Source organism: Nocardia sp. NPDC020380 (assembly GCF_044386975.1).
Taxonomy (GTDB): Bacteria; Actinomycetota; Actinomycetes; order Mycobacteriales; family Mycobacteriaceae; genus Nocardia.
In genome coordinates, this window is sequence record NZ_JBIRVQ010000006.1 from 173,015 (window position 1) to 230,685 (window position 57,671).

Consider the following 57,671-nt stretch of genomic DNA (forward strand, 5'->3'; position numbering starts at 1 on the left):
GCGCGGAATCGTCGACAGGAAGTGCGGTTTGTCCGCCACCAGAATGTCGTCGTCGCGGTACACGATCCCGATGGGGAACGGCACCTCGGTTTCCGTCGGCAGGTCGCGGTGGAACCACACCGCCCCGCCCGGGACGTAGGGAGCGTCCGGGGCGATGGGCCCGTCCAGGTCGACGATGCCGCCCTCGTGCAGCAGTTCGTCGATGCGGCCCGGTGCGACGCGCGGCAGTCGTTCGACGAGGTGGTCCCGGATGGTGGTCCAGTCGCCCTCCTCGGGCAACCGCAACCGGGCCGGGTCCAGCCCGTGCCGCTTGGGGAGCGGCGGTTTCTGCTTGCGCCTCACCGAGAAAACCCTAGTCGGGGCGGTGTGGCGGGTTTCAGAACCCCCGCAGGCGGTCCGGGGTGATGCGGATGGGGACGGAGTAGTCGGCGTAGAACTGTTCGACGGTCAGGCCGATATCTGTCATACCCGAGGCGTATTTCTTTGTGTACGCGGCGATTTCGTCGGCGGTGGCGGCCTCCTCGGGGAGGCGGGCGGTGCCGGTGAGGATGGCGATCTCGCTGCCGCCGGGGGTGGAGTTGAGGTTCAGCGCGACGCGGGGATTGTGCGCGATATTGCGGAGTTTGGCTTGGTCGGGCTTGCTGAAGAGGAGGAATTCGGTGCCGTCCCAGAGGAACCAGACGGGGTTGGGCTGTGGCGTTCCGGTCGGGCCGACGGTGGTCAGCCAGATGACGAAGTCGCGTTCGAGCCGGTTGGCGACGTGTGAGCCGAAGTCGGAGCTGGTGTTGACGACGGGGGCTGAGGTCATGATCTCGACAACGCACCCGGGTGGAAGGGGATTCCGGGCGGCCGCACCCTGGGCCTCCAGTGAAAGTTAGCCTAACCTATCAAGTCGGCGTTCTTTGTGTGAGGATGAGGCGATTCCGATGAGGGTGGAGGAACAGAACTGATGACGGTCGAGGTCGTGCCGCCGGACAAGGCGGCCGCGAAAGCAGCGGCGAAGGAACGCAAGCAGCGTGAGGCCGCCGCCCGCAAGGAGATCATGGCGCCGGTGGCCGGCGTGCTGTCCCTGGCGAGTCTGATCTACGCGGTCGCGTCGGTGTGCGCGGTGGTGCCCTTCCTGCTCATCGTGTCCGCGTGCCGGGAACTGCTGCACTCCCCGGTGGATACCGGCAAGGTGTGGCGGCTGCTGCTGATCGCGGTGCTGGTGCTGGTCGCCCGCGCGATCCTGCAGGCCGCGGTGCTGACCTGGACGCACACCGTGGACGCCGGTTACCAGCTGATCCTGCGCCGCCTGCTGGCGGAGAAGCTGACCCGGGTTCCGCTGGGCTGGTTCGGTGTTCGCACCTCGTCCGAGGTGAAGAAGTATCTGCACGACGATGTGGATGCCCTGCACTACCTGGTCGCGCATGCCCGCCTGGACTTCGTCGGCGGTGTGACGATCCCGCTGGTGACGCTCGTCTACCTGTTCACCGTGGACTGGCGGCTGGCCCTGGTCCTGCTGGTGCCGTTGGTGATCTACGCATTGTGCATGCGCGTGATGATGGACGAGGCCGGGCGCGAACGGGTTCTGGCCTACAACCTCTCCGAGCAGCGCACTCGCGAGGCGACGGTCGAGTTCGTGGACGGCATCCAGGTGGTGCGCGCCTTCGGCCGGGCCGGCAAGGCGCACACCGACTTCCAGGACGCGGTCGAGCATCAGACCGAGAGCCTGCGCCGGTTCAAGGAGCCGTACATCCGCGTGCAGTCGCTGTCGGATGCCGCGCTGTCACCGGTCTTCGTCTTGCTCCTGGTGGTACTGGCCGGTCTGGGCTGTGTCGGGGCCGGTTGGATCGAGCCCCTCGACGTACTGCCGTTCCTGCTGGTCGGCCTGGGTCTGGGCAGCTCGCTCATGGGTCTCGGCTATGCCGGACAAGCACTTCGCACCGCGGGCGATGCCGCCCTGCGCCTGCACGAACTCGTGCAGACACCCGAATTGCCCTCCGGCGCCCCGGAATCCGAGACAGCTGCCGCCCGGGTCGAGGCCGACGCGCCCGCCGGTCAGGTCCGGTTCGAAGACGTCACGTTCGGTTATCGCGCCGGGCATGATGTGCTGCGCGGCGTCGATCTGGAATTGGCGCCCGGCACCATCACCGCGCTGGTCGGCCCGAGTGGTTCCGGCAAGTCGACGCTGGCCAAGCTGCTGCCGCGCTTCTACGACGTGAATGCGGGCCGGATCACCATCGGCGGCCGCGATATTCGCGATTTCCCGACCGCCGAGTTGTACAAGACGGTGGGCTTCGTCTTCCAGGATGTGCGCCTGATCCGCGGCAGCATCCGCGAGAATCTGCAACTGGCTCGCCCCGACGCCGATGACGCGGCACTGGAGCGCGCGGCCCGCGCGGCCCAGATCCACGAGCGCATCGTGGCCCTGCCGCGCGGTTACGACTCCGAGATCGGTGTCGATGCCACGCTGTCCGGCGGTGAGGCGCAACGGCTTTCGATCGCCCGCACGCTGCTGGCCGATACCCCGGTCCTGGTACTGGACGAGGCCACCGCCTTCGCCGATCCGGAATCCGAAGCGGCGGTGCAGGACGCGCTGGCCGCGCTGGTCGCCGGCCGCACCGTGCTGGTGATCGCGCATCGCCTGCACACCATCACCGGGGTGGATCGAATCTTGGTGCTGGAGAACGGTGTGCTCGCCGAGCAGGGCGATCACGAGTCGTTGCTGGCGGCCGACGGCCTGTACCGGCGACTGTGGGACATCAATGAGGCGGCGCTGGACGTGGTGTTGGAGGGAACTCGATGATTCGCAAGGTGTTCGCGCTGGTGCCGCGCGAATTCGCGCCGCTGATCCCGCGCCTGCTGGTCGCCATCGTGCTGCAGGCGCTGTGCCAGTCCGTGGCCTATGTGCTGCTGGTGCCGGTGCTGAAGGCGCTCTTCGACGGTGACACCGGTACGGCGTGGCGCTGGGCGATCGGCCTCGCGGTGGCGGTCGCCGGTGTGATCGGCTTCGGTTTCGCCCAAGCGGTTTACGGTCTCCGCATCGGCGTGGGCATGCAGCAGGGCCTGCAGACCCGGCTGGGCGATCATCTGAATGCCTTGCCGCTGGGCTGGTTCGAGACCCGCAATGCCGGTGAGCTGTCGCGGCTCGCGGTGGACAATGTGCGCGAGGTGCAGCGGCTGATCGCCTACCTGCTGGGCCCCATCCTGGCGGGCGTGATCGTGCCGCTGGGTGTCGCGGTGGGCATGTTGTTCGTGGATTGGCGGATCTCACTGGCCATGTTCGTGGCCGCGCCGGTGCTGTATCTGGTGAATCTGTGGGCGAATCGCTCGTATACGGCCGCGGACGAGCAGTTGCACGAGGCGTCGGCGGAAGCCAATGCGCGAGTACTGGAATTCTCGCAGGTGCAGCCCGTGCTGCGGTCCTTCGGCGCGGTGGGCGCGGGCAACAAGGCCCTCGATGCCGCGCTGGTGCGGCAGCGGAAGGCGGTGTCCGGCTTGCTGTTCGCGAGCGTGCCGGGCCTGATCGTGTTCTCGCTGTGCGTGCAGGCCGTATTCCTGGTGCTGGTGTATCTGGTGGTCGGCCGGGTGACCGGCGGCGCCATCTCGGCGGCCGCGGCGATCGCATTGATCGCGGTGTCGGCCCGTTTCATCGAGCCGTTGACACAGGCGGCGACACTGGGCGGCGCGCTCCGTATGGCGACCTCCGCGGCCGACCGGGTCTCGGCGCTGCTGGCCGAACCGACGCTGCCGCAGGCGGATTCGGACGTGACCCCGGGCGCGCCCGCCGTGGTCTTCGACAATGTGAGCTTCGGCTACAGCACCGGTGACGAGGTGCTCTCGGAGCTGTCGTTCACCGTTCCGGCGGGCACCACCACCGCGATCGTGGGCCCGAGCGGCGCCGGCAAGTCGACGGTGCTGCGCCTGGCCGCGCGGTTCCACGATGTGGATTCGGGCCGGGTGCTGGTGTCCGGCAATGATGTTCGCGAGCAGCCGTCGCCGACCCTGCTGGGCCAGGTGTCGCTGGTCTTCCAGAATGTCTATCTGTTCAATCGCTCGGTGCTGGAGAACATTCGCGCCGGCCGCCCCGATGCCACCGATGCGGAGGTGCGGCAGGCGGCCGCCGCGGCGCGGGTCGACGAGATCGCCGAGCGGCTGCCGGAGGGCTGGGACACCCTGGTCGGTGAGGGCGGCGCCGGTCTTTCCGGCGGTGAGCGGCAGCGAGTTTCGATCGCCCGCGCCCTGCTCAAGGACGCGCCGGTGGTCCTGCTCGACGAGGCCACCAGCGCCCTCGATCCGCAGAACGAGGCGGTGGTGGTGCGCGGCATTCACGAGCTGACCCGGGACCGCACGGTCATCGTGGTGGCGCACCGCATGGCCACCATCGCGCACGCCGATCAGATCCTGTTCATGGAGGCGGGCCGCATCGTCGAACGCGGTACGCACGACGAGCTGCTGGCCCTGGACGGCCGCTATGCCGCCTTCTGGAACGAGCGCACCCGTGCCGCGGGCTGGCGCCTGGAAGCGGTGCACGCCTGAGGGTTACGCGAAAGGCCCCGGAGCGGATGTTCCGGGGCCTCTGCGGTGCTGCGTATTACAGCCGATCAGATGTTGCAGCCGAGGCCGGCGTAGTAGGCGATGCTGCACTCGGAGTCCTTGGTGAGCTTCCAGGTGCCGTCGATCTCACGCCAGGTCAGTTCGATGTTCGGGAAGGTGCCGTAGCCGGCGACGCTGACCTGGAGGTTGGCGGTGGTGGTGTCGCCGTTGGTGCTGACGGGTCCGGCGAGGGTCCACTCGAGGCTGGGCACGGTGTTCATGACGCCGCCGATCTGGTCGAGCAGTGGCAGTCCGGCCTCACCCGCTTCGAGCTGGTTGGCGCGGTCGCTGCGGGAGGCGCCGGTGTTGAGCAGCAGCTGCAGCTGGGACTGCAGGTCGCCCAGGCCGGGCTGGGCGGCGCGGATCGGGGCGGCGATCGGCAGGGCCTGGGCCGGTGCGCCGGCCGCGACCGTGAGTCCGCCGAGGGTGGCGGCGACAGCGATAACCGCTGCTCCCAGCTTCTTTCGAGTGGTGGTGCGCATGTGTTCATCCCATCGTCGTGGTCGGTGAGCCCGCGAGCAGTGCTCTGGCCATACCCTGCAATATAAGGTAAGCCTATGCAAACATAGGAGGGGATCCCCGCAGCTGTGACGCGATCGCCAGGCGGTCGAGAGAGAGTGAGTGTGAACCCGGTGAAGACACTTCTGGTCGTCGGCGCGGGCCCGAAAGCCCTTGCGGTTGCCGCGAAAGCGCACGTCCTGCGCGAATTGGGACTACCGGCGCCGCGCGTCGTGGTGGTCGAAGCGCATGCGGTGGGCGGCAATTGGCTGCCCAGTGGCGGCTGGACCGACGGCCGCCACCGCCTCGGCACCAGCCCGGAGAAGGACGTGGGCTTCCCGTACCACTCGACCTGGGCGCGCGGCCGCAATCGCGAGATCGATGCCGGCATGCAGGCGTTCAGCTGGACATCGTTCCTGGTGGATCAGGGTGGTTACGCGGAATGGATCGATCGCGGCCGGCCCAGCCCGCAGCATCACGTGTGGGCCAAGTACCTGCAGTGGGTCGGGCACCGGATCGATCTGGAACTGGTGCAGGGGCGCGTGAATTCGATCTCACCCGCCGCCGACGGCTGGCTGGTCTCGGTGATCGACGCGGACGGCGTGCTCACCCAGCTGGATGCGGACGAACTGATGATCACCGGTCCGGGCCGCAGCAGCGGGACCCTCGCCGAGCATCCGAAAGTGCTGAGCATCGCGGCATTCTGGGAGCTGGCGGGCCGTCGCGAACTGCCGGTGTCCTCCCGCGTCGCGGTGATCGGCGGTGGTGAGACCGCGGGTTCGGCGCTGGACGAGCTGGTCCGGCACGAGATGCTGACGGTGTCGGTGATCTCGCCGATGGCCACCCTGTACACCCGCGGTGAGAGCTTCTTCGAGAATTCGCTCTACAGCGATCCCGCCAAGTGGGCAGGGCTGAGTGTGGATCAGCGCCGCGATGTCATCCGCCGCACCGATCGCGGGGTGTTCTCGGTGCGCGTGCAGGAGAGCCTGCTCGGCGACAATCGGGTGCATCACCTGCAGGGCCGGGTCATGCGGGTGGCCGACGAGGGCGCGGGTGTGGCGCTGACCCTTCGCAATTCGCCCCGCCCGGATCAGGTGCACACCTTCGATCTGGTGGTGGACGCGACCGGCGGGCAACCGCTCTGGTTCCTGGACCTGTTCGATTCCGATGCCGCGGATCTGCTGGAGCTGGCGGTGGGTGGTCCGGTGACGCAGTCGCGCATCGAGACAGCGATCGGCTATGACCTGGCGGTTTCCGGTCTGGAGTCGAAGTTGTTCCTGCCGAATCTGGCCGCGTTGACCCAGGGTCCGGGCTTCCCGAATCTCAGCTGCCTGGGCGAACTCTCGGATCGTGTGCTGCGGTCGGCGGGTGTGGCTACGAGTGAGCAAGCACACCGTGTGAGCGGGGTGGGGTCGGAACCTACTCGGGTCGGTTCCTAGGCTAGGCTTGCCTTACTTAGAGGAGATGAGGTTCGGTTCAATGCGTATCGTGTCGTTCGGCTTCCAGACCTGGGGACGCAAAACCCTGCAGGCCCTGATCGATTCGGAGCACGAGGTGGTGCTCGCGGTCACCCACCCGGCCAGCGAATCGTCCTACAAGGCCATCTTCAATGATTCGGTCGAGGAGCTGGCCCGCGAGCACGGCATCCCGGTGCATCTCACCGAGCGCGCCGACGCCGAGACCATCGACCTCGTCAAGCGCGCGGAACCCGATGTGATCGTGGTGAACAGCTGGTACACCTGGATGCCGCCGGAGCTGTACAAGCTGCCCCCGCACGGCACCCTGAACCTGCACGATTCGCTGCTGCCCAAGTTCACCGGCTTCTCCCCGGTGCTGTGGGCGCTGATCAGCGGCGCCGAGGAATTCGGCCTCACCGTGCACCGCATGGACGAGCAGCTGGACACCGGCGACATCCTGGTGCAGCACCGCCTCACCATTCCCGCCGACGCCACCGGCCCCGAACTGGTGCGCGCCGGAATGGAATTGATCCCGGGCGCGGTGCACGAGGCGCTGCGCGCGCTGGAAAGCGGCAATGCGGAATGGAAGCCGCAGAACAAGGCCGAGCGCACCTACTTCCACAAGCGCTCGGATCGGGACAGCCGCATCGACTGGTCCTGGGACGCGGTCGATCTGGAGCGTTTCGTGCGCGCCCTGGCCGCCCCGTACCCGCCGGCCTTCTCCTGCTACCGAGGTGAGCGCGTCGAGGTGCTGGCCGCCCGCGTCTCCGAGGCCCGCTACGGCGGCACCCCCGGCCGCGTGATCGTGCAGGAGGACGGTGGCGCGGTGGTCTGCGGCCCCAATCCGCGGCACGGCCACAATCACGGCCTGGTGATCACCCGCGTGCGCACCGCCGACGGTGTGGAGCGCGACGGCGCCGAATTCTTCGTGCGCGGCGGCTATCTCACCGACGCCCCCGAATGAGACGGGCCGTCATGCCGGCCGCCGCCGAGGAGACGGAGATGCGCCACCCACTCTCCCCGGGGCAGCGCCGGGCCTGGTTCCTGCAGACCCGCGAACCCGCGGACGCCAGCCTGAATGTGGCGGTGACCTACCGTTTGACGGGCGCCCTGGACGTGGCCCTGCTGCGCGCCGCCGTCGGTGAGGTGGTGGCCCGCCACGAAATCCTGCGCACCACTTACGGTGTCGCGAACGGCGAGCCCTACCAGCTGGTTTCCCCCGAGGCGGCCCCCGACTGGCGCGAAGACGACCTCTCGCCCCTCTCCCCGGTGCGCCGCGCCCGCCGCGCCGAGGTCCTCATCCGCCGCGTCTGCGCCGAACCCTTCGACCCGGCCGCCGCCTCACCCATCCGCTTCGCCCTCTTCCGCACGGGCGCGGACGAATTCGCTTTCGTCCTGGTCGCCCACGCCCTCTGCTGGGACGACGAGTCCTGGGAAATCTTCGCCCGCGACCTCACCACCGCCTACAACGGCCGCCTCCCCGCGGCCCCCGCCACCCCCCACACCGCCCTCGCCTCGGCTGTCCCTGCCGATACGGAGGGCCTCGAATTCTGGCGTGCTGTGTTGTCACCGCTGCCGGAGCCGCTGGAGCTGCCCGGCCGCGCGGGGGCAGAGACGGAACGAGCACAGCGGTCCGCGCGGGAGTTGCCGCGGGAGCTGGTGACCCGCGTGGATCAGTTCGCGGAAGAGCGCGGACTGACGTCGTTCGAGGTCCTGCTGGCCGTGTTCGAGGTGCTGACGCACCGCTACACCGGGGCCGCCGATTTCCTCGTGTCGGTGCCGGTGAACACCCGTGACGAGCAGTCGGCGCCGAGCCGTGCGAGCGCGCCGATCGGCTACTTCGGCAACAGCGTGCTGGTGCGTGCGGGCGTCGATTCGAATTTTGTGTTCCAGGATTTCGTTGCGTGCGTGAGTGATTCGTGGCGGCAGGCCGAGGCGCATCGGCAGGTCGGGATCGACCGGGTGGTGCACGCGGTCAATCCCGGGCGCAGCGTCGATCGTGACGGACTGGATCATCTGGTACGCATCGGGTTCGGGGCGCGCCGCGCACCCATCGGGCCCGACCTGGACGGTGTCGAGTCCGCGCGCCTGGAGCTTGGCAGCCCGACCCCGCGAGTGCCTTTGCGGCTCACCGTGGTTCGCGATGACAGCGGTGCGTATCTGGAGGCCGAGTATCGCACCGGGCGTTTCGCTCCGGAGCTGATCGATCGGCTGCTCACCCACTATGTGCGGCTGCTTGCCGAGGGTGTCGCCGTGCCGGAGCGCCGGCTCGGTGAGCTCGACATGCTCGGTGTCACCGAGCGGGCGGAGCTGCTGGCGCTGTCGCACGGCGAGCGTTCGGCGCTGCCGCCGACCACGCTGGTGGCGCTGTTCGAGGAGCGTGCGCATGCCGCCTCGGCCGCGATCGCGCTGGTCGCGCCCCGGGAGTCCGGGGATCTCGAACTGTCCTACGGCGCGCTGAATCGGCGCGCGAATCGCCTGGCGCACTGGCTCATCGGCCAGGGCATCGGTGCCGAGGATGTGGTCGCGCTGCGGCTGTCGAACTCGGTGGAGTTCGTGGTGGCGGTGCTGGCGGTGCTCAAGTCGGGTGCGGCGTATCTGCCGATCGATCCGGCTTATCCGGATGAGCGCATCGAATTCCTGATCTCCGATGCGAATCCGCGGTTGGTGCTGGGCCGGGTGGAGTTGGATGCGGCCGAGGAGCAGGCCACCGGGTTCGGTGAGCAGGATCCTTCCGATGCCGATCGGGTGCGTCCGCTGCGACCGGGGAATCTGGCCTATGTCATCTACACGTCCGGTTCGACGGGCCGCCCGAAGGGGGTGCCGGTCAGTCATGCCGCGATCGCCGATCATCTGGTCGGGTTCACCGCCCAGTGGGGGATGACGGCCGAGGATCGCCTGCTGCAGTCGTCCTCGGTGAGTTTCGACGCCTCGCTGCTGGATGTGTTCGTGACGCTGACTCTCGGTGCGCGACTGGTCATTCCGCGCCCGGGTGGATTCGCGGATCTCGCCTACATCGCGGGCCTGATGTCGCGTTACGGCATCACGGTGCTGCACATGGTGCCGTCGCTGCTGCGTACCTTCCTGTCCTTGCCACAGGTGAGTGATTGGCGCACTCTGCGTTTCGTCCCGGTCGGCGGTGAGGCGTTGCTCGGTGAGATCGCCGACCGTTTCGCGGGCGTGCTGGATGCCGAGCTGCGCAATCACTACGGCCCGACCGAGGCCGTGGTCAGTGCGACTCATATGCCGGTGGAGGGCCCGCAGGGCAGCCGCATCGTGCCGATCGGCCGCCCGAACCGCAATGTGGACCTGTACCTGCTCGACGACCGTCTGCGCCTGGTCCCACCGGGTGTGGTCGGTGAGATCTACTTGGGCGGAACGCAATTGGCGCGCGGCTACCTGGATCGCGCGCCCGCGACGGCGGAGCGTTTCGTGGCGGACCCGTTCACTCCCGGTGCGCGCCTGTACCGCACCGGTGACCTGGCCCGCCGCAATCTCGACGGTGAACTCGAATTCGTGGGCCGCGCCGACGAACAGGTGAAGGTGCGCGGCTACCGCATCGAACTCGGTGAGGTGCAGGCCGCTCTCTCCACGCATCCGGATGTGCGGGACTGCGTGGTGACGCTGGCCGGTGACGCCGCCGTCGGCCCGCTGCTGGCCGCCTACCTGGTACCGGAATCCGGTGCGGTGCAGGTGGAGTCGGTGCGTGCGCACGCGGCCGCCGCACTACCGGACTACATGGTGCCGACGGCCTTCGCGGTGATCGACGCGATTCCGCTGACCGAACACGGCAAGCTGGATCGCCGCGCCCTGCCCGAACCGGTGCGCGTGACCGCCCTGCCATATCGGGAGCCGGTGACCGGCACCGAGATTCGCCTGGCCACCCTGTACGGACAGCTGCTCGGCCTAGCGCAGGGTGATGGAGCGGAGCAGGTCGGCGCGGACGATTCGTTCTTCGAGCTCGGCGGCCATTCGCTGCTGGCCAATCAACTGGCCGCGCGGATTCACGCCGAGTTCGGGTTCGAGATCGATGTGCGGGCGGTGTTCGACACCCCATCGGTCTGCGCCCTGGCCGCCGTGCTGGAGGCCACAGCAGTTTCGAGGACCGCGGGGTCCTCGTTCACCGGATTCGAGGAGCGAGCGGAATGAGAACAGGTCGACTGCGAGGACTGGTGCGTCGCGCCGGATTCGGCGTGCTGGCAATGGGACTCGTGATCGGCGTGGCCGCCTGCGGATCCGGTGACGGTGACGGCGGGTCCGGCGGCGGATCCCTCACGGTCAAGCATGTGATGGGCGAGACCGAGATCCAGGGCGTGCCCAAACGGGTGGTGGCGCTCGGCCCGCAGTGGCTGGACGCCGTGCTGTCGCTGGGCGTGACCCCGGTCGGCTACGTGGTGCCCGGACTGGTGTCCTCGGTGCCGTGGGAGCCGAAGATCCCGGATTCCGCCAAGCGCATCGACATGTCCGGTGATTACACCGAGCAGATCGCCGCCTTGAACCCGGATCTCATTGTGGCGCCGTCGTTCATGGCCGATCGCGCCACCTACGACAAGCTGTCCAAGCTGGCGCCGACCATCGATTCGCTGTCCAGCGCGCAGATCGACCCGTGGCAGGACCAGGTGACCACGCTGGGCAAGGTGCTGCACAAGGACGCCGAGGCCGCCAAGGTCGTCGGCGATGTGAACGGCAAGATCGACGCGGTCGCCGCGAAACATCCGGGCCTGAAGGGCAAGACCTTCCTGACCTGCATGCTCACCGGCCCGCAGCAGTTGATGGTGCTGGCCGATCCCAAGGACGGTTCGGCCGCGCTGTTCGAGCGCCTGGGCATGACCATGCCGCCGAAGATCGTGGCCGACGCCCCCGCGGGCGGCCGGCTGGCGCTGTCGCCGGAACGCCTGAGCGACCTGACCTCCGATCTGCTGGTGTGCGGCGCGATGCCCGCGTTCGAATCCAAGTTCAAGGAACTGCCGGGCTACAACGACCTGCCCGCAGTGCGCCACAACGGCATCGCGTTCGTCGACGTGGTCGCCATCAATGCCATCAACCAGCCGACGGCCCTGTCAGTGCCGTACGTGCTGGAAAAGCTGGAACCGACGTTCGCGAACGTCGCCGGCAGCTAGTCGCCGGAAGCCAGGAAGGACTTCTCGTCATGACCCTCGATACCTCCGCCGCGCCCGCCTCCGCCCGCGCCGACGGCGCCGCTGCGCGGTCCGCCGAGCGCGGCGCGCCCTTGTCGCCCGCGCAGCAGGCTGCCCTGCTGCCCGAGCGACTGGCGCGCACGGTCGCCGCCAATGTGTATGTGGCTCTGGAGTTCCCGGCCGGACTGGCGGACGGCGTGGTCGAGCGGTCGGCCGCGCTGCTGGCCGGGCACGAGATCCTGTGCACGGTCTACCCGGATGACCGCCGGGTGCCGTACCAGCGGGTCGAGACCGCGCCGGACACGGCCGTCGAGACGGTCGCGATCGAGGCCCTCGCGCTGCCCGCGGCGCTCATGGCCGATGCCGGTCACCGCTTCGACCTGGCGCGGGAGCTGCCGATCCGGATGCGGCTGTACCGGTTGACCGATCGGGCGGTGCTGTCCATCGCCGTGCATCCGGTCGCCGCCGACGATCGCACCCTGGACCTGCTGGTGGCGCGGCTGTTCGGCGCGGCACCGGTCGAGCCGGTCGCGCAGTACCGGGATTTCGCTGCCGCGCAGATGAAACTGCTGGCTGCCGAGGATGATTCGCTGGCCTACTGGAAGCAGCGCCTGGCCGGTCTGCCCGACCAGTTGCTGCCTCTGCGTGAGCGCCCGCAGACTCCGCGCAGCGCCCGCGCCGTGCTGCAGCTCCCGGCCGCCGCCCTAGCCGCCCTGCCGTCCGAGCCGGATGCGGTCCTCACCGCCCTGGTCGCCGACACCCTGCGGGAACTCGGCGCCCCGTCGGATATTCCGATCGGTCTCGCCGACCCCGCCCGGCCCGCGGGCGCCGCCGACGTCCTCGGCAACTTCGCCAACTACCTGGTGGCGCGCGTGGATTCGCCACGTGGCGGCACCCCGTGGCAACTCATCACCGATGCCGTGAACCTCCTGGACGAGGCCCGCGCCCATGCCTCGACCCGCATCGAACGCCTGACGCACCAGCTGCGCGGCCCGGGCGGCGCAGCCAAGGGCGGCCTCTTCCAGGTCCTGCTCTCGGTGCGCCCCGCCGTCCTCGAATTCGCCGCTGCCGGTGACGGTGTCGTGCGCGAGATCGTGCGCGGCGGTATCGCGGGTGCCGGCGGCGTGCGCGAGGTTGCTCGTGCCGCGGCCCGTCCGCACGGTGTCGACCTGGTCGTCGACGCGGTGGTCGGCCCGGAGGGCTGGACCGTGACCGTCGATCTCGCTGAAGAGCTTTCGCGCCGCCACTCCGCCGAGGAGTTCGCGCGGCAGCTGCGGGAGACCGCCGAATCCTGGTCCGCGGCGCCCGATGTGGCGTCCGGCACCGAGATTCCGGTGCGGCCGTGCGACTGGTTCACCGCGGACGAGGATGATCTCGCGCTGGATCCGCTGGCCATCTCCGGTCTCGGCGGCCCGCCGCAGACCCCGGCCGAGCAGGCCATCGCCGATGCGCTGCGCGAGATCCTCGAACTCGACGAGGACGATGAGATCGGCCGCGAGGACAACTTCTTCGCGCTCGGCGGCGACAGTGTGGCCGCGCTGCGGTTCGTCACCGTGCTCGCCGAACGCGGTCACATCCTGGATGTGCAGCAGGTCTTCGAATTCCCGGCCGTGCACGAGATGGCCGCCAACCTGACCGGCGCCGACACCGCGGCCCCCGCCGCCCCGGCCGCCGAGGTGGCCCCGCTGGCGGCCTCCGGACTCGACGCGGCCGCGCTGGCCGCCCTGGCCGGGAAGCTCGCCGGCCGGTGAGCGTGGAGATTCTCGACGTCGTCGCGCTGTCCCCGCTGCAGCGCGGCCTGTACTCGGTCAGCGCCATGTCCGGCGAGGTGGATCCCTACCTGGTCACGTTCTCGGTGCGCATCGAGGATCTGACCGACTTGTCCACGCTGCGTGCGGCATTCGACGGCCTGCTGGAGCGGTACCCGCACCTGGGCGGCGCGGTGCTGACCGACGGCCTGCCGCACCCGGTGCTGGTCATGACCACCGCCGGCCGGATCGGCTGGCGGGAGCTGGACCTGCGTTCGGCAGCGGACCCGGATGCGGCCGCGCGGCAACTGTATTGGGATGAAGGCCGTCGCCGCCTGGACCTGGACGGCGGCCCCCTGTTCCGAGTCCTCGCCGCCCGCGTCGGCGAGCACGCCTACGAACTCGTGTGCACCGCGCACCACATCATCATCGACGGCTGGTCCATCCCGCTGCTCTTCGCGGATCTCATTGCCCTGCACTCGGATACGGCCGCGACCCTGCCGCCCGCCCCGCCCCTGCGCGCCCACGCCGCCTGGCTGGCGGCCCGCGACACCGAGGCCTCGATCCGGGTGTGGCAGCAGGCCTTGGCCGACCTCGCCCCCATGGCCATGCTCGCCGCCCCCGCGCCCGCCGACATCCCGGCGCTCGGCGAAGCCCGCCTGGATCGCGCGGCCACCGAGCAGGTGACGGCCTGGGCGCGCAGCCACGGCCTCACCCTGAACACGGTCCTCCAAATGGCCTGGGCCCGTATCCTTTCCGGCTTCACCGGCCGCGACGACGTGGTGTTCGGCCAGACCACCTCCGGCCGTGACGCCTCCCTGCCGGATGCCGATCGCCTGGTCGGCGCCTTGGTCACCACCATCCCCGTGCGAGTGCGCCTGGACCGGCGCGCCCCCGCCGAAATCGGCGCGGCCCTGCAACGCGAAGTCGCCCACCTCCGCTCCCACGAATACCTGGGCATCGCCGACATCACCCGCCGCACCGGCGGCAACCAACTCTTCGACACCCTCCTCGTCTTCGAGAACACCCCGATGGGCGCCGTCACCGCCGATATGCCCATGGGCCGCGGCGCCCGCCTCCGACCCCGCCGAGTCGACTCCCCGAGCCACTACCCCATCGCAGTAGTCCCGGTAGTCGAACACGGCGAACTCATCACCCGCGTAGAAGTCCGCCCCGACCTGACAACCCGCTTCGACCCCGCCCGCCTGGCCCACCGCATGCTCGCCGTAGTCGAGCGCATCGTCGCAGTCACCAACACAGCGGATATCAGCCTCCTCCTGGACGACGAGCCCGCCGAACTGACTTCCCCGGTGCCGCAGCCGATTACCGGCACAGCTGCACCCGAGACAGGCGCCTCCGACGGCGGCCTGGTATCCGATGTACTACTCGCGGCCGCTGCTCGAGCGGGCGACGCGGTCGCGGTCGTCGACGCAGCGGGCGAACAGACCTTCGCCGAGTTCGCCACCGCAGTCCGTACCTTGGCCACCCAGCTCCGGGAGAGCGGACTGCGAGCGGGTGACGCGGTGGCCGTGGTGCTGCCGCGCGATCGCCGAGTACTGCACGCGCCCTTCGCCATCGCCCACGCCGGTGGCCTGTGCGTCCACGTGGATCCCGGCACCCCGGCGGATCGCCTGGCCTACCTGCTGGAAACCTCCGGCGCCCGCCTGGTGCTCGGTGATGAGGCCCTGACGGACGTGCTGGTGCAGGTCCGCGCGCAGGGCGTGGAATGCGTGCACGGTGTCACCACCGGCGACGGCGCGCTCCACCTCCTCGGTTTCGGTGCGGACGACCTGTCGTCCGCGGGCGACACCGCAGCGCTGATTGGCAGCGCGAATGGTGAAGTGGCGCAGCCCGGTTCGGGCGCGCGCATTGCTCCGGCCGTAACGGCGGCGGCGACACCCGATACGCCGTTCTATGTCATCTTCACCTCCGGCACCACCGGTCGCCCGAAAGGTGTTGTGGTGCCGCATCGGGCGTTGCTCAATCATTGGGCGAACCATGAGCGGCGGATCTTTGCGCCGGCGGCCGAGCGGGTCGGGCGGCAGTTGCGGATCGGGCACGGGTGGTCGACGGGGTTCGATGCGGCTTGGCAGCCGACCGTGGCGTTGCTCAGTGGGCATACCGTGGTGATGCTGGGGGAGCAGGCGCGGACGGATGCGGAGCAGATCGCGGCGGCCATCAGTGGGCAGGGGATCGATATCTTCGATACCTCGCCGTCGATGTTGGCGCGGCTCATCGCGTTCGGGTTGTTCAGCGAGCGGGATGGTGTCGAGCATTGTGCGCTGGCGGTGCTGGCGCTCGGTGGTGAAGCCATCGATCCGGATACGTGGAAGCGGTTGCAGCGACTGCCGGAGACTCGGGTCATCAACTTCTACGGGCCTACCGAGGCCACCGTGGAGGCGTTGATGGCCGATGTGCACGATCATGTTTCGCCTACCATCGGCCGCACCTTCGACGGGATGACCGCCGAGGTGCTGGATCATCGGCTGCGGCCGGTGCCGCCGGGCGGGCTGGGGGAGCTGTACCTCTCGGGTCCGCAGTTGGCGCTCGGGTACCTGGGCCGGCCCGGCACCACGGCCGCGGCCTTCGTGGCGGGTCCGGCTGGAAGGCGTTACCGCACCGGCGATCTCGTGCGTCGCGCGGTCGATGGGACCGTGATCTACGAGGGTCGCATCGACAGCCAGGTGAAGATCAACGGCTATCGCGTCGAACCCGACGAGGCGGCCGTGGTGCTGCGCGAACTCGACGGCGTCGAGCATGCGGCGGTCCTGGCCTACACCGACAACGGCCGCACCCGGCTGGGTGCGCTCGTGGTGAGCGAGGTCCCGGTCCCGCGCCTGCGCGCCGGGCTGGCCCGCCGGCTCCCGCGCTTCCTGGTCCCCACCCGCATCGTCCCGGTCGCCGAAATCCCGTTGAACCGCAACGACAAACTCGACGTCCACGCCGCCACCGCCCTGCTCACCGCCCCGGTGGCCGGAGCGGGCGGCGCCGAACCCGCCACCGACACCGAACGCGCCCTCGTCGGCGTGCTGTCGGCCTTGAGCACAGCGAACGGAGCCGGCCCAGGCATCACCGACAGCCTGGTCGACCTGGGCATCGACAGTATCGGCGTCATCGACCTCGTATCCCGTTTGCGCGGAGCGGGTTTCCGGGTCGCCGCCCGAGATGTCCTGGCCGCGGGCGACCTCCGTGAACTCGCAGCCCGCCTGGACGAACTCGCTGCGGGCGGCGTCGAGGAGGAAGCCGCACCGGTCACCCCGGCAGGCACGGTCCTGCCGCTGACCGCCCTCGCCCGCGAGATCATCGCGAACGGCGAATACCGGTATCTGGCTCAGTCCCAAGTGATCTCGCTCCCAGCCGACGTGACACCGGAGGCAGTGGCGGATCGCCTGGCCGCGCTGGCCACCGCCCACCCGACCTTGCGTTCCCGCCTGACCTGGACCGCGCCCCCCGCCACCTCGCCGGCGCACCGATCGAATTCGACTGTCGCCGAAGCATCGGACCCGGCAGCGGACGCGTCGGATCCGGCGGGCGCTGGACCGGACCCGGCCGCCGGCAAGGCACCGGGTACGAGTTCGTCGGCGGCAACGCGCCGCGACGGTGTTCCCGCGCTGCTGGTCGAGGAGCTACCGGACGCCGCGTCCTGGCTGCATATCGGGTCCGGAACCGGCTCGCCGGCAGCACAACTCGCGGAGACGGTCGCAAGGCTGGATCCGGAGGCCGGTCGGATGGTGGCCGGCACGATCTTGCCGGGCCCGCAGCCGCGGCTGCTGCTGTCGATTCATCATCTGGCCGTGGATGTGGTGTCCTGGCTCATCGTGGCGGACGACCTGCGTCTGATGGCGCAGGGCGAGGCTCCGCTCAACGAGACTCCGTACGGCGAGACCGATTCGGCGGCGATCACTTCCGGGACCGAGGTGCTGGGCGTGCCGCTGGCCGGGCGGTTCACCGATCCGGCCACCGATCGCGCGGGAAATGTGGTGCAGCGGGTCGCCGAGCTCGGCCCGGAGCGCACCGCCGAACTGCTCGCGCGCTGTGCGGAGGGGGCGGTCGGGCTCGAGGACGCGCTGATCCTGGCGTGCGCCGGGACTTTCCCCGATATCGCGGATGCGGCCGGGCGGATCGCGATCACTCGCGAATCCCACGGCCGGCCCGCCGATGACGACTCGCGTCGTGTCGGCTGGTTCACCGTCGAGGAAACGGTTCTGGTCGCCGCCTCGGAGGCCGGCGCGTGGACGCCGGCGAAAGTTCACCCGGAGCTGTCGGATCGGACGTTCGCGGCGCGAGGTCAGTTGCGTCTGAATCATTTGGGCCGCTTCGATGTGCTCCAGTTCGGTTCGGGCCCCTGGTCTCCGGTGCCGCTGGCCGAGTTCACCGACGAGTTCGGGGTGGCGGCGCATCCGGATCTGCCATTGCGGTTCAGCGTCGATGTCACCACGGCCGTGGTGCCGCGAGCGGATGGTCCTTCGCTGGTGGCGCAGTTCGATGTGAACGCGGCCGTCCTGGACGAGGCTGCGGTGGACGCGCGGGTGGCGCGCTGGAATGCCGTGCTGTCGGGATTCGCGGGAGTGGCGTCCGATCTTGCCGGTGTGGCCGGCGATTCGAGGGCATCCGTGGAGTCGCGCGTGGGTTGATCGCGCGCATCAGAGCCGCCGCGCGGAGCGGTCAACGGGGTCCGTGGGACGTTCAGTCCCCCGGGCCCCGTCGGCGTATTCGCTTGTCAGAGCCGCAAAGTGAACAGTTTAGGTAAGCCAAACCACACCGCTGTACCCGGCGGGTGGGCATGGGCTACCATCCCAGAAAGGTTAGGCAAGCCTTTCCTACTGCACGGGATGACGGCTGACTGTTCGCTGATGAGGGAGTTCGATGCTCGACATTGCTGAGGTTCGCGAAATCGTGGCGGCCGCGCTGGACGCCGCCCCCGAATCGATCGGTGACGACGACGATCTCGTGAGCCTGGGAATGCACTCCATGATGCTCATGCAGCTGTCGGCCAAATGGCGTAAGCGCGGCTACGAGGTCCGCAGTTCGGAGCTCGCCCTCGAACCCACCCTCGCCGCCTGGACCGCCCTGCTGCGCGCGGGCCACGCCGAGCAGACCTCCGCCGCCGCGGGCGCCGCGGCCGTCCTGGCCGCCACCTCCGCGGCCGCCACCCCCGCCGAATCCGCCCCGGCCGGCGCCGAATTCGGCCTCGCCACCATGCAGCACGCCTACTGGATGGGCCGCCGCCAGGATCAGGCCCTCGGCGGCGTCGCCGCCCACCTGTACGTCGAATTCGACGGCAGCGGCCTGGAACCCGAGCGCCTGCGCCGCGCGGTCACCCGCCTGGTGCGCCGGCACGAGCAGCTGCGCGCCCAGTTCACCGAAAGCGGCACCCAGCGGACCCTGCCCGAACCGCAGCGCCCGGTCTTCGAATCCGTCACGATCGACGCCGCTTCCGAGACCGCCGAGCTGGAACGCCTGCGCCAGGCCAAAAGCCACCAGCGCATGGACGTCGCCGCCGGGCAGGTCATCGACATCACCCTGTCCGCCCTCGCCGACGGTCGCCATCGCCTGCACGTCGACGTGGACATGCTGGCCGCCGACGCCCAGAGCTACCGCCGCATCCTCGAGGACCTGGCCACCCTCTACGAAGCCGACGCCGACACCCTCGCCCCGCTCGCCTACGGCTTCCGTGCCTACCTGGACGCGAAAGAGCGCACCGCGCCCGATAATTCGGCGGATCGCCGCTGGTGGGGCGACCGCATCGGCGACCTGCCGGACATCCCGGCCCTCCCGGTCCTGCCCGAATCCGAGCGCCGCGATCCGAGCGCCAGCGTCCGCCTGCACCATTGGTTCGACCCGGAGGCCAAGGCCCGCCTGCACCGCGCCGCCCACGGCCACGGCGTCACCCCCGCCGTCGCGCTGGCCACCGTCTTCTCCGAGGCCATTGCCCGCTGGTCGGCGCGGCAGCGTTTCCTGCTGAACGTGCCGCTGTTCAACCGCGAGCAACTGCACGACGACGTCGATCAGGTGGTCGGCGACTTCACCAACTCCGTGCTCGTCGATGTCGACGCCGCCGAACGCGAATCCATGGTGTCGCGCGCCAAGCGCCTGCAGCGCGAACTGCACACCTGCGCGGCACATTCCGTCTACGAGGGCCTGGACGTCCTGCGCGATCTGGGCCGCCTGCGCGGCGCCCCGGTCACCCCGTCGGTCGTGTTCACCTCCGGCCTGGACCTGGGTGAACTGTTCTCCGAGCGCGTCCTGCGCGCTTTCGGTGAACCGGTGTGGATCATCTCCCAGGGCCCGCAGGTGGACCTGGACGCGCAGGTGGTCGAGCTGAACGGCGGCCTGCTGGTGAACTGGGACATCCGCCGCGACGCCCTCCCCGAGGGCGTGGCCGAAGCCATGTTCATCGAATTCCGCACGCTGCTCGACGGACTCGTCGCCTCGGACGCCGACTGGAACGCCGACCTCGCCATCGCCCTGCCGCCCGCCCAGCGCGCGGTCCGCGCGGCCGTCAATGCGACCGACCTGGAACTGGGCGGCCCCCGGACCCTGCACGAGGCGTTCTTCGCACTGGCGCAGCGCAATCCGGATCGCCCCGCGCTGCGCTGGGATGCCGATACGAGCGACGGCCGTGTGGCAGCAGCGGATTCGAACGGTCGCGGCACGGCAGCCGCCGGCCGGCGTGCCGAAGCAGCGGCCCACAGCACCTACGGCGAACTGGCCGGGCAGGCCTTGTCGATCGGGCGGGCGCTGGCGGATGCCGGTGTGCGGCCCGGCGACACCGTCGCGGTCATGGTCCCCAAGGGGCACAAGCAGATTCCGGCCGTACTCGGCGTGCTCGCCGCGGGCGCGACGTATCTGCCGATCAGCACCGAGCAGCCGCAGGCGCGCCGGAATCGCATTCTCGAACGCGGTGGCGCGCGCGTGATCATCGTGGATGCCGCGATCGAGCTGCCCGCTCAGGTGACACCGCTGCTGCTGGCCGATGCTCTGGAAGGCCCGCGCCTGGACAACGCCCAGGTGCCGTCGGCGGATTCGATCGCGTACGTGCTCTTCACCTCCGGCTCCACCGGCGAGCCGAAGGGTGTCGAGGTGAGCCACCGCGCGGCGGCGAACACCATCGACGCCATCATCACGCACTTCGAACTGGGCGCCGACGATCACACGATCGGCCTGTCCGCGCTCGAGTTCGATCTGTCGGTATTCGACATCTTCGCCCCGCTGTCACTGGGCGGCGCGGTGGTCGCGGTCGAAGCGGAGATCGAACGCGATGCCGTCGCCTGGTCGCGGCTGATCGCGGAAACCGGTGTGACCGTGGTGAACTGCGCGCCCGGCCTCATCACCATGCTGCTGGACACCGCGTCCGCCGCGCAGCTGCGCACCGTGCGCGTGGTGATCACCGGTGGAGACCGCGTGAAATCCCAGCAGGGACACCGTTTCCGCGAGCTGGTGCCGGGCGTGCGTTTCGCGGGCCTGGGCGGCACCACCGAAACCGCCATCCACTCCACGGTCTGCGAGATCACCGACGCTTACCCGGCCGACTGGGCCAATGTCCCGTACGGCACCCCGATGGCGAATGTCCGCTGCCGCGTGGTGAACACCCGCGGCGAGGACTGCCCCGACTGGGTGCCGGGTGAACTGTGGATCGGCGGCGTCAGCGTCGCCGACGGCTACCGCGGCGATGCCGACCGCACCGCCGACCGCTTCGTCACCGTCGACGACATCCGCTGGTACCGCACCGGCGATATGGCCCGCTACCTGCCCGACGGCACCCTGGACTTCCTGGGCCGCGCCGACCACCAGGTGAAGATCCGCGGCTTCCGCGTGGAACTCGGCGAGGTCGAATCCGCCCTCGCCGCCCAGCCGGGCATCCGGGAAGCCGTTGCCCTGGTGACGGATTCGGGCCGCTTGGCCGCGGTCGCCGCCGTCGGAACCGGCGGGTCGTCCGAGCACGGTCAATCCGTGGCCGGTGCTACGCCCGCCACGGGCGCTGTCGCCGTGGGCGCGCGTAGCGCGGCGTCTGCCGACGTCATCCTCGCCGGACTGCGGGAACTGCTGCCCGCGCACATGATTCCGGAGATCCTCGAACTGGTGCCCGCCATCCCGCTGACCGGCAACGGCAAGCTGGATCGCGCCGCCATCCGCCGCATGGTGGCCGCCGGCGACGAGGCCGCCCGCGACACCTACGCCGCCCCGGAAACCCCCCTCGAAGCGGCCGTCGAGTACATCGCCACCCAGGTGCTCGGCATCGAAAGGCTCGGCGCCACCACCGATTTCTTCGAGGTGGGCGGCAATTCCATCCTGGCCACCACGCTCACCGCCAAACTGCGCGGCCTGCTCGCGGTGGAGGGTTTCGGCGTCACCGGCGTGCTGGAGGGCCGCACGGTGCGCGGCATCTGCGCGGCGCTGCTGGCGGGGGAGCCCGCTCCGGACCGCCTGGATCAGGTGGCCCGGATCCTGCTCGAGCTCGCCGAGGTCGCACTGCCCGAACCGGTCGCCGTGTCCTGAGCGGCCCGGCCGCCGGAACACGCCGCAGCGCACGGGATTCTCGAAGACAAGGATTGGTTCGACAGCAATGAAATCACTGGAAGACCTGCAGGAAGCCATGCTGGCCCGGCTCGCGCGGGAAGGCCTGGCCGCCACCCCTGCGGTCCCGGTACGCCGCGATCCCGCCCGGGCGCCGCTCTCCTTCGGGCAGCGGTATGTCTGGGCGCACCAGCAGATTTCACCCGACAGCGCCGCCTACAACCTGTGCCTGGCCCTGACCTTCGACGGCGAGGTGGATGCGGACGCCCTGCGCCGCGCCTTCCTCGCCCTGGTCCGCCGCCACGAGGTCCTGCGCACCACCTACCACAATGACGAGCAGGGCGATCCTTACCAGCTCATCCACGACGACCTGCCGCCCCGGCTGACCGATATCGACCTCACGACCACCGGTCCGGCCGAGGGCGATCCGGTCGCCACCGCGGACTCCGTCGCCGAACATGTGGCGGCTGCGGCGGACCGCGCGCTCGCGGAGCTCACTCACGCCGCCGCGCACGAAACCTTCGACCTGTCAGCCGAATCGTCGCTGCGCGTCACCTTCGCCCGCACCCGCCCGGACCGCCTCGTAGCGGTCGTGGTCATCCAGCACATCGCCTGGGACGGCATGACCCTCCCCGCCCTGTCCCGCGATGTGGAGAACTTCTACCGCCAGGCGCGAACCGGCGACATCACCGTGGAGCCGCTGCGCCTGCAGGTCGCCGACTTCGCCGAGTGGGAGCAGGACCGCTACCGCGACGGCGACCACACCGCCGATAGCGACTTCTGGGCAAGCCAGTTCGACGGCGAAGTCCCCGAACTGCAACTGCCCTACGATCGCCGCCCCGTCACCGTCACCGAACGGGGCGACCGCTTCGACCGGCTGCTCGGCGCGCGGGCCGACGCCAACCTGCGCCGGCTCAGCACCGACCTGCGCAGCACCCCGTTCTCCGTATTCCTGGCCGCCTACTACCTGGCCCTGCGTCAGACCACCGGCCAGCGGGACATCGTGGTCGGCACCACGGTGGCCAATCGCGAGGAATCCGGTCAGGAACTACTGATCGGCAACCTGTCGAACATGATTCCGCTGCGCTTCACCGGCGCGGGCGCGGCCACCTTCGCAGAACTCGTCACGCAGGTGCGCACGACCACCACGGAGGCGTTCCGGCACAAGCACTTCCCGCAGGAAGGCATCGTCCGCGCCGCTAACCAGGCCACCGGCCACGTCGGCTCCAAACTCTTCGACACCATGGTGCTGTTCCTGCACCAGAAGATCGACGGCCCGCAGCTGCCGGGCGCGGTCACCAGCTGGGAGCTCATCGACAATGGCGGCGCCCTGCTGCCGCTGGTGGTCGAGACCTTCATGCACTACGACCGCACCGACGTCCAGATCACCTACCGCACCGACCTTTTCGACGCCGGCACCATCGAGCGGCTGCACGAGTACATCGATCAGGTGCTCGCCGCCGCCACGCCCGGCGCCACTCTCGGTTCGCTGGAGACGCTGTCCGCCTCGGACCGTGCCCGCCTCGACGACTGGTCCTTCGGCGACCGCCCCGCCATCACCCCGGAAACCGTCGACGCCATGATCCGCACCTCGGCGCAGGATCATCCGGAACGGGTGGCCGTGGTGTTCGAGGACACCGAACTCGCCTACGCCGAATTCGATGCGCGCGTCAACGGGCTCACCCGCATGCTGCTGGAACGCGGTGTGCGCAATGGTGATCGGGTCGGCGTGTACGCCGAACGCAGCGAATGGCTGCCCATCGTGTTCGCCGCCGTGCTGCGGGCGGGCGCGGTGTACGTGCCCGCCGATCCGAGCTACCCGCTCGACCGCATCGAGTACATGCTGGGCGATGCCGACCCGCGGCTGCTGATCACCTCGGTCTCGCCGGAACGACGGCTCGCGGCCCGAATCGCCGTCCCCGTAATGGATCTCGCCGATGACGCGGTGCGGGCCGAGCTCGCCGCCGCCGACCCAACCCCGGTCCGCCCGGAGGAACTCGCGCGGCCCATCCACCCGCTGGACGCCGCCTACCTGCTCTACACCTCCGGCACCACCGGACGTCCGAAGGGCGTGGTGATCCACCACCGCGCCATCGCCAACCACGTGCAATGGATGCGCGACTACCTCGGCTTCGGCGTGGAACGCATCTTGCAGAAGGCTCCCATCGGCTTCGACGTCTCGGTCTTCGAGCTCGTCAACGCCCTCTGCACCGGCTCCACCACCGTGCTGCCGCACCCGGAATGGTGGCAGGCCGACGTGGAGGCGCTCGCGGGAATCATCGAGCGGCACCAGGTGACCCAGCTGTCCCTGGTCCCCAGCGTCACCCGCGCCTTCCTGGACGCCGGTCCCGACCCGGCCCGGCTGCAGTCCATGCGGTACGTGTACCTGGGCGGCGAATCCGTGCCGCCCGCCCTGGTCGAGGAGGCGAGCCGCGTCTTCGGCGGCACGGTGCTCGGCCTGTACGGCCCGACCGAAGCCGCCATGGACCTCACCCACGAGGACTTCGCCGGCACCCAGGGCAGCGACGAGATCCGCTCCGCGCTCATCGGTGTCCCCGAATCGAATTCGTCGGTCTTCGTCCTCGACGAGCAGCTGCGCCAGGTACCCCCCGGCGTCACCGGCGAGCTCTACCTGGGCGGCGTCCAGCTCGCCCAGGGCTACCACCACCGTTCCGGACTGAGCGCCGCCACCTTCGTGGCCTGCCCCTTCGCCCCCGAATCCGGCGCCCGCATGTACCGCACCGGCGATATCGTGCGCTGGAATTCGCGCGGCCGCCTCGAATACCTGGGCCGCGCCGACGACCAGGTGAAGATCCGCGGCCACCGCATCGAACTCGGCGAGATCGGCACCACCCTGCGCCGCATGCCCGGCATCGGCTCGGCCGCCGCCGTCGCGCTGCCCCGCGGCAATGACGCGGTCCTGGTCGCCTACTACGTGGCCGAACCGAACACGGAGTGCGCCACCGACTCCGAAACCGCCGTAGCCGGCCGCATCCGCGCCTACCTGGCGGAACGCCTGCCCGACTACATGATCCCCGCGGCCCTGGTCCGCATGGCGGCATTGCCGCTCACCGCCAACGGCAAACTCGACCGCCGCGCCCTCCCCGAACCCGACCTGGGCGGCAGCACCGGCCGCGGCCGCGAATTGCGTGACGGCCCCGAACAACTGGTCGCCGAGGTGACCCGCCAGGTCCTCGGCCTGACCGCGGACATCGACCTGGCAGCCGACGACGACTTCCTGGCCCTCGGCGGCGACTCCATCACCGCCATCCGCATGGCCTCCGCCCTCAAGAAGCGCGGCCTCGCCATCACCACCAGCGCCCTCTTCGACGCCCGCACCATCGCCGCCATCGCCGCCGCCACGGCCCCGATCACCGCCACCGGCGCCCCCGCCCTCATCGGTGCCGGCGCCGACACCGGCTGGATCCCCCTCGGCCCGATCGCCGCCATGCTCGTCGAAAAGGTCGGCGGATACACCGGATACAGCCAGGCCACCGCCATCGTGACGCCCGCCGACGCGACCGTGGAACGACTCACCGCCGCCGTGCGCGCCCTGCTGGACCGCCACCCGCTGCTGCGTGCCCGAATCGGGTCCGCTCCGGAACCGCTTATCTCGCAGGCCGTTCCGGATGCTGCTGCGACAGAGCGGGCCGCGTTCGAGGTTCCTGCTGCGGCCGGGCGGCCGGCCTATTACGTGCCTGCCGCTGACGAGCCGCGCATCGAGGTGCCGGTGGCGGAGGTGGTGATCGACGACGCCGAGTGGGCGGAGATCATTCCCGACCTGCTGCAGGAACAGCTGCACGCCGCGGGTGCATCGTTGGATCCCGCGGCAGGCCGCATGGTGGCGGCGGTGTGGGCGCGTACGCCCGATCGGAGTATCGGCCGCTTGCTGCTGGTCGTGCATCACCTGGTGGTGGACGGTGTTTCGTGGCGGATCCTGCACGATGATCTGCGTCAGTTCTGGCGGGATGGTGCGCTGGAGGCGGAGACCGGCACGTCGGTGAAGACGTGGAATACCAACCTGGTTCGCTACGCGCAGGGGGAGGAGCTCGCGGCGGAACTGCCGCGTTGGCAGGCCGTCGCCGAGGCCGCGGATCCGCTGCTGGGCAGCCGCGCCTTCGATCCGGCCGTGGACACCATCGCGACGCTGCACGAGGTCACCACCGAACTCGACGCGGACGACACGCGCTTCCTCATGACCACCGGCGCGCAGGCGTTCGGCTGCGACTTCCTGGATATCCAGGTGGCCGCGCTCGCCGTGGCCATGCACCGCTTCCGCCGCTCGCGGGATGCCGACGCCGACGCCGTGCAGCTCACCATGGAGCGGCACGGTCGCGTCGAAACCCTGTTCGCCGGAGCCGATCTGGCGAATACCGTCGGCTGGTTCACCAGCGCTTACCCGGTCGCGTTGAACGTGCTGCGCGCCGGGCAGGCCGACATCGTGGATGCGGTGAAGGCGGTCAAGGAGCAGCTGCTGGCCGTGCCCGATGCCGGTATCGGGTGGGGCCTGCTGCGCTGGCTGAACGAGGAGGGCCGCACGGTTCTCGCGGACCGCCCCGCGCCGCAGCTGAGCTTCAACTACATGGGCCGCTTCGCCGTGGCCGAGACCGCCGAAACCTGGGATGCGGCACCGGAATTCGGCTACCTGGGTGGTCATGCCGACCCGTCGATGCCGGTCGCCGCCGTGCTCGACGTGAACACCGTGACCGTCACCGATGGCGACAATGCGACCCTGCGTGCGTCGTTCCGCTTCCCCGCCGGTGTGCTCTCCGACGCGGAGGTGCACGAGCTCGCCGACCTCTGGGCCGGTGGCCTGCGCGACTTCGCGAAGACGGTGCGCGACAACCCGATTCGTCAGCTCACCCCCAGCGATGTGCTGGCCAGCGAGGTCACCCAGCTGGACCTGGACCGCTGGCAGACCCTCTACGGCGCCTTCGCCGACGTGCACCCGCTCGCGCCCATGCAGTCCGGTCTGTACTTCACCGCGCTGGGTTCCGGCGGCAAGGATTTCTACAACGTGCAGACCATGATCGCCGTGCGCGGCGCCCTGGACCTGCCGCGCCTGACCGCCGCCCTAGATACGGTGATCAACCGCTATCCCAATCTGCGTGTGGCCATCTCGGTCTCGACCGGCGGACAGCCCTACGCGATCGTCACCGATCACGTGGATGTCGAGGTCCGCGAAGTCGACTTGGCGCACCGTCCGGACGCCGACGAGCGCCTGCAGGACTTCCTGCGCGCCGATCAGGGCGAGCAGTTCGACCTCGCCCACGGCCCGCTCACCCGCGCCACCGTCGTGCACCTGCCCGGCGCGGTGCACATGCTGGTCCTCACCTCGCATCACCTGCTCACCGACGGCTGGTCGGGACAGCTGCTGCCGCAGGAGATCTTCGCCGCCTACCTCAGCGACGGAACGGCAGCGCCGCTCGGCAATCCGGACACCTTTGCCGACTTCCTGCGCCTCACCCAGGATCGCGAGGCCGCCACCGAAGCCGCCTGGTCCGGCTACCTCGACGGCGTACCGCCCTGCCTGGTCGCCCCCAACCGGGTGCCGGACGGCGGCGGCGTGCCCACCGGCCGCTCCGCGGTCATCGATCCGGAGGTGGTGGACCGGCTCACCGTCCTGGCCGCCGAACTCGGCACCACCTTCAGCGTCGTCTGCCAGCTGGCCTGGGCGAACGTGCTGCACTACGTGACCGGTTCGGACACCGCGGTATTCGGCGAGGTGGTCTCCGGTCGCCCCGCGGACCTCGACGAGGTCGACAATGCCGTGGGCTGCTTCGCCAACACCATCCCGGTCGCGGTCGGCCTGCGCGGCGACGCCAGCTGGCGCGACCTGCTGGCCGAAATCCAGCGCCGGCGCGTTGATCTCATGGAGTTCCACCAGTACCGGCTCACCTCCGCCATCCGCGCCACCGGCGTGCGCAAACTGTTCGACAGCATGTTCGTCTTCCAGTCCTACCCGCCCGGCCGCGAGGAACTCGAAAGCCTGCTGGCCCGCGCGGAACTGGAACTCGTCACCTTCGAAGGCGGCGGCGCCACCGACAACGCGCTGCTGGTGATGATCTTCCCCGCCAATGCACTGCTGCCCGCCGACGGCGTACAAGCGGTGGTCTTCTACGCGGAGGACTCCTTCGACCCCACCGAGGCCGAGATCATCGAGGCCGCCTTCCACGACACCCTGCGCGCCATCGCCTTCGACCCGGACCGCCGCGTCGACGCGACCCCGGTCCTCGGCGACGAAGACCACGGCCTGCTGGTCATGCGCCGAATGTGGCAGTGAGCAGCGGAAATCCAGGCGTGCAGAACAGGAGCGAACGACCATGAGCAACACCCTCGGATGGATCCGCAAATTCCATCGCCCGCGCGCGGCCGCCAACCCGCCGCTGCTGATCTGCCCGCACGCGGGCGGCGGCGCCTCCACCTACCGGCCCTTCTCCAAGGCGCTCAGCGAGAACTTCGACGTGTCGATCTTCCAGTACCCGGGCCGGCAGGACCGCGCCCGCGAGGAAGCGCTGCGCAGCGTCCCGGACATCGCGGCCGGCGCCTTCGCGGAATTCGTGCGTTCCCCGCAGAACAGTGGCGTGCCGATCACCGTGTTCGGGCACTCGATGGGTTCGGTGGTGGCCTTCGAATTCGCCCGGCTGGCACTGGATGCGGGCATTCCCGTGCGCCTGCTCGCGGTCTCCGGCGCGGTCGCCCCGTGGCGCGTGGCCGATATGCCGCCGCATCCGACCGAGGACGAACAGCTGCTCGACCACGTCGGCGGCCTGCAGGGCACCGGCGCGGATGTGCTCGCCAACCGTGAACTGATGCGCATGGCCCTGCCCGCCTTGAAGGCCGACTACGCCGCCTTCGACGCCTACACGTGCCCGAAGGACGTACTCCTCGAGGTGCCCCTGCACGCCATGGGCGGCAGCGACGACGAGTTCGTCACCTTCGGGGACCTCTACGGCTGGCAGCAGCACACCCCGCACGAACTCCAGGTCACCATGTTCGACGGCGGCCACTTCTACCTGCACGACAATGTCGACGCCATCGCGGAAACCCTGACGGCGGAACCGATCCGGGAGCCGGCCGACCGATGAGCACGCACCACGACGACCCCATCGTCATCGTCGGCATGGCCGTGGAGGCCCCCGGCGGCGTCGACACCCTCGCCGAGTACTGGACCGCCCTCGCCGAATCCCGCGACCTGCTCGGGCCCTTCCCGCGCGACCGCGGCTGGCCCTTGGAGCGACTACTGTCCCTGGCCGAGACCGAAGGCTGGGGCGCGGTCCGCGACTCCGGCGGATTCCTCGACGGCGCAGCCGATTTCGACCCGCAGTTCTTCGGCATCACCCCGCGTGAAGCCGTCGCCATGGACCCGCAGCAGCGAGTCGCACTACGCGTGGCCTGGCGGGCACTGGAGAACACCGGTCTCAACCCCGCCGACCTCGGTGATGCCGAGATCGGCTGTTACATGGGCGCTTCCGGCACCGAATACGGTCCGCACGGCGCGGACGTCAACGAGTACACCGGATACCGCGCGGGCGGCTCCGCCCTCGGCGCGGTCGCCGGGCGCATCTCCAACTGCCTCGGGCTGAACGGGCCCTCGGTGGTGATCGACGTGGCCTGCGCATCCTCGCTGGCGGCCGTGCACATGGCCGCCTCCGCCATTCGCAACGACGAATGCGAATGGGCGCTGGCCGGGGCGGCCTGCGTCATGGGCTCACCCGGCGCGTTCTTCGAATTCTCCAAGAACAACGCGCTCTCCGCGGACGGGCAGTGCAAGCCCTACTCCGAGGACGCGCAGGGCACCCTCTGGGGTGAAGGCGTGGGAATCGTCGTACTGGAACGGGAATCACGGGCCCGCCGCCTCGGGCACCGCGTCTACGCGCGGCTGCTCGGCTCCCGCATCAACCACAATGGCAAGGGCGCGCCCATCGCGGTGCCCAGCACCGAAGCGCAGGAACGGCTCATCCGCGCCACCGTCGCCGCCTCCGGCATCGCCCCCGAACTGGTCGACCTGATCGAGGGCCACGGCACCGGCACCGCCGTCGGCGACCCGCTGGAACTCACTGCCCTGCAACAGGTTTACGGCGCACCCCGCGCCGACGGCAACGGCCCGCTACTCGGCTCGGTCAAATCCAACCTCGGCCACGCCCAGGCCGCCGCCGGACTGCTCGGCCTGATCAAGGTGCTGCTCAGCGGCTTACACGGGCAGATCCCGCCCACCCGCCACGCGGACCACCCCACCACCCGCGTCGACTGGGACGCCTCCGGCCTGCGGCTCGCCACTGAACTGCGCGACTGGACGCCGCGCGACGGCATCCGCTACGCCGCCGTGTCGTCCTTCGGCGTCAGCGGCACGAACGCGCACGCCGTGCTCGCCATGCCCGCACTGGACGAGGCCGTGCACGAAAGGGAGATCCATGCCTGACTATCGACTTCCCGACGGCAGCACCCCGATCCCGCTGTCCGCCGACACCCCCGACGCGCTGCGCCGGGAAGCCGCCGCCCTGGCCGTCTACCTCGAACAGCGGCCGTACGTCACCGCCGACGAGGTCGCCGACATGCTGCTGCGCACCCGCGGCGCGCGGCGGCACCGGGCACTGGCCATGGTGAGCGAACGTGATCAGCTGGTCGATGCCCTGCAGGCCATCGCCGCCGGACGACCGCACCCTGCCGTCGTGGTGGGGGAGACCGCGGCTGCCGCCCGGCGCGTGGCCTACGTGTTCCCCGGGCAAGGCAGTCAGCGGCCCGGCATGGGTCTGCTGTACTACCGGCATTCGCCGGTCTTCCGCGCCGCGGTCGAGGACTGCGACGCGAAATTCCAGGAACTGCACGGTATTTCGCCGCTCACCTACCTCCTGCACGAGGAGGGTGAGGCCGACGAGGGCGTCGAGATCGTCCAGCCCGCACTGTTCATGCAGATGCTGGGTCTGGCCGCCATGTGGCGGGCCGTCGGCGTCGAACCCGCCGTGACGGTCGGCCACAGTCAGGGCGAGATCGCCGCGGCCGTGATCTCCGGGATCATCTCCCTCGCAGACGGCATCCGCGTGGTCACGCTGCGCGCCAATCTGGTCGGCTCGCTGGAACGCGATAACGACTGGTCCGGGCAGTGGGCCATGGCCGTGGTCGGCGTCGACCGCGACGAATGCGAGGCCCTGCTCGCCCGCAACTCCGGCTGGGCCGAACTCGCGGTGGTCAACTCCGCGCACGTACTCGCGGTCTCGGGCGAACGCCCCGCCGTCTCCGAACTGGTCGCCACCCTCTCGGCACAGGGCAAGTTCGCCAAGGAAATCCGCGTCGAATATCCCGCACACACCTCCTTCGTCTCCAAGTTCCGCGGCGGGCTCGAAGGCACCTTGAAGGACACCCTCGACAACCCGGTCTTCGAGGACACCGAGATCGCCTGCCTCGGCGCCACTCTCGGCGGCCCGATCACTCCCGACCTCCCCGCCGCCGAATACTGGTATTGGAACCTGCGCAACCGCGTCCGCTTCGACCTGGCCGTCGCCGAAGCGGCCGACCGCGGCATCGACATCTTCCTCGAGATCGCCGACCACCCGGCACTGATGCTCGCGCTCCAGGAAACCCTCAGCGGCGTCACCCCCCAACGCGACTTCCGCACCATCGGCACCTCCCGCCGCACCGCCGAAGACCTGCGCGAATTCACCCGCAACCTCGCCCAGATCGCCGTCCTGGACACATCTTTCAACTGGACTACTCTGCGCGACGACACCGCCCCGATCCGCCTGCCCCTGCTGGACTTCCCCAACACCCAGACCACCCCGAAGAAACTCTGGGCCCCCTTCAACTACAGCGCTGCACTGATTGCCGCCGAGACGAATGACACTGGGACAGCAGTTGTTCCGGAGTCATCGGTGACGGTGCCGCCGCAGCGGCTGGCCGAGCGGTGGGTGCGGCTGGATCGGCGCAAGCTGGTGCCGCCGCGCACGCTCGCGGTGCTCGACCGCACCGGGCAGTGCGGTGAACTCGCGGCCGCCGTGGAGAAGGCCGCCGGTCGGCACGGCGCGGTCGTGGTCGGGGCGGACAGTGGGGCGTCGTTCGATACCGCGGTGATCCTGCTGCCGTCCGCGTCGGATACCGAGATCGGCACGGCTGTAGCGGAATCCGCGGACTTCGTCGGTGATCGCGGCTGGCTGCCGGACCTGGCCGGGGTGCGTGACGCCTGGCTGGTGACCGTCGGGGGTGAAGCGGTGCTCGATGCCGAGATCCCGGATCTCGTGCACGCCGCCGCCCAGGCCGCGTTCCGCTGCCTCGCGCCCGAACACCTCGGCACTCGCTTCCGGCACGTGGATCTGCAAGCCGGACAGGCGCTTCCGGACTCCGCCAAGGAACTGGTCGGTGCATTGCACACCGCCGGTGAGCCGGAACTCGCCGCTCGCGAAGGCAAGCTGTACGCCAAACGCCTTGTCGTCGACGAGGCCGGTGATGACCGGCCGCTCACCGCCGACGACCTCGCCGAGGTCGTGATCATCGGCGGCACCGGCAAACTCGGCCTGGACTTCGCCGCCGAGTTCGCGCACGGCGGGGCCCACCGGATCACGCTGATCAGCAGGTCCGGCGGCTCGGGAGACGCTCTCGCACGCGTGCGTGAACTGGAGCGACCGGGTCTCACCATCGATATCCGCCGCTGCGACGTCACCGACGAGAGCGCGGTCGCCGCGCTGGCAGGGGAGTTGCGCGCACCCGCCACCCTGCTCGTGCACGCGGCCGTCGACTACGACGCCGCAGCCGCCGAACTCACGCCCGAAACCGTCTTCGCGGCAGCCGAATCCAAACTGGTCGCCTTCGACCGCCTGGTCCGCCTACTGCCACTGGCCCCGGGCGCCCGGGTGCTGGCGTGCTCCTCGCTCTCGGCCACCATCGGCGGCCGTGGCCACGCCGTCTACGCCGCGGTCAACCGCATGCTGGACGCCGCCGCAATCCGCTACCGGCACAACGGCATCGAGGCCACCTCGGTGCAGTGGGGACTGTGGCGGGCCGTCGGCGCGGACCATGCCGAAGCCCTGGCCCGCATCAGCGGCACCGGACTGCTGCCGATGGATCCGGCCACTGCCGTCGCCACCGGCTTCGCCGCCACGGGCAACCGTGTCGTGGTGGCCGCCGAATGGTCCACGCTCCGTTCGCTGTTCGCGATCTTCGGACAGGACCCGCTCTTCGCCGAACTGCCGGACGAACCGGCGCCCGCGCCGATGGTCGCCGCAGGACCGGCGGGTACAACCGTCTCGCGTACGGCCGCTGCGACCGCCGCAGGTTCGGCTGCCGCGATTGCCCCGGCTCCGGCCGACGTGGCTCCCGCACCCGCGATAGCCGATATCGCCGACCAGGTGCGCGATGCCCTGCGCTTCGTCATGGGCCTGGACGCCGGCGAAACCATCGACGGCTCCATGCCTTTGGTGGCCCTCGGCCTGGACTCGCTTCAGGCCCTGGACCTGCGCAAGCGCATCGAAGCCGACCTGCGACGCGATCTGCCCGTCACCGCCATCCTCGGCGGCGCCTCACTCGACGACGTCGTATCACTGCTCGGCTGACCCGAAATACCAACGACGCAGGGGGATTACCTGAATCATGACCACAGAAACCACACCGCGGCCGGATGACGCGATCATCGTCGAGTCCGTGGAGAAGTCCTTCGGCGAGGTGAAGGCCCTGCGCGGCATCAGCTTCACCGCCCCGGCGGGCAGTGTGCTGGGCGTGCTCGGCCCCAACGGCGCGGGCAAGACCACCACCGTCTCGGTGCTGTCCACCCTGGTCCGGCCCGACGCGGGCCGCGCCCTGGTGGCCGGCTACGACGTGGTCCGCCAACCCGACGAGGTCCGCGCCTCCATCATGCTCACCGGCCAGTACGCCGCCCTCGACGAGGTACTGACCGGCCGCGAGAACCTGGTGCTCTTCGGCCGCCTCATGGGCCTGCACCGCAAGGCCGCCAAACAGCGCGCCGACGAACTGCTGGAACGCTTCGCCCTCACCGACGCCGCCGACCGCCGCGTCGGCCAATACTCCGGCGGCATGCGCCGGCGCATCGACATCGCCTGCGGCCTGGTGCGGGCGCCGCGCGTCGTCTTCCTCGACGAACCCACCACCGGCCTCGACCCGGTGAGCCGCCAGAGCCTGTGGGCCCTGGTCCGCGAACTCAAGCAACAGGGCGTCACCGTCCTCCTCACCACCCAGTACCTCGAAGAGGCGGATGCCCTGAGCGACAACATCATCGTCGTCGACAAGGGCACCGTCATCGCCGAAGGCACCGCGGATCAGCTCAAGGCCCGCTCCGGCTCCAGCTTCTGCGAGGTCGTCCCGGTCGACGCCGCCGACATCCCCCGCCTGGTCACCGCCCTCTCCGGCCTCGGCGAGGTCGCCGTCCCCGAATCCGCCGACCGCGTCGCCCTCCCCGCCCCCGACGGCGCCGCCACCCTCACCGAAGCCCTGCAGCGCATCACCACCCACGACATCGAACTCATCGATATCGCCCTCCGCCGTCCCTCCCTCGACGAGGTCTTCATCGAACTCACCAAGCCCGCCGTGACGGAGGCGACGGCATGAATCAGCCGCGTCCGATGCGAGTTGCGGCCAGGCTGCACCGGGCTCGCCGTAGCGGAGCCGCCGGAGCCGCAGGTGATTTCGCCCCACGGCCCGTACCGACGGCGACCACGCCCGGCACCTCGGCGATCGAAACCCGTGCGCGCATCCTCTTCGCTCCGGCGGAGGTGGCTTCGTGAGCCAGGAAACTCCGATTCGCGTTCCGGCCGGAATGCAGTGGACGGCGCTGAGCGAGCGCGGGATTCGCGCCGCCTTCCGGGAAGGCGATGTGGTGCTGGCCGTCTGCGCGCCCATCGCGTTCTACATCTGCTTCTATGTGCCGCTGCGCAAGTCCATGTCGGCGGCCGGGGTGGATTTCGCGCAGTATCTGCTGCCGCTGATCGCGGTGTACGCCATGTTCTTCACGGCCATGTTCGCCGGCGACCGCGCCGGGCGGGAGCAGGCCGGGGGCATGGCCACGCGCTTGCGCTCACTGCCGGTGCGGTCGTGGGTGCCGGTGGCGGCGCGCATGTCGGCCAATCTGGTGCGCGGCTGTGCGGCGCTGGCCGGTGCACTGATCGTGGGGGGCCTGTTCGGGTTCCGCTTCCACGATCCGGTCACCGCGATTGTTTTCGTGCTGGTGGCGCTGGCTTTCGGTGCGGCCGTGGTGATTCTCGCGGACGCGCTCGGCACTGCCACCCGCAATCCGGAGCTCGGCGCGACCGTGTTGTTCGTGCCGCAGCTACTGCTGGTCATGACCTCCACGGGATTCGTGCCGGCCCAGGGTTTCCCGGGCTGGATCCAGCCGTGGGCGCGTAATCAGCCCATCTCGCAGGTGTCGGCCGCGCTGCGCGGACTGGCCGACGGCAACTACACCAGCTCCCTGGGCGTGGCCGCACTGTGGATCGCCGCCCTGCTCGTGGTCGGTGCGGTGCTGGCGATTCGAGCGGAAGGACGACGGGCATGACCACGGACAACGCTCTGCCGACCACGAATACCGCTGTGGCCGCGTCGATTCCGCACGCCCGCGGCTCGCTCGTCGCCCAGTCGCTGGTGGAGACCGGTCGCCTGCTGCGCCGCTGGTCCCGGCAGCAGGAGGTGATGACCAGCACGCTGGTCCTGCCGATCCTGTTGCTGCTCATGTTCGATCTGGTGCTGGACCGCTCGCTCGGCATCTCGTCCGGGTCGAAACCCATCTACGGTTTCGTGCCCATGATCGCCATCGCGGGCGCCATGTACGGCGCCATGGGCACCGGCCTGTCCCTGTACGGCGAACGACAGAGCGGTCTGTTACGCCGCTTCTGGGTACTGCCCATCCACCGCTCGGCCGGACTGCTCGGCCGGCTGCTCGCGGAATGCGTGCGCGCGGCAGTGGTTTCGCTCGCCGTAATCCTGCTCGGCCTGATCCTCGGCCTCCGCTTCGCGCAGGGCTGGCCCGGATTCTTCGGCGCGCTCGCCGTCCCGGTACTGGTGATCGCGGGCTTCACACCGCTGGTGATCCTGGTGGGCGTGAGCAACATCGGCGACAAGGTCGTGCAGCTGTTCTCGATCTTCGTACTGATCGGCATGTTCTTCAATTCGGGATTCGTGCCCGTGCAGAACTATCCGGACTGGCTGCAGCCGGTGGTCCGCGCACAGCCCATGAGCTGCGCCATCGAAGCCATGCGTGGATTCATCGAGGGTGGTCCCATCGCCACCCCGCTGCTGCAGACCCTCGCCTGGTCGCTGGGCCTGGCCGCCGGTTTCGGCGCACTGGCCGTACGCGGCTACCGGGCCGCCGCGGAGAGCTGACCCGGTAGCCGCCGCAACTCAGTGGGTGATCAGCCGCCACTCGTCGGGCAGATTGGAGGCGGTCACCCGATCACCCTCCACGGCCAGGTCGATGATCGTGCCGCCCAGCCGCATATCTGTGAGCTCCACCCGCCCCCACCGCAGCGGCAGATGCGGCAGCACGGTCAGCGTGCGCCGCGGCACGTCCGGATCCAGTCCGAGGAAGGACCGCACCAGCAGCAGCGGCGCCGCACTCGCCCACGCCTGCGGCGAACACGATGTCGGATACGGCACCGGCGCCGAGAACTTGGTCCGCGGGAAACCGCAGAACAATTCGGGCAGCCGGCCGCCGAACGCGACCGCCGCATCGAGCAGGCCCTCCGCCAGCCGGGTGGCCAGCTCGATCGCACCCGGAATGTGCCGGTACCGCAGCAGCCCGGCCACCGCGATGGCGGTGTCGTGCGGCCACACCGAACCATTGTGGTAGCTCATCGGGTTGTAGGCGCCCATGCTGGAAGCCAGTGTGCGCAAACCGAATCCGGTATCCATATCGGTTGCCGCCAAGCGCCCGATCACCGTCGCCGCATGATCGTCGGTGACGATGCCCGACCACAGGCAGTGCCCGATATTGCTGGTCAGCGCGTCCAGCCGGCGCTTGTTGCCGTCCAGAGCCACGGCGAACCAGCCCTTTTCGGGCAGCCAGAACGCCTCCGCGAACTTGGTGCGCAACTCCGCCGCACGATCGCGCAGGTACCCGGCGGTGGTGCCGTCCCCGAACTCCTCGGCCAGCTCCGCCCGCGCCTGCAGCGCCGCGTACACGTAACCCTGCACCTCGCACAGCGCGATCGGCGCCTCCGGCAGCCGTCCCGTCGCATCGTTGATGCCGTCGAAACTGTCCTTCCAGCCCTGATTGATCAGGCCCCGGTCGGTGGCCCGCCGGTACTCCACGAACCCGTCGCCGTCGCGATCGCCGTAATCCGCGATCCACGCCAGCGCCGCGTCCGCGGCCGGCAACAGCGCCTGCACCGCCTCCACATCGGCGCCCCAGCGCCGCGCCTGCGCCAGCAACATGACGAAAAGCGGTGTGGCGTCCACGGTTCCGTAATACGTCTCACCACCCAGCACCGCGCCGCTGGCCGGCCCGCGCCGCATCTCGTGCATGATGCGGCCCGGCTCCTCCTCGGTCAGCGGATTCACCCGCTGCCCCTGCATCTCCGCCAGCTGCTGCAGCGTGCCCACCGCGAGCCCCACATCCAGCGGCAGCGCCATCCAGGCAGTTAGTAGCGAGTCCCGGCCGAACAAGGTCATGAACCATGGCGCGCCCGCCGCCACGAACGGCCGCCCACCGCGGGCGTCGTCGTGAATCTGCAAGGCGCCCAGGTCGCTTTCGGTCTGCTCCAGCACCATCGCCAGCTGCATATTGTCGGCGGTGATATTGGTGGCGGTATCCCGCCAGGCCGCGATCTTGCGGCCCGGCTCGCTGAACTCGTACTGCTCACCCGGCCGCCCCGCCGAGTGGATGGGCTGGGTGCCCATGCTCGGCTGGGCCACGATATCGGTCTGCCAGCTCCCGCCGGCCGGCACCACCACCCGCCAGGACAGCGAACCCGGCAGCACCGCGGGCGTTTCCGACGAGGACACCGCCAGCGCCCGGGTGCGATCGGACCGATCATGGAGCAGCAGTTCCACATCCGCCACCACGACCTCGGCGCGCCCGTTCCCGCTGCGGCCCTCCTTCACCGCGAACAGGTCCGCGAAATCCGCGTCCACATGCAACTGCAGGTCCACGGCCGTGGTTTCACGGCCCAGATTCTCGACCGTGATGGTCTCCCGCAGCCCGTCCGCGACGAGCCGCTCCCGAACGATGAGCAAGGTGCTGTCTGCTGCGCCGGCCCGCGGAGGCCGGCGCAATATGAACCGGGCGGTGAACGCCTCCGGACTCAATACCGACAGCGGCTCCGGCCGCTGCCCGTCCAACCGTAGTTCCCAGCGCGACAGCACCCGCGCGTCCCGGTAGAACAATCCGTACGGCGTCCCTTGCTCGACATCGCCGAGCCGGTCCGACAGGCAGAACGTACTGCCCTCCACCAGCGTGACCGCACCACCCGACACACCCAGGTTCGACGGCTCACCGCCATTCAGAGCAGTTGGAGCCTCACCGTTCATTCGGTCCCTTCCTCGATGACTTTCGCTTCCGGAACGACGTTGTCCGCCACCGTTTTACGGCCCGGCAGCGGCGCCGGTCCGGTCAAGAGGGCTGGATCGGTCATCGCCCCCGGCACCGGGCCCGCGGGCGGACGACGGCGCCCCGCGGAGCGCGTGATGGGCGTGGGCGCGGTGACCCGGGCAGGTCGCGAGCGCGCCACCCGATTCGGCGGCGGCGCCGACTGATGCGCCGGAGCCGACGCCCAGGTATGGATGGTGATCCGCCCGCCGCGGCGCGGCCGGCGGGTACTCGCCACCCGGCGATAGATCTCCTCGTAACCCCGGCCCAATGTCTCGGCGCCGAAGTTCGCGACCACATGCGCGCGCATGGCCGCGGGATCGTAGGAGCGCACTTCCTCGATGGCAGCGGGCAATTCGTCCGGATGGTCGCAGATACGACCGGTCACGCCGTCCACGATCACCTCGGACACGGCCCCGCCGCGCAACGCCACCACCGGCGTTCCGCACACCATCGCCTCGATCATGACCATGCCGAACGGTTCCTCCCAGCACACCGGGAACAGCAGGCAGCGCGCCCCGGCGAGCAATTCACGCTTGGCCGCGGCATCGGCCATCCCGAACATGGTGTCGCGTTCGGTGAGCAACGGCCGTACCGCACTGTCGAAATACGCCACCTCGGGCGGCTCCGCGCACTTACCTGCCAGCACCAATGGCAGACCGGCCGCATGCGCCGCCGTCAACGCCAGGTGGGGGGCCTTGTCCGCGGTGAACCGGCCCAGGAAGAGAGCGTAGTCCTGCTTCTCCGCCTGGAACGGCCAATCCTCGACCCGCAACGCATTGTGTACGCGCCCGGCCCAATTCAGGTCCGGGGCCAGTTCACGCTGCCGATCGCTGATCGCGACCAGGTGCGCGTCCTCACCGAGTTCGCTGTAGTAGATATAGGGATCGCCGTTCACCGGGCCGTGCACGGTCACCACGGTCGGCAGGCCGAGCTCGCGGTAGACCGGCATGTTCAACGGGCCCGCGAAGGTGTGATCGTGCACCAGATCCAGGCCGCCGCCCACCGCGAGTCGTTCCAGGGCGCGCCGCACCTTCAAGGCGTGCACCACCTCCGGGAACGGATCACCCAGCCGATCGGCCTGGATGCGATCCCACAGCGGAATCAGATTCCCCTTGGTGCCGTTCTCACCCGCACCGAGCAGCGTCACCTCGTGACCCCGCGCCACCAGCGCGTCCACCAGATCCGCGACCACCGCCTCCACACCGCCGTACGCCTTGGGTGGAATGTCGAAATACGGTGGCACCACCATCGCGATACGCAACCGCTCGCGATCCGCCGATGAGAACTCGAATGCAGACGCCGGGCCGGGCACGGATTCCGCGCTCATGACAGCCCCTCCTTCCGGGACACAACCGTTCGGTGCCCTTGCTGGTCGGGCACCGAATCTTGCCGGTCGAACCGGGGTGAGGAAGATCGAAAGCGTTTGCGCCGCAGGAGGCCACGCTCCGTGGATGGAACGCTCGGGATGATCGTCGCGCCGGCTGATGCCCTCGGATCAGCGCGCAGGCAGACACGGCGGAGACGACTCCAGCAGCGATGATGAAGGCCGACGCGGTCGATCGGCATGCGGTGAAACCAATTCGAAGGCACCCCGGGCGCGTCATCGCGCTCGGCGGCCATTGGGTGATTTCCACAATATCGCTGGAAAACTCGAGAAAAGGGCAGATCGAATGGTTCCCGGGTTCATCCGCGCAAAGTTCGCCCGCACAACCCCTGTCCGTGGGCGCCGGGACAATTCCCCGTTACCGCGTAATCAGCGAGACACCTTGGCCCCGAATCGATCTCCGTAACGCGGGCCTCGCGATACAGACCGACCGACGTGCAACCCGCCTCGACAGCCGCGCTTACTCGGCGGTCGGTTTCCTGCGGGGCCGCAGGGCAACTCGGAGGCTAGTTCCGGTCAGGCTGCGGCGTAATCGATCTCGACGGCCGCGGCGACGGCATCGAAGACCAGCCAGCCATCGGCCGTCCAGCGGCCGCGGAGGTTCGTGCGAGCGAGGCGGGCGCCCGGCACGAACGGATCGGCGGTGAAACCCACGGCCGCATCGGTGAGTTCGGCCGCCAGGGCCGCGCCACCCAGATAGACGGCACCGGGCCGGCCCGGCGCCACCGGGCGCATGGCCGAATCCAGCACCAGCAGACGCGCACCCGGAATCGGGCGCAGACGGCCGGAACCATCCAGCGGGCCGCGTGCGGCGACACCCGCGTATTCGGGCGTGGCATAGGCGAATCCGGCACAGGAACCCGGCGCGAGGGTGCGGAGCAGACCGGCCAGTTTCGGCGGGCAGGTCGTGCCGAGCACATCCCAGCGGCGGACCGTCGGCAAGGCGGCGGGCAGTTCTGCCAGCTCGGCGAGGGTTTCGGCCCCGGCGACCACATGGGTCGCGGCACAGTTGGCGATGAGAGCCGCCAGCGCGGAAGGATGCGCGCGCTGACCCTCGGTGGCGAGCACCAGGGTCGCGCCATCGGCGAGCGCCGCGAGCAGTTCCACCGCCGCGTCGGTGCAATCCCACTGAGTGGCCAGCAGCCGCACATCCGTAGTACCGAACGCCCGGTCGACAGTGCAGGTGCGCTGATCGGCGGCCACCGCCCGGCGGTCGTCGGCGGCCGCGGCCACCGCGTCCGGAACCAGGCCGGTACCCGTCGGCCCGAGCTCGACCAGCAGCGCGCCGGTCTCGGCGGCGAGCGCGATGTCGGTCAGCAGCCGGGCCAGATCGTCGAGGGTCGGGCCCGCACTACCGGTGACACCGCCGTCCAGCTGCTCGTACAGCTCGGCATAAGTGAGGATGTGGCCACCGCAGCGGATCGCGGTTCGCAGCGCGGGCACCCGCCGACCGCACTGGATCAGCGCAGCGACCGACGGCACGTCGTACAGGTCGACGCCGTTCGCCCACTCGTCCACGAGCCGGTGACGCTCGACGGTGGACAAACTCTCCGGCACCGCGCGCTCCATCGTTCCCAACCTCAGTTAAAACTTATGCAACCCTAACCTTATCTCCAATTTACACAACCACCGGCTCGATCCGGAAGCGAACCGGCAACAAGCCGACCTCGACATCGATCAGTTCCCGTACTGCTTCGTGTCCGGATGCTCGATGAGCACCACATGAGCGGGCGCCGGAGCCACCGGACGGTGACGAACACCTCTCGGCACCGTGAAGAGCTCACCCGGTGCGAGAACCACCGCGGGCCGATCCTCGAGCTCGATGCGGAAGGTCCCGGACCAGCACAGGAACAGCTCGTCCTCGTCGTGGTGATGCCACGGGAACTCGCCCTCGATCATCGCGACCCGCACCACCGATTCATTGACCCGCGCCAGCTCACGCTGCTGGAACGGGCCCGGGAGGGTGGCGATCGTCGCGGGAATCGAAGCGGCAGTGGATGTTTCGGTTACTTCGCTCATAGGAAAGATCCTTCGGCACCACGGATGGCGAGCACAGGGCCAATCGGGAAGAATTGGTCCCGTTATGGAGCCAATCGATGTCACCGAACGACTCGGACGGTGGTCGTCCGGGCGCGGACCGCTGTACGTACTGCTCGCCGCACGACTTCGGCAGCTCATCGACGATGGCGACCTGCCCACCGGATCCGCCCTGCCCGCCGACCGGGCCTTCGCCAGACAACTCGCCGTCGGCCGCAATACCGTGGTCGCCGCCTACGACCTGCTCGCCGCCGAGGGCCGCATCACGCGCCGGCAGGGGAGCGGCACCCGCGTCTCGGGACCCGCCGCGGGCTCGGGCCCGGACACCACCGCCGCACCCATGTTCCTCAACCTGCTCGAACCACAGGACGACATCCTCACCCTCGCCTGCGCCGCGCCCGAAGCCCCGCCACCGGCGATCGTCGACGCATACGCCCGGGCGCTGCCCATCATGGCCGCCATGACCGCCGAAATCGGTTACCACCCGGGCGGATACCCGCCTCTCCGGCAGGTCGTCGCCGAGCGCTACACCCGCCTCGGCGCGCCGACCACCGCCGATCAGATCCTCATCACGAACGGTGGCCAGCAAGCGCTGTCCCTGCTGGCGCGCGCTTTGGTGCGGCCAGGTGATCGCGTCCTCGTTGAAACCCCCACCTACCCGGGCGCATTGGAAGCTTTCCATGAGGAGGCCGCAATCCTCACCGCCCTGCCTCTCGGTCTTCCCGGCTTCGAAGCAGCGGCCCGCACGCATCGCCCGGCGCTCGCCTATCTCACTCCCACGTTCCAGAACCCCACCGGCACAGTGCTTTCCGCCCTGCGCCGCCGTCGCATCACGGAAGTCACGACCGCCCTGGATGTGCCGCTCATCGCCGACGAAATCACCGCCGACCTGCCGTTCCCTGGCGTGGAGGTCCCGCCACCGCTCGCGGCCGAATCGTCCACCGTCATCTCCATAGGCTCGCTGAGCAAGAACACTTGGGGCGGGCTGCGCATCGGGTGGATTCGCGCGGCCACGCCCGTCATCGCGCGGGTGACACGGCTGCGCGCCGTCCACGATCTGGGCGGCAACCTGCCCGCCCAGATCGCCGCGACAGCCCTCGTGCCCGGTATCGACACTCAGCGCGAAGCCCGTGCCGCACACCTGAAATCGGGTCACGACGTGCTCCGGGCCGAACTGGCCGCGCGACTGCCGGACTGGACCGTGCCGGCCGTGACTGGCGGTCAGACCCTGTGGGTGCGGCTGCCGTACGGCGACGGCACCTCCTTCGCGCAGACCGCGCTGCGGCACGGCGTGGCGGTGCTGGCGGGCAGCGGACTGGACGCCACGGGCGGCAGCGAGGACCGCATCCGGCTGCACTTCCGGCATCCGGCCGGCCTCCTCGTCGAGGCCGCCGACCGGCTCGCCACCGCCTGGCAGGCTTATCGCCCACCCGCCGAACCTGCCAGCGCCGCACCGCCTTTGGCGATCTAGGCCCGACCGCCATCGATGTGGCCGGGCCGTGGTGGTGGGCGGCTCAGAAGGTGACGCGCTGATCCGCCGGCAGGAACAGCTTGTCGCCCTCTTTCACGCCGAAGGTGGCGTAATACTCCGCCTGATTCCGCACCACTTGATTGGCGCGGAATTCATTGGGGGAGTGGACATCATTGGCCAGCAGATTCTCGGTGTACTGCGTGGTGGCCTTGGAACGCCAATTCCGGCCCCACGCCTCGAACATCGGCCGATAGTCGGGATTGTCGACGTTCTTGCGCTTCTGCTGAATCCGGTACGCGGCGAAGGCCATCTGCAGCCCACGATTGTCGGCCACGTTCTCACCGAGGGTGAGCTGACCGTCCACATGCTGATCCGGCGGCAGGCCCGCGGGCACCAGCGCGTTGTACTGGTCCACCAGCTTCTGCGTCAGAGCGTCGAACTTGGCCCGGTCCTCCGGCGTCCACCAATCCTTCAGATTGCCGTCCGCGTCGTACTTGGAACCCTGATCGTCGAAGCCGTGCCCGATCTCGTGCCCGATGACCGCGCCGCCCGCACCGTAATTCACGGCCTCCTCGGCCTTGGCATCGAAGAACGGCGGCTGCAGGAAGGCCGCCGGGAACACGATCTCATTGTTGACCGGCTGGTAGTACGCGTTCACGGTCTGCGGCGACATGCCCCACTCGGTCTTGTCGACCGGCTCACCCAGTTTGGCGAAGTTCTTCTTCGAGGCGAAAGTGTCGACGGCGAGCAGTGATCGGATCAGCTGCCCGCGGGTGATCTGCAAGCCCGCGTTGTCCTCCCACTTGTCCGGGTATCCGATCTTCACCGTCATCTTGGCCAGCTTCACCAGCGCCGCATCCTTGGTGGGCTGCGACATCCAGGTGGAAGCGGTGAAATTGGCCTTGTAGGCGGCCACCAGATCGGCCACCATATCCAGCGCGCGCTGCTTGGCCTCGGGCGGGAAGTACTTGTCCACGTACAGTTTTCCGAGCTCGTCGCCCAGCGTGTCGGACACCGTCGCGACCGCCGACTTCCAGAGCTCCGGGCGTTGCTGCAGCCCGCTCATCACCGTGCCGAAGAATTCGAAATTGGCATCGGCAATGGTCTTCGGCAGGTATTTCGCGAACGAGCGGACCAGCGCGAGCTTCAGATAGTCCTTCCACTCGGCCAGCTCCACGTCCTGCCAGAGCTGCCCGGCCGCTGTGACGAACGACGGCTCACCCACGATCACCGTGTCGAACAGATTCGCCGGCCGATCGGTATTACCCGCCAGCCAAGGCGCCCAATCGAATTGCGGCGCCAGCGCGGTCAGCTCGGTCCAAGACATCCGGTTGTAGGTCGCCTCGGTATTGCGCAGCTTCACCTTGTCCCAGAAACCTGCGGCAATACGCGTCTCCAGATCAACCACACGCCCGGCCATACCGGAAGGATCGGGGAATCCGGCGCCCGCGGCGATCTTCTCCATGAAGGTCCGATACGCCGAAAGCTTGTCCGCCAGTTCGGGTTTGCGATAATACTGCTCAGCCAGCCCGATACCCGACTGCCCGACCGCCGCCACATGCGCGCTCGAATTCTTGCGATCCACGGTCACGCCCAGCCCGATCGGCCCGCCGACCGGCAGCCCACCCATCACCTTGGCCAGATCGGATTTCGCCGCCGCGGCATCGATCGCGGTGAACAGATCCTGCAACGGCGTCATACCGAGCTTCTCGATATCGCCCAGATTCAGTCGCGCGTCGTACAGATCGCGGATCATCTGGCCGTCGCTGCCCGACTTCGGATCCTTGATGCCCTCGATGATCTCCCGCAACTGCTGCTCGACCCGATCGCCCACCTCGTTGAAGGTGCCGAACGACACCTTGTCCGGCGGCAGCTGATACTCCTGCAGCCACTTGCCGTTCACGAAGCGATACAGATCGTCCTGCGGCCGCACCGCCGGATCCGAACCCGACATATCCGGGCCCGCAAGGGGTTCCGACGCATTCTTGTTGGTAGTCGAATCCTTGGTGCAGGCCGCCAGCGCGGCCGCCGCGGGCACCAGGCCCAGCGCCGCGAGGAAACGGCGGCGATCCAATTCGAACTCAGAAAACGACACGTTCGTCCTCCGGCAGATACATCTTGTCGCCCTCCTTGACCTGATAGGTGAGGTAGAACTCGGGCAGATTCCGCACCACCTGATTCGCCCGGAACTCGGCGGGCGAATGCGGATCCTCGGAGATCTGCATCTGTACGTACTCGGTGGTGGCCTTGGTCCGCCAGGTGCGCGCCCACGCCTCGAACATCGGCGTGTAATCCGGTTTCGCCGAGTTCTTGCGTTGTTCGGCAATGGCATACGCGGCGAGCGCCATCTGCAGGCCGTGGATATCGGCCACATTCTCGCCGAGCGTCAGCTTGCCGTTCACGTGCTGCTCGGGCGTCAGACCCTCCGGGACCAGCGCATCGTATTGCGCGACAACCTTGTCGGTGCGCGCGGTGAACGCGGCGCGATCCTCCGGCGTCCACCAGTCGCGCAGATTTCCGTCGCCGTCGTACTGCGAACCCTGATCGTCGAAACCGTGCCCGATCTCGTGCCCGATCACCGCGCCCACCGCGGCGTAGTTCACCGCGGCCTGCGCCGCCGGATCGAAGAACGGCGGCTGCAGGAAAGCTGCCGGGAAGACGATCTCATTGTTGACCGGGTTGTAGTAGGCGTTCACGGTCTGCGGCGCCATATCCCATTCGGACTTGTCGACCGGCTTGCCGAGCTTGTCGAATTCGCGTGCGGCCTGGAAGTTGTGCGCCGCGATCAGCGATTCCACCAGCTTGCCGCGGGTGACGGTGAGCCCGGAGTAGTCCTGCCACTTGTCCGGGTAGCCGATCTTGGTGGTGATCTTCTCCAGCTTCACCAGCGCGGCATCCTTGGTGGGCTGCGACATCCAACTGGAATTGTGGAAATCATCACGGTAGGCGGCCATCAGATCGGCCACCATCTCCAGCGCCTGCTTCTTCGCGTCCGGCGAGAAATGCTGCGCCACATACAGCTTGCCGAGCTGCTCACCCACCGTGCCGGTCACCACGTCCAGGCCGTCGCGCCAGCGCTCCCGCGGCTGCTGCACGCCCTGCATGTTCTTCACGAAGAAGTCGAAGTACGCGTCGTACACCGGCTTTGCGAGATACTGCGAGAACTGCTGCACCAGCGATAGCTTCAGGTATTCACGCCACACCGCGACATCGGTGTCCTGCCACAACTGCCCCGCATGCGTGACATACGACGGCTGCTCCACGATCACCGAATCGAACAGATTGTGCGGCCGGCCGGTGACGCCCGCCAGCCACGGCTCCCAATCGAATTGCGGCGCCAGCGCCACCAATTCGTTCCACCGCAGCTTGTTGTAGGTGGCCTCCGGATCGCGCATGCGCACGTTGTCCCAGAAGCCGGCCGCCATCCGGGTCTGCAGATCCAGCACCCGCTGCGCCATCCCGTTCGGGTCCGCGAGGCCGGCCGCACCGCCGGCCTGCACCAGGTAGGCGTGATATCCGGACAGCTTGTCGGCGAACTCGGGCTTGCGGAAATACTGCTCCGGCAACCCGATTCCGGTCTGCCCCACCGAGGCGATGGTGGCGGTCGACTTCTTCGAGTCGGCGGTGACGGAGATGTTCAGCAGCGCCGCGACCGGCAGGCCGCCCATCACCTTGGCCAGCTCCGGCTTACCGGGGGCGGCGTCGATGCGGGCGAACAACTCCTGCAGCGGTGTGATGCCGAGCTGATCGATGGTGGCGCTGTCCATCCACGCGTCGTACAGATCCCGGATCTGCTGTTCGGGGCTGCCCGGCTTCGGGCCGGAAATGCCTTCGACGATGGCCCGCAGCTGATCCTCGACGCGGTCGTTGACCTCGTCGAAGGTGCCGAAGGAGACGCGGTCGGCGGGCAGTTGATAGGTGCGCAGCCAGGAGCCGTTGACGCTGCGATACAGATCGTCCTGCGCCCGGACGCCGGGATCGGCCCCGGACATGTCCGGCCCGGTCAACGGCTTCGCGCCGGACGAGGAGTTGTCCTTACTACAGGACGCGACCCACGCGGCGGCGGGAGCCAGCCCGAGGGCGAGGAGAACGGAACGACGGGAGAGACTGAAATCGGCGGAACGGCCGGACAAGGTCACTCGGGTCCTCTCTAATTGCTATCAATTTGCTAGAGGGTTCCGGGGCGAGACTACCCAAACCTCACCTCTCGCGCCTGCCCCATTTGTCCCGTGCCCGGCCCCGATTTGGGTGCCACCTGGGGCTTGGCTACACTGGACCGGTTGCCTGCGGGAGCTATGCCCGCACTTCGGCCGCGAACCCACAGTGGTTGGTTCTCCAGTCAGGTGAATAACCGCTGGCAGGCGTGCGTTTGAGGGGCAACTGACCATGCCCGTCGGGTCGGCAATCCGGCGTGCATTTCGTCCAGGTCTAGGAGGAGCTGAAGTGATTCAGCAGGAGTCGCGACTGCGCGTCGCCGACAACACGGGTGCCAAGGAAATCCTTTGCATTCGCGTTCTCGGTGGTTCGTCGCGTCGCTATGCCGGCATCGGCGACATCATCGTCGCCACTGTCAAGGACGCCATCCCGGGTGGCAACGTCAAGAAGGGCGAGGTCGTCAAGGCCGTCGTCGTGCGCACCGTCAAGGAGCGCCGTCGTCCGGACGGGTCCTACATCAAGTTCGACGAGAACGCCGCGGTGCTGATCAAGGCGGACAACGATCCGCGTGGCACCCGCATCTTCGGCCCGGTCGGCCGTGAGCTGCGTGAGAAGCGTTTCATGAAGATCGTCTCGCTCGCCCCGGAGGTGCTCTAACTATGAAGGTGCACAAGGGCGACACGGTCATCGTCATCTCGGGTAAGGACAAGGGCGCCAAGGGCAAGGTCATTCAGGCCTACCCGGCGACCGGCAAGGTCCTGGTCGAGGGCGTGAACCGCATCAAGAAGCACGTCGCGAACTCCGCGAACCAGCGTGGCGCCAGCTCGGGCGGCATCGTCACTCAGGAAGCGCCGATCCAGGCCTCCAACGTGATGGTCGTCGACTCCGACGGCAAGCCGACCCGCGTGGGCTTCCGCACCGACGAGAACGGCAAGCGGGTCCGCATCTCCCGTCGCAACGGGAAGGACATCTGAGATGACTTCTACCGCTGAATCCAATGTCGGCACCGCCGACGCCAAGGTGCAGCCGCGCCTGAAGACCCGCTACCGCGAGGAAATCAAGCCGGCCCTGAACAGCGAGTTCAACTACGCCAACGTGATGCAGATCCCGGGCGTCGTGAAGGTCGTTGTCAACATGGGTGTCGGCGACGCCGCCCGTGACGCCAAGCTGATCAACGGTGCGGTCGCCGACCTCACCCTGATCACCGGCCAGAAGCCCGAGATCCGCAAGGCCACCAAGTCCATCGCGCAGTTCAAGCTGCGTGAGGGCATGCCGATCGGCGCGAAGGTCACCCTGCGCGGCGACCGCATGTGGGAGTTCCTGGATCGCCTGATCTCCATCGCGCTGCCGCGTATCCGCGACTTCCGCGGTCTGTCGCCGAAGCAGTTCGACGGCCACGGCAACTACACGTTCGGCCTCTCGGAGCAGTCGATGTTCCACGAGATCGACGTGGACCGTATCGACCGTCCGCGGGGTATGGACATCACTGTGGTGACCACCGCGACCAACAACGAAGAAGGCCGCGCGCTGCTGAAGCACCTCGGCTTCCCGTTCAAGGAGAACTGAGCACATGGCTAAGAAGGCTCTGATCAACAAGGCCAACGCCAAGCCGAAGTTCGCGGTGCGGGCCTACACCCGTTGCCAGCGCTGCGGCCGCCCGCACGCCGTCTACCGCAAGTTCGGCCTCTGCCGTGTCTGCCTGCGCGAGATGGCCCACCGCGGCGAACTCCCGGGCGTCCACAAGTCGTCCTGGTGACCCCAGGCTCCTTGTGAGCTGAACAAACGCCAAACCCGAAGGCCCCCACCGTGATTCGTCCCGGTGGGGGTCTTCGGCGTCTGTATGGTCCGGATCCCGGCCCAGTGGCCTCCGTCATAAGCGTGGCCGTGGGAGTCGGCTCTGTAGATCGGCAAAAGTGATCGCCAGGGTCACCGGTTCCGTGAGGACCAGCGCATCGGAGTGGGTGTGCCGGGTGACGTATCGCCTACCCGACCAGTCGAGCCGGCACTCCTCGATCTCGGTGATCTGCTGCCAGTCCTTGTCGAAGTGCACGATCAGGTAGACCGGAATGCCTTCTCGCGCATACAGTTCCCGCTTGACGCCGATGTCGGCATCGACGGTCTCGTCCGAGGTGACCTCGACGACCAGCAGCGTCTGGCGGGCGACCTTCTGGAAGTCGAACGGCCCATCCGTGCAATCACGCAATACCGAATGGTGACCGCGAGTTCGTCGGCGCCCGCCTCGTGCAGGGCGAGCAAGCGCCGGTGGATGGTTTCCTCGTCGCCGTAGACGAAGACTTCGTGAATGAGCTCATCGCTCAACCGGCCCTGCGCGGTCAGTGGAAAGCCCGCTTCCCGGAACATCTCGCCGTACGTGGGGAGCCCGGAGTAGTGCGCGAAGCCGGCCTGCGCGGCCTCGCGTACGACGGCGAAATCGCTGGTGAGCATGACGGACGCGGCAGTGATCAGAGGCGGCCGGGGACGCTGTGCCAATCGCGCTCCCTCCTCCAGCGCCGGGCGGGCGATCGAGCGTATGTAGGAGGGCCCGGCGAAGATGAGCATCGCACCGTCGGAGACTTCGCCTGCCAACCGCAGCATGTTCTTTCGCAACGCGGCCAGTACGATCGGCGGCCGCGGCGGCGTGATCATCGGTGGCAGGGCCGCGTGCACCCGGTAGTATTCGCCCTCCAGATCGACGTGTCCGTCCCAGAGGATCCCGCGCAGCACCGCGATGTATTCGCGCAGATGGGTCAGTGGCTTGCCGAACGGAAGGCCGTACTGTCCTTCGATTCTCACCTTGTGGCTGGCGCCGATGCCCAAGCGGAATCGTCCCGGCGCCAGCTCGGCCGCGACCAGCGCCTCGTTCGCGCGCGCCAACGGGTGGCTGGGGTAGGTGATCGCAATGCCACTGGCCAGTCCGATGCTGCTCGTGCGGGCGGCTGCCGCGGTGACGATGCTCAACCCATCCGGCCCGATCGGCCACGAGGGGACCCAGGCTGTGCCGATGCCCGCCCGCTCCGCCCGCGTGATCGCGTCCAAGACGGAGTGCACCGGCGGTGGGAAAAGCACGACTCCGACGGGAACGGTTGCAGTCATCGAGAATTCGCCTCTCAATTGCGCCTGAGCCTCGACAATAGCGTCCCACCGGCCGCTTATACGGGCACGATGGTCAGCAGTGGTTCCAGTCCCTTGAAGTCATCCGCATTGCGCGTGAACAGCGGCAGGTCGTTGGCTGATGCGATGGCGGCGATCATCAGGTCCATGCGGCGCGGCTTTGGGTTGCGACCCGCTGCGACAACAAGTTTCGACATCGAGGTGAATCGTCGCGCGGCTGCGGTGCAGAAGGGCAGCGCGTCGAAGCCGTGCTCGATCGCTAGTAGTCTCTCCGTACGCAAAGCCAGTGCCTGCGGCGTAGCCGCGACCGCGATACCGAGCCCCAACTCGGCGAGCGTCACCGTGCTGATCTTCGCCCGTACCGGCAAGTGAGAATCCTCGATCATGTCGATATCGATGAGGACGCAGGTGTCGAGCAGCCCTTTGTGGATGCGATCACCGGGGGTGGGTTCAGTCATCCAGTCGGTCCTCTCCGAAGACCGCGTCGATCGCAGCGCGTTCCTCTGCACTGCTCCCACTACGCCCGATCCGAGCCAATCGCGCCTTGAGTTCGGTGACCGTCATATCCCGCCGCGGCGAGATCGGTCGTAATTCTCCGACGGGCCGCCCGTTGCGAGTGATGACGAAGTCCTCGCCGGCCTCCAGGGCATCCATCACGCCGGCACTGCCGTTGCGCAACTCTGCTTGAGTGATCGTTCTTGTCATGACCTAAGGATAGCCATTGATGCTATGTGATGCTATTCGACCGTCTGGCGACTTGGAGCTCCCTGTGAGCTGACCCGATCAAACCCGAAGGTTCCCACCGGAAGACCTGTCTTGCTGGGGTCTTCGGCGTTCCCTCGGCTCGTGCAGCGTGCCGATCGGCTGCAGGCGGGATGGATATCTTGTATATTCGGATGAGCTATCACGTATATCAACGAGGTGGATTCAATGTCCAAACTGCTGATCGAAGTTGATGACGAAGCCCTTGCCGAAGCGCAACGTCTGCTGGGCACCGCCACCAAGAAAGACACCGTGAATGCGGCCCTCGTCGAGGTCGCGAAGCGAATCAAACGCGCCAAGGCACTCGCAGAGCTAGCCGAGATGGGGGAGCGGGGTGACTTCGACATCCTGCTGGAGAAGGGCAACTACCGCCCGTGATCGAGTACCTGATCGACACCTCCGCCGCGGTACGTCTGCTCATCAATCCGTCGATCCGCAAGGCATGGCACGAGCCGATCACCGCGGGCGTCGTCGCCGTGTGTGATGCCGTCGAACTCGAATTGCTCTTCAGCGCAACCTTACTGGCAGATCGCCTTCGAAAGAAGGAGCTCCTCGCCGAATTGTTCGGGTGGGTAGTCATGCCCGACGACGCGTGGGTCCGTGCCCACCGAATCCAGCAGTCCCTCACCGAACGAGGCCACCACCGCAGCGCGGGCGTGGTCGACCTCATGGTGGCTGTTACCGCCACGGCGAGCAACCTGACCGTCCTCCATTACGACCGCGACTTCGAAACCGTCGCCAGCGTGACCGGCCAACCCACCCAATGGATCTCGGCCCCAGGCTCGATCACCTGACTGGTTGCGGCGAAACGCGAGTGGTTGCCGCCATCAGCACCCGGTCGCGGACGCTCCAGCTCGACACGCTGCCAACGAAGACAGCAGGGTGGGTACCGGTGGTGGGGTGTGGATCACCGGTCGGCAGCGGGTATGGGCCACGACCATTCGGCGTCCTCGCGGAGCTCCAGTAGTTGGGTGCGGGCGCTGCAGTCTCGGCCGGTGTGGCCGCGTCCGGCGGTGCAGTCCGCGTGCCGCACCAGGAGGGCTCGCACCTCCAGGGAGGTGAGTTGCCGGGTGGTGGCGATTCTGTGGTGTGACAGAGCGGAATACGCGCCGTCAGCAGGCACGGTGGCGGCCGTGAACGCGGTGGCGGTTGCGGAGGGGGACGCGGGGGAGGTGGTGGCCGACCGCGACGAGGAGAGAGTCACCCGGCGCGAGCGGCGGCCGGGGGTGGTCGGTGTCGGAGATCCCCCAGTGGACGACTGCCACCAGCAGGAGGCAGGAGAGTGCGACGAGGATCAGAGTGCAAGCATCCAAGGGCATTACGACCAACCGAGCGTCTGCTCGAGTTGGCTGCACGCCGACAGCATCGCCTGATCGATGAGGATTTGAATCTCGTTGCGTTGCTGTCGGAATCCGCTCTGCTCCACCGGCCCGGCGGCACCCGTGTGCTCGTCGACCAACTGCGCCATCTCGCTGAGATCGGTGAGCGTCCGAATGTTTCGATTCGGGTAGTGCGCCATGACGTAGGTGCGTACCCGGGACTCGTCGTCAATCGTTCACTCTTCTCGACTTCCCGCCCATGGCAAGCAAATTGGTCGAACCGCCGGTCGTTTACACCGAGGGCGCCGAAGGAGCGCTCTATCTCGAACGAGATGACGTGATCGATCGCTATAGACAGGCGATAGCGGGAATTCAGACGGTAGCGTTGAGTGAAGAAGGCACCAGGGATCTGGTGCTGAGGATGTCGAAGGAGTATTCGGCGTGACCGAGAAACCGCCGATGGGTGAGTGGTTCAAGTCCAGCCGGTCCGCCCAGGCCAACGAGTGCGTCGAGGTTTTTCTGGGCGACCATCTCGTCGGAGTCCGTGACACCGCGGATCACGGCTCGGGGCCGGAGCTCTGGTTCACCGCCGAGCAGTGGGACGCCTTCCTCACCGGCGACATCTGGAGATCGTAAAAGGCGCGCGTCCATCGCCGGTGGGTCAGCTGCCGGCGTGGGTGCGGCTGCCGAATCCACCGCGCAGCACCCTGCCGCCTGCGGCGGGTACGCCGCGGTCGAGGATGCGGCCGGTGGTGGGGCGGAGGAAGGTGCCGAGGGTGAGACCTACGGCGGCGCCGACGGCCGGGTAGATCAATGAGGGCGAATGGTGCAGCCAGAAGCGTGAATACGTGTCTTCGTCGGTGTCGCAGAGGTTGTCGTCCACCCGCACGTCGGTATCCGGGTCGACGCAGATCGCGACGTCTGTGGGGTCGGGGTCTGCTTCCTCGGTGGTCGTGAGTGGGTCGGTGGTTGTTGCCGGTGTTTGCTGGGGAGTGGTGGTGCTGGAGGGTACGACTCGGGTGAGGGTGGGCGAGGCCGTGTGATCGGATGGGGTGGCGACACATCCGCTCGATACCAGAGCCGCCGCGACCGTCGCCGGCAGGATGTACGACACCCGCCGTGACCGCTTGCGCGGCCTATCCGGTTGTGCAACTGGCATTTCGGCCATCAGTTATCCCTCCCTCTCCACTCGGGCGAATGGTGCACCCCTATTCGATACCGGGCTGCTCGCCATGTGACGCAGGCGCTCCGATCGGTTACCATCACGCAGCCAAGAACCGGACATTTCGGACATGAAATGTGGGGAGATTCTTGCAGAGTGTGGCAAGCGAAGGGAATCGCGATGGGCGATAGGGGAATACAGGTGGGGATGTGGAGCGCGGTTGCGGCCGTCGCCGGGGGAATGCTGTTCCCGCCGACCGCCAATGCCGGGTACCCGCAGGGCGGGACCTTCGCATGTGACCGGGTGGAGCACGCGGGTGCGAAGCAGCTGAACGGGTTCGGATGCCTTGCCTCGCCGGGGTTTCCGACCCAGGGACCGGTGGACAAGTTCTATGTGCAGTTGAAGCAGGACCCTGACTCGCGCTGGTTCTGTGTAGCGGGCATCGCCACGATCGGGATTAGCGCCGCGCCGGGCGATCTGGTCGCTGACGGGTGTGTGGCGCAATGAAAGGGAATGCCTTGAAACGCAAGGCCATTGTCGTCCTGGCTGCCATAGCTGTCTCCGGCATTGCCGCCGGTGCGGCCGAGGCTCGGACCGTGGATGCCGGTTCCTACTCCAGCCGGGCCACGTGTGAGAGTGCGGGCCAAGCCCAGCGGCACGGCGACGTGCTCGGCTATCGATGCAGCGCCACCTCGCCCAATTCCGCTACCGGCGACTACAACTACGCCCTGTACCTGGAAACCAAGGACGCCAACCGGCACTGCCAGAACGGCGGCACCGGCTCGGCCGCGGGGTCGGCGGAACTCTTCTGCCTGCGGCAGAACAGGTAGTCCGGCCTGCTGGCGCCGAAGGCCCCCATCGAGATTCGTCTCGTGTCGGGGGCCTTTGGTATGTATAAGCGACGAGAATCGGGGGAGGTTTCGAAATGCGTTCTGTGGTAGCGATATCAGTGCTGCTGTTGTCGTTGTTCACGACCGGGTGCGGGCTGATAGGCGGGTCTTCACACTCGGTGCAACAGGGTGACTGTTTGAAGAAGAGCGGTGACGACAGCTTCGACTCGGTGTCCTGCTCCGGACCGGATGCCGCGTTCGTGGTGCTCGATCGGGCCGGCAGCGGCCACCTGCACCAGAGTTGCGTCGATGTCGCCGGCACCGAATATGACTACTACGACAGCGGAGACGGCGGAGAGGGCGCCATCTGTGTCGGCACCAAGGGCGCAGACACGGCGCACGCGGTGAACTCCGCCCAGAAGGGCGACTGTCTCACCGACACCAACGGTAGCAATGTGCAGAAGGTGGACTGCAATAACAGCAGGGCCATCGACCGCGTCCTGGACCGCCGCGATACCACCAGCTTCATGCCGGATGCGGCCTGCAGTAGCGTCGCGGGCACCCAGTCGACCTACAGCTACGTGCTGAAAGCCAAGAAGGGCATCGGTGCCATGGGCACCGGCGTCGTATTCTGCTTGATCCCCAAGGGCTCCGACGCCACCCGCACCGTGGACAACGCCAAGGTCGGCGACTGCCTGAAGAAGCTGAGCGCCGACGACCTCGAGGTCACCGACTGCGCGAGCCCGGACGCGGATTACAAGATCCTGAACTCCCTGCCCGACAAGTCATTCTGCGATCGAGTCTCCGGCACCATCGCCACGTACTCCTACCAGCGCCCAGGCACGATCGCTCTCCCGGCCGTCCTCTGTCTGGGCGCTGCCCGTTAGCTCCGGCGCGTCGAAGTCTCACACCGCGTGTGTGATACGGGTCGGAGTGGGCTCTTCCCACTCCTGCGAATCGGGCTGACGAGTCGGTACAGTCGTGACCGCGAGGCCAATCAGCTCTGCATAAACTCTGTTCGCCTCGACCTCGGCCTGCTTCCGTGCAGTCTGGTGACACTGCACGATGGCCCTCGCAAGCCGCTCACCCTCAAAGGCCATGGCAGCCGGCGAGATCCGGAGATCGGTGATCGTTCCGTAGGCGTCGGTTTCGACGACCACTGTGCCGCCTGAGGTTTGGGCGTGCCCTCGGACCTGTGCGACCGCGCTCACGATTCGGTCATTGCGCGCGGCAATGGGGTCACTCTTCATTGGAGGTTCCTGATCTCGAGTGGACGGAGCATCTGCGACAGGTACCTTGCTCGAACTGCTACTCCACGATTCGAACATCTGGTTCGTTCGCAGCTCGTTGCTCGATGATTGCTGTCGGTATAGAAACGAGGTCGTAGGTAACCGAGTTTCGTGGTGTCGAGCACTCAACCGAAAAGAAAACAAAACCATCTTCGAACCGGTGTTTTTGGGCTTGGACTCGACACTCCCCACCGTCGCGAAGAGGGATACTGTACAAGCTCATAGGACCGATAGGGAGGCCAGGGAAGGTGGGGGCATATTTCAGCCCGCCGCCGTGGTTGTCCAGGCTGTCCTCTCCCAAAACAATTGGATGCCCGTCGGCCATCTGTTTCATGTGTGACAACGGCACCGAAGCGATGTCATAAATCACTACGGGAGTTCCGCTGAGCATCAGTGAAATGGTTACATCGCCGCCAGTCACGCCGTACGAGTCGCCTTGTACCCGAATCTCATACTCTGACCGGAGTTGCAGGGCCTTGAGCTCCATTTCGAAAAGTGGCATTGTAGGCCAATTCTGATTGGTTGCAATCACTAGTTCACCCCGAGCATTGCTGCTCCCTTCCGAATCGCTCTCTGGTACTGCGGATCCTTCATGATCTTGTTGATGAACGAGTCCGGTGCATCCTCGAACTTGCCAGTGTTGAAGTTGTAATAGTACTTATTACCCATATCGTCTTGGAGGTGCATCTGCCCCGGGCGGACCCCCGGGCTCGGGTTCTCGACATCGATTCTGTAGTAAGGCCCCTTTGCCGGGGGTTGGGTCAGTGTCTTGCTCGTTGTGTTCGCGCCGCTCTTGCCGAGCATTTCCCCGTTGGGCGCCTGGGTACGAGGGGGCGGCTTGCTCGGGCCACCTCCGTTTGGCTGGGTAGTTGCGTCGAATCGGGTGGGTGTGGAGTCCAGCAGTGGTTGTAGGTTGGCGGTCAGACGGCCCGCGGCGATCGCGGTTCCGGCCAATGCGACGTTCTTGGCAGTCATAGCGCTGGAAAGCGCGTCGATGATCGTCACGACCCGGGCGGCCGTGGCCTCGCCTCGGACACCCGCTGCCAATGCCGTGCCGCCAGCAGTACCTTCGGGCCCTATGAACGAGGAAATTACGGCTACGATCCCCACGGTCAAGGCGAATTCTGCAAGCGCCTTCTCGATCTCGTGGTGGGCGTTGGCGAGTGCGGTCGAGTAGTCCCAGCATGCGGTAGCCAGGACTCCGTAGTGGTTGGCGATATCGGTTACGTCGCCGATAACAAGGTCGATCTGGGTCAGGATTTGGGGGACTTCGTCGGAGACCTGTTGGTCGACGATTTCGCGAGCGTTTCGGAGATCTTGGACGATGCCATTCAGCCCGTTCTTGGCCGTAGTCCACGCGCTGTCGAGGTTTTCGAGCCCGTCTACGTGACCATTCGGCCAGACTCGACCCTGCAGCCATCGCGTGATCATGGACCAGCCCAGTGGTGCGTGACTGTCACCGCCGTATGCGCCACGGAAAGTGGGAGTCGGGTAGGTGGGGATGGGCAGGGGCGGCGGAAAGATGTTGGCGGGCTTTGGATTTGTCGCGGCGTCGTTATTGCCGTTCGCATGGTTGATGCTGGTGTATTTCAGCAGGTCGTAAAGCTTGCCGAGCCCGTTGGCGAGGTCGGCGCCCGAAGTCACCGCGTTGAAGGCGGCCGGGTCGTAGCCTTTGGCGAATCCGTGTCCG

45 protein-coding genes and 2 pseudogenes (2 of these 47 running past the window's edge) are annotated in these 57,671 nt (G+C 68.1%); 29 read left to right on the forward strand and 18 right to left on the reverse strand.

Annotation, left to right across the window (positions count from 1 at the left end; all coding sequences use genetic code 11):
* Both ACH438_RS17620 and ACH438_RS17625 read right to left on the reverse strand, forming a co-directional pair.
* Window positions 1–342: the beginning of an RluA family pseudouridine synthase gene (locus tag ACH438_RS17620; RefSeq protein WP_397006329.1), read on the reverse strand. Its footprint begins 603 nt before the window's first position; the window shows 342 of its 945 coding nt (coding positions 1–342); it begins with the start codon at window positions 340–342; its stop codon lies beyond the left edge, outside the window.
* A gap of 34 nt (window positions 343–376) precedes the next feature.
* The gene (locus ACH438_RS17625) at window positions 377–808 is read right to left on the reverse strand and encodes a TIGR03667 family PPOX class F420-dependent oxidoreductase (RefSeq protein ID WP_397006331.1); all 432 of its coding nucleotides are present in this window, start codon (window positions 806–808) and stop codon (window positions 377–379) included.
* A gap of 141 nt (window positions 809–949) precedes the next feature.
* Here ACH438_RS17625 and ACH438_RS17630 point away from each other — a divergent pair, with 141 nt between their 5' ends.
* Together ACH438_RS17630 and ACH438_RS17635 are read left to right on the forward strand one after the other, a co-directional pair.
* Complete coding sequence (locus ACH438_RS17630) at window positions 950–2,788, forward strand: ABC transporter ATP-binding protein (RefSeq protein ID WP_397006333.1); 1,839 nt, start codon at window positions 950–952, stop codon at window positions 2,786–2,788.
* The gene (locus ACH438_RS17635) at window positions 2,785–4,521 is read left to right on the forward strand and encodes an ABC transporter ATP-binding protein (RefSeq protein WP_397006335.1); all 1,737 of its coding nucleotides are present in this window, start codon (window positions 2,785–2,787) and stop codon (window positions 4,519–4,521) included. Before ACH438_RS17630 ends, ACH438_RS17635 begins: the two co-directional genes overlap by 4 nt.
* Window positions 4,522–4,586: 65 nt before the next feature.
* On the opposite strand, the gene ACH438_RS17640 is transcribed toward ACH438_RS17635, so the two are convergent.
* Window positions 4,587–5,060 (reverse strand): hypothetical protein, encoded by a 474-nt coding sequence (locus ACH438_RS17640; protein WP_397006337.1) that lies wholly within the window; start codon window positions 5,058–5,060, stop codon window positions 4,587–4,589.
* A gap of 150 nt (window positions 5,061–5,210) precedes the next feature.
* Between ACH438_RS17640 and ACH438_RS17645 the strand changes: the two genes are divergently transcribed.
* From ACH438_RS17645 to ACH438_RS17710, 14 genes are all read left to right on the forward strand, one after another.
* Window positions 5,211–6,515: a SidA/IucD/PvdA family monooxygenase gene (locus ACH438_RS17645; RefSeq protein WP_397006339.1), complete on the forward strand. Its 1,305-nt coding sequence runs from the start codon at window positions 5,211–5,213 to the stop codon at window positions 6,513–6,515.
* 40 nt (window positions 6,516–6,555) lie between these two features.
* Window positions 6,556–7,497: a methionyl-tRNA formyltransferase gene (locus tag ACH438_RS17650; protein WP_397006341.1), complete on the forward strand. Its 942-nt coding sequence runs from the start codon at window positions 6,556–6,558 to the stop codon at window positions 7,495–7,497.
* 38 nt (window positions 7,498–7,535) lie between these two features.
* A complete protein-coding gene (locus ACH438_RS17655) occupies window positions 7,536–10,682 on the forward strand; it encodes an amino acid adenylation domain-containing protein (protein WP_397006343.1) in 3,147 nt (1,048 codons plus the stop codon).
* A complete protein-coding gene (locus tag ACH438_RS17660; protein WP_397006346.1) occupies window positions 10,679–11,653 on the forward strand; it encodes an ABC transporter substrate-binding protein in 975 nt (324 codons plus the stop codon). The genes ACH438_RS17655 and ACH438_RS17660 overlap by 4 nt, the downstream gene beginning before the upstream one ends.
* 29 nt (window positions 11,654–11,682) lie before the next feature.
* A complete protein-coding gene (locus tag ACH438_RS17665; protein ID WP_397006348.1) occupies window positions 11,683–13,422 on the forward strand; it encodes a condensation domain-containing protein in 1,740 nt (579 codons plus the stop codon).
* Window positions 13,419–18,053 carry an AMP-binding protein gene (locus tag ACH438_RS17670; RefSeq protein ID WP_397006350.1) on the forward strand — a complete coding sequence of 1,545 codons (4,635 nt, stop codon included), beginning with the start codon at window positions 13,419–13,421 and terminating at the stop codon, window positions 18,051–18,053. Before ACH438_RS17665 ends, ACH438_RS17670 begins: the two co-directional genes overlap by 4 nt.
* A gap of 232 nt (window positions 18,054–18,285) precedes the next feature.
* Window positions 18,286–21,918 carry an amino acid adenylation domain-containing protein gene (locus tag ACH438_RS17675; RefSeq protein WP_397006352.1) on the forward strand — a complete coding sequence of 1,211 codons (3,633 nt, stop codon included), beginning with the start codon at window positions 18,286–18,288 and terminating at the stop codon, window positions 21,916–21,918.
* Between the two features lie 67 nt (window positions 21,919–21,985).
* The gene (locus tag ACH438_RS17680) at window positions 21,986–28,219 is read left to right on the forward strand and encodes an amino acid adenylation domain-containing protein (protein WP_397006354.1); all 6,234 of its coding nucleotides are present in this window, start codon (window positions 21,986–21,988) and stop codon (window positions 28,217–28,219) included.
* Between the two features lie 40 nt (window positions 28,220–28,259).
* Window positions 28,260–29,024, forward strand: a complete 765-nt coding sequence (locus tag ACH438_RS17685) for a thioesterase II family protein (RefSeq protein WP_397006356.1) — start codon at window positions 28,260–28,262, stop codon at window positions 29,022–29,024.
* The gene (locus tag ACH438_RS17690) at window positions 29,021–30,358 is read left to right on the forward strand and encodes a polyketide synthase (RefSeq protein WP_397006358.1); all 1,338 of its coding nucleotides are present in this window, start codon (window positions 29,021–29,023) and stop codon (window positions 30,356–30,358) included. The genes ACH438_RS17685 and ACH438_RS17690 overlap by 4 nt, the downstream gene beginning before the upstream one ends.
* Entirely contained in the window at window positions 30,351–33,479 is a 3,129-nt protein-coding gene (gene nbtC, locus ACH438_RS17695; RefSeq protein ID WP_397006360.1) for a nocobactin polyketide synthase NbtC, read from the forward strand. The genes ACH438_RS17690 and nbtC overlap by 8 nt, the downstream gene beginning before the upstream one ends.
* A 37-nt stretch (window positions 33,480–33,516) precedes the next feature.
* Window positions 33,517–34,488 carry an ATP-binding cassette domain-containing protein gene (locus ACH438_RS17700; protein ID WP_397006362.1) on the forward strand — a complete coding sequence of 324 codons (972 nt, stop codon included), beginning with the start codon at window positions 33,517–33,519 and terminating at the stop codon, window positions 34,486–34,488.
* A 172-nt stretch (window positions 34,489–34,660) separates the two neighbouring features.
* The gene (locus tag ACH438_RS17705; protein ID WP_397006364.1) at window positions 34,661–35,431 is read left to right on the forward strand and encodes an ABC transporter permease; all 771 of its coding nucleotides are present in this window, start codon (window positions 34,661–34,663) and stop codon (window positions 35,429–35,431) included.
* Window positions 35,428–36,255, forward strand: a complete 828-nt coding sequence (locus ACH438_RS17710) for an ABC transporter permease (RefSeq protein WP_397006366.1) — start codon at window positions 35,428–35,430, stop codon at window positions 36,253–36,255. Before ACH438_RS17705 ends, ACH438_RS17710 begins: the two co-directional genes overlap by 4 nt.
* Window positions 36,256–36,273: 18 nt before the next feature.
* On the opposite strand, the gene ACH438_RS17715 is transcribed toward ACH438_RS17710, so the two are convergent.
* The 4 genes from ACH438_RS17715 to ACH438_RS17730 all read right to left on the reverse strand — a co-directional run bounded on the left by ACH438_RS17715 (window position 36,274) and on the right by ACH438_RS17730 (window position 41,864).
* A complete protein-coding gene (locus tag ACH438_RS17715; RefSeq protein ID WP_397006368.1) occupies window positions 36,274–38,400 on the reverse strand; it encodes a glycogen debranching N-terminal domain-containing protein in 2,127 nt (708 codons plus the stop codon).
* Entirely contained in the window at window positions 38,397–39,788 is a 1,392-nt protein-coding gene (locus ACH438_RS17720) for a glycosyltransferase (RefSeq protein WP_397006370.1), read from the reverse strand. Before ACH438_RS17720 ends, ACH438_RS17715 begins: the two co-directional genes overlap by 4 nt.
* Before the next feature lie 573 nt (window positions 39,789–40,361).
* Entirely contained in the window at window positions 40,362–41,402 is a 1,041-nt protein-coding gene (locus ACH438_RS17725; RefSeq protein WP_397006372.1) for an AMP-binding protein, read from the reverse strand.
* Window positions 41,403–41,522: 120 nt separating this feature from the next.
* Window positions 41,523–41,864, reverse strand: a complete 342-nt coding sequence (locus ACH438_RS17730; RefSeq protein WP_397006374.1) for a cupin domain-containing protein — start codon at window positions 41,862–41,864, stop codon at window positions 41,523–41,525.
* Between the two features lie 64 nt (window positions 41,865–41,928).
* Here ACH438_RS17730 and ACH438_RS17735 point away from each other — a divergent pair, with 64 nt between their 5' ends.
* Window positions 41,929–43,353, forward strand: coding sequence for a PLP-dependent aminotransferase family protein (locus ACH438_RS17735; protein ID WP_397006376.1), 1,425 nt, complete (start codon window positions 41,929–41,931; stop codon window positions 43,351–43,353).
* 43 nt (window positions 43,354–43,396) lie between these two features.
* Here the strand turns inward: ACH438_RS17735 and ACH438_RS17740 are convergent, their stop codons facing one another.
* Window positions 43,397–45,448 (reverse strand): M13 family metallopeptidase, encoded by a 2,052-nt coding sequence (locus ACH438_RS17740; RefSeq protein ID WP_397006378.1) that lies wholly within the window; start codon window positions 45,446–45,448, stop codon window positions 43,397–43,399.
* On the reverse strand, window positions 45,435–47,492 hold the full coding sequence (locus ACH438_RS17745) for a M13 family metallopeptidase (protein ID WP_397006380.1): 2,058 nt from the start codon (window positions 47,490–47,492) through the stop codon (window positions 45,435–45,437). The genes ACH438_RS17740 and ACH438_RS17745 overlap by 14 nt, the downstream gene beginning before the upstream one ends.
* Window positions 47,493–47,796: 304 nt before the next feature.
* Here ACH438_RS17745 and rplN point away from each other — a divergent pair, with 304 nt between their 5' ends.
* From rplN to ACH438_RS17765, 4 genes are read left to right on the forward strand one after another with little or no spacing between them, the layout of a single operon-like run.
* Window positions 47,797–48,165: a 50S ribosomal protein L14 gene (gene rplN, locus ACH438_RS17750; protein ID WP_033090674.1), complete on the forward strand. Its 369-nt coding sequence runs from the start codon at window positions 47,797–47,799 to the stop codon at window positions 48,163–48,165.
* A gap of 2 nt (window positions 48,166–48,167) precedes the next feature.
* Window positions 48,168–48,482, forward strand: a complete 315-nt coding sequence (rplX, locus tag ACH438_RS17755; protein WP_033090673.1) for a 50S ribosomal protein L24 — start codon at window positions 48,168–48,170, stop codon at window positions 48,480–48,482.
* A 1-nt stretch (window position 48,483) separates the two neighbouring features.
* Window positions 48,484–49,074 (forward strand): 50S ribosomal protein L5, encoded by a 591-nt coding sequence (gene rplE / locus ACH438_RS17760; RefSeq protein WP_397006383.1) that lies wholly within the window; start codon window positions 48,484–48,486, stop codon window positions 49,072–49,074.
* 4 nt (window positions 49,075–49,078) lie between these two features.
* Window positions 49,079–49,264, forward strand: coding sequence for a type Z 30S ribosomal protein S14 (locus ACH438_RS17765; RefSeq protein WP_029923637.1), 186 nt, complete (start codon window positions 49,079–49,081; stop codon window positions 49,262–49,264).
* Between the two features lie 114 nt (window positions 49,265–49,378).
* Here ACH438_RS17765 and ACH438_RS17770 read toward each other — a convergent pair whose 3' ends face one another.
* Genes ACH438_RS17770 through ACH438_RS17785 form a run of 4 tightly spaced genes read right to left on the reverse strand, consistent with a single transcriptional unit; the run spans window position 49,379 to window position 51,324 of the window.
* Window positions 49,379–49,657 (reverse strand): Uma2 family endonuclease, encoded by a 279-nt coding sequence (locus tag ACH438_RS17770; RefSeq protein WP_397007127.1) that lies wholly within the window; start codon window positions 49,655–49,657, stop codon window positions 49,379–49,381.
* Window positions 49,561–50,601 carry an LLM class flavin-dependent oxidoreductase gene (locus ACH438_RS17775; RefSeq protein ID WP_397006385.1) on the reverse strand — a complete coding sequence of 347 codons (1,041 nt, stop codon included), beginning with the start codon at window positions 50,599–50,601 and terminating at the stop codon, window positions 49,561–49,563. The genes ACH438_RS17770 and ACH438_RS17775 overlap by 97 nt, the downstream gene beginning before the upstream one ends.
* Before the next feature lie 56 nt (window positions 50,602–50,657).
* Window positions 50,658–51,077: a type II toxin-antitoxin system VapC family toxin gene (locus tag ACH438_RS17780; RefSeq protein WP_397006387.1), complete on the reverse strand. Its 420-nt coding sequence runs from the start codon at window positions 51,075–51,077 to the stop codon at window positions 50,658–50,660.
* Window positions 51,070–51,324, reverse strand: a complete 255-nt coding sequence (locus tag ACH438_RS17785) for a type II toxin-antitoxin system Phd/YefM family antitoxin (RefSeq protein ID WP_397006389.1) — start codon at window positions 51,322–51,324, stop codon at window positions 51,070–51,072. The genes ACH438_RS17780 and ACH438_RS17785 overlap by 8 nt, the downstream gene beginning before the upstream one ends.
* 225 nt (window positions 51,325–51,549) lie before the next feature.
* Here ACH438_RS17785 and ACH438_RS17790 point away from each other — a divergent pair, with 225 nt between their 5' ends.
* A complete protein-coding gene (locus tag ACH438_RS17790; RefSeq protein ID WP_397006391.1) occupies window positions 51,550–51,759 on the forward strand; it encodes a type II toxin-antitoxin system VapB family antitoxin in 210 nt (69 codons plus the stop codon).
* On the forward strand, window positions 51,756–52,175 hold the full coding sequence (locus ACH438_RS17795) for a PIN domain nuclease (protein ID WP_397006393.1): 420 nt from the start codon (window positions 51,756–51,758) through the stop codon (window positions 52,173–52,175). The genes ACH438_RS17790 and ACH438_RS17795 overlap by 4 nt, the downstream gene beginning before the upstream one ends.
* 113 nt (window positions 52,176–52,288) lie before the next feature.
* Here the strand turns inward: ACH438_RS17795 and ACH438_RS17800 are convergent, their stop codons facing one another.
* A complete protein-coding gene (locus ACH438_RS17800) occupies window positions 52,289–52,585 on the reverse strand; it encodes a hypothetical protein (protein WP_397006395.1) in 297 nt (98 codons plus the stop codon).
* Window positions 52,586–52,663: 78 nt separating this feature from the next.
* Between ACH438_RS17800 and ACH438_RS17805 the strand changes: the two are divergent.
* From ACH438_RS17805 to ACH438_RS17815, 3 genes and pseudogenes are all read left to right on the forward strand, one after another.
* Window positions 52,664–52,861: pseudogene (locus ACH438_RS17805) on the forward strand (Scr1 family TA system antitoxin-like transcriptional regulator); the annotation flags it as partial.
* A 74-nt stretch (window positions 52,862–52,935) separates the two neighbouring features.
* Window positions 52,936–53,145, forward strand: a pseudogene (locus ACH438_RS17810) (Scr1 family TA system antitoxin-like transcriptional regulator); the annotation flags it as partial.
* Window positions 53,142–53,336 carry a DUF397 domain-containing protein gene (locus ACH438_RS17815; RefSeq protein WP_397006397.1) on the forward strand — a complete coding sequence of 65 codons (195 nt, stop codon included), beginning with the start codon at window positions 53,142–53,144 and terminating at the stop codon, window positions 53,334–53,336. The pseudogene ACH438_RS17810 and the gene ACH438_RS17815, both read left to right, overlap by 4 nt.
* 25 nt (window positions 53,337–53,361) lie before the next feature.
* On the opposite strand, the gene ACH438_RS17820 is transcribed toward ACH438_RS17815, so the two are convergent.
* Complete coding sequence (locus ACH438_RS17820) at window positions 53,362–53,814, reverse strand: hypothetical protein (protein WP_397006399.1); 453 nt, start codon at window positions 53,812–53,814, stop codon at window positions 53,362–53,364.
* Between the two features lie 228 nt (window positions 53,815–54,042).
* On the opposite strand from ACH438_RS17820, the gene ACH438_RS17825 reads away from it, so the two are divergent.
* The 3 genes from ACH438_RS17825 to ACH438_RS17835 all read left to right on the forward strand — a co-directional run bounded on the left by ACH438_RS17825 (window position 54,043) and on the right by ACH438_RS17835 (window position 55,579).
* Complete coding sequence (locus ACH438_RS17825) at window positions 54,043–54,369, forward strand: hypothetical protein (protein ID WP_397006401.1); 327 nt, start codon at window positions 54,043–54,045, stop codon at window positions 54,367–54,369.
* Window positions 54,366–54,692 (forward strand): hypothetical protein, encoded by a 327-nt coding sequence (locus ACH438_RS17830; protein ID WP_397006403.1) that lies wholly within the window; start codon window positions 54,366–54,368, stop codon window positions 54,690–54,692. The genes ACH438_RS17825 and ACH438_RS17830 overlap by 4 nt, the downstream gene beginning before the upstream one ends.
* A 197-nt stretch (window positions 54,693–54,889) precedes the next feature.
* Window positions 54,890–55,579, forward strand: coding sequence for a hypothetical protein (locus ACH438_RS17835; RefSeq protein WP_397006405.1), 690 nt, complete (start codon window positions 54,890–54,892; stop codon window positions 55,577–55,579).
* 18 nt (window positions 55,580–55,597) lie between these two features.
* Here the strand turns inward: ACH438_RS17835 and ACH438_RS17840 are convergent, their stop codons facing one another.
* The 3 genes in view from ACH438_RS17840 to ACH438_RS17850 are tightly spaced (at most 58 nt apart) and all read right to left on the reverse strand, a layout consistent with a single transcriptional unit that may run on beyond the window.
* On the reverse strand, window positions 55,598–55,942 hold the full coding sequence (locus ACH438_RS17840; RefSeq protein ID WP_397006407.1) for a YbaB/EbfC family nucleoid-associated protein: 345 nt from the start codon (window positions 55,940–55,942) through the stop codon (window positions 55,598–55,600).
* A gap of 58 nt (window positions 55,943–56,000) precedes the next feature.
* Window positions 56,001–56,468: a hypothetical protein gene (locus ACH438_RS17845; protein ID WP_397006409.1), complete on the reverse strand. Its 468-nt coding sequence runs from the start codon at window positions 56,466–56,468 to the stop codon at window positions 56,001–56,003.
* A gap of 44 nt (window positions 56,469–56,512) precedes the next feature.
* Window positions 56,513–57,671, reverse strand: the 3' portion of a protein-coding gene (locus ACH438_RS17850; RefSeq protein ID WP_397006411.1) for a hypothetical protein. 152 nt of this gene lie beyond the right edge of the window; 1,159 of the gene's 1,311 nt are visible here — the last part of the coding sequence; its start codon lies beyond the right edge, outside the window — the gene reads right to left on this strand; its stop codon occupies window positions 56,513–56,515.

Coding starts and splice junctions, on each gene's coding strand:
- ACH438_RS17735 (WP_397006376.1), top strand. CDS start 41,929: ATGGAGCCAATCGATGTCACCGAACGACTCGGACGGTGGTCGTCCGGG.
- ACH438_RS17660 (WP_397006346.1), top strand. CDS start 10,679: ATGAGAACAGGTCGACTGCGAGGACTGGTGCGTCGCGCCGGATTCGGC.
- ACH438_RS17825 (WP_397006401.1), top strand. CDS start 54,043: ATGGGCGATAGGGGAATACAGGTGGGGATGTGGAGCGCGGTTGCGGCC.
- rplX (WP_033090673.1), top strand. CDS start 48,168: ATGAAGGTGCACAAGGGCGACACGGTCATCGTCATCTCGGGTAAGGAC.
- rplE (WP_397006383.1), top strand. CDS start 48,484: ATGACTTCTACCGCTGAATCCAATGTCGGCACCGCCGACGCCAAGGTG.
- ACH438_RS17720 (WP_397006370.1), bottom strand. CDS start 39,788: ATGAGCGCGGAATCCGTGCCCGGCCCGGCGTCTGCATTCGAGTTCTCA.
- ACH438_RS17785 (WP_397006389.1), bottom strand. CDS start 51,324: ATGACAAGAACGATCACTCAAGCAGAGTTGCGCAACGGCAGTGCCGGC.
- ACH438_RS17685 (WP_397006356.1), top strand. CDS start 28,260: ATGAGCAACACCCTCGGATGGATCCGCAAATTCCATCGCCCGCGCGCG.
- ACH438_RS17630 (WP_397006333.1), top strand. CDS start 950: ATGACGGTCGAGGTCGTGCCGCCGGACAAGGCGGCCGCGAAAGCAGCG.
- ACH438_RS17640 (WP_397006337.1), bottom strand. CDS start 5,060: ATGCGCACCACCACTCGAAAGAAGCTGGGAGCAGCGGTTATCGCTGTC.
- ACH438_RS17845 (WP_397006409.1), bottom strand. CDS start 56,468: ATGGAGCTCAAGGCCCTGCAACTCCGGTCAGAGTATGAGATTCGGGTA.
- ACH438_RS17675 (WP_397006352.1), top strand. CDS start 18,286: ATGCTCGACATTGCTGAGGTTCGCGAAATCGTGGCGGCCGCGCTGGAC.
- ACH438_RS17730 (WP_397006374.1), bottom strand. CDS start 41,864: ATGAGCGAAGTAACCGAAACATCCACTGCCGCTTCGATTCCCGCGACG.
- ACH438_RS17715 (WP_397006368.1), bottom strand. CDS start 38,400: ATGAACGGTGAGGCTCCAACTGCTCTGAATGGCGGTGAGCCGTCGAAC.
- ACH438_RS17830 (WP_397006403.1), top strand. CDS start 54,366: ATGAAAGGGAATGCCTTGAAACGCAAGGCCATTGTCGTCCTGGCTGCC.
- nbtC (WP_397006360.1), top strand. CDS start 30,351: ATGCCTGACTATCGACTTCCCGACGGCAGCACCCCGATCCCGCTGTCC.
- ACH438_RS17790 (WP_397006391.1), top strand. CDS start 51,550: ATGTCCAAACTGCTGATCGAAGTTGATGACGAAGCCCTTGCCGAAGCG.
- ACH438_RS17840 (WP_397006407.1), bottom strand. CDS start 55,942: ATGAAGAGTGACCCCATTGCCGCGCGCAATGACCGAATCGTGAGCGCG.
- ACH438_RS17765 (WP_029923637.1), top strand. CDS start 49,079: ATGGCTAAGAAGGCTCTGATCAACAAGGCCAACGCCAAGCCGAAGTTC.
- ACH438_RS17780 (WP_397006387.1), bottom strand. CDS start 51,077: ATGACTGAACCCACCCCCGGTGATCGCATCCACAAAGGGCTGCTCGAC.
- ACH438_RS17775 (WP_397006385.1), bottom strand. CDS start 50,601: ATGACTGCAACCGTTCCCGTCGGAGTCGTGCTTTTCCCACCGCCGGTG.
- ACH438_RS17710 (WP_397006366.1), top strand. CDS start 35,428: ATGACCACGGACAACGCTCTGCCGACCACGAATACCGCTGTGGCCGCG.
- ACH438_RS17655 (WP_397006343.1), top strand. CDS start 7,536: ATGCGCCACCCACTCTCCCCGGGGCAGCGCCGGGCCTGGTTCCTGCAG.
- ACH438_RS17680 (WP_397006354.1), top strand. CDS start 21,986: ATGAAATCACTGGAAGACCTGCAGGAAGCCATGCTGGCCCGGCTCGCG.
- ACH438_RS17665 (WP_397006348.1), top strand. CDS start 11,683: ATGACCCTCGATACCTCCGCCGCGCCCGCCTCCGCCCGCGCCGACGGC.
- ACH438_RS17625 (WP_397006331.1), bottom strand. CDS start 808: ATGACCTCAGCCCCCGTCGTCAACACCAGCTCCGACTTCGGCTCACAC.
- ACH438_RS17700 (WP_397006362.1), top strand. CDS start 33,517: ATGACCACAGAAACCACACCGCGGCCGGATGACGCGATCATCGTCGAG.
- ACH438_RS17690 (WP_397006358.1), top strand. CDS start 29,021: ATGAGCACGCACCACGACGACCCCATCGTCATCGTCGGCATGGCCGTG.
- ACH438_RS17635 (WP_397006335.1), top strand. CDS start 2,785: ATGATTCGCAAGGTGTTCGCGCTGGTGCCGCGCGAATTCGCGCCGCTG.
- ACH438_RS17650 (WP_397006341.1), top strand. CDS start 6,556: ATGCGTATCGTGTCGTTCGGCTTCCAGACCTGGGGACGCAAAACCCTG.